The organism is Marivivens marinus, from assembly GCF_035969385.1.
Lineage (GTDB): Bacteria > Pseudomonadota > Alphaproteobacteria > Rhodobacterales > Rhodobacteraceae > SELP01.
This window is the reverse complement of sequence record NZ_JAYKKJ010000008.1, coordinates 56033-111614: the sequence shown is the minus strand read 5'-3', so window position 1 is coordinate 111614 and position 55582 is coordinate 56033. Positions and strand designations below refer to the sequence as shown.

The following is a 55582-nucleotide window of genomic DNA, read 5'->3' as shown; positions in this document are numbered from 1 at the left end:
GGCGCAACCCGCACCTTACCTTGGACTGTCTCGATATCTGGTAATGGCTGGCTGGGGTGGTAGGATTCGAACCTACGGTACGCGGTACCAAAAACCGTTGCCTTACCACTTGGCTACACCCCAGCAGCGAGGGGCTAGATACTCGGCCTTGTGGGACTGTTCAACCCCTTTCAATCCGAAAAATTCGGCTATTCTTTCGTGGCGTCCTCGGTCAGCAGGTCCTCGGTCTCGTCCTGTTCCCGCTCTGCGTCGATCATCTTGTCCAGCGCGGTTTCATTGGTGGTTTCAACTGTCGCAACCTCGGCCGATTCCGTGGGTTCGGGCGCGGCTGCGGCGGCCTGTTGTGCAGCGGTCTCGGGCCCCGGCGCTCCTTCAAGAAGCACCCGCTGGACCGCGTTCACCAGGTCGATTCCCGCCTCTTCAAAGCCGCGCTTCACAAGGCGCAGGGCCTCGCCTCGCGCCAGCAGGATCGAGGTTTCATGCTGGTCGATCCAGCCCGTGACCTTGATCTGCGCACCGCCCGGGTCGATCCCTTCGATCCAGGCCTGTGCCGCCGGTTCGGCAAGGACGAAAGGCAGCGCCTGCACGGTCTCGGCCGCGATGGTCCGCGCCTGCGACAGGTCCGCGCCCGGATCGACCAGCAGGTCGAACATGAACCGCCGGTCGGATTGCTGGGTGAAATTGATGATGCGGCTTTTGAACACGGTCGAATTCGGGATGCGGATGTGGTTGCCGTCAAAGCTCAGCAGGATCGTCGCCCGGCTGGTCAGGCGGATCACCTTGCCCTGATCGCCGTTGATCTCCACCGTGTCATTGGGCCGGAACGGCTGCCGGATCGAAAGCAGGACCGACGCGATATAGTTTTCCACCGTGTCGCGAACCGCGAAGCCGATGGCAAGGCCGACGATCCCCGCCGCGCCAAGGATGGTGGACAAAAGCGCGGTGGCGTTCAGGATGTCCAGCGCAATCACCAGCCCGGCGACCACGAAGACGATCAGCACGATCTGGCGGTAAAGCTCCGCGATGAACGCATTGGGGGCGAGCCTGTCCCAAGGCTGTTTCATCCGCGCCAGTATCCGCCCAAGGAAGGCCACGAACAGGAACGCCGCCAGCGCGATCAGGATCAGGGGGAGGAGGGTGATCAGCTGTTCGACCCGGGCCAGAAACCGGTCCATCGCCGGGTCCAGACGCCGGGCCAGATCGCCGGTCTCGGTCACCTCGTTCTTGACGGCGACAACGCCCTGCACACGGGTCGCCAGCCCGGTCAGGCTGTCGATCTCTGCGGCGGATGTGGCCGTGCCGCGCAGGGTCACGATCCCGTCGCTGACCTGCACCGTCACATCCTCATATCCGCCCAATTCGCCAATGATGTCGCGAATACGCGTGGCGATAGCCGCATCGTCGGTTGCAGAGCTTTCGGTGGTGATCGGGCCGCTCGGCGCTTCGGCGGTTTGGGCCGGGGCAAGGGTGGGGGACAGGAAAAGCGACAGGCAGATCAGAAGGATATGGAAAAGACGCATGAGAAACCGCTGGGTTGAACTGTTGTCCAAACCCTAGGCCGGAAACGCCGGGGGTGAAAGTCAGACGTGCAGCGGGTCCGCCTTGGCCAGCCGGTCAAACCCCATGAGGCTGTTCACAAGCGCGGGCATCCGCGACAGCGGGATCATGTTCGGCCCGTCTGACGGCGCATTGTCCGGGTCTTCGTGGGTTTCGATGAACACCGCCCCGATCCCAAGGCTGACCGCGGCACGGGCCATGACCGGGGCGAATTCGCGTTGGCCCCCGGACGATCCGCCCTGCCCGCCGGGCTGTTGCACCGAATGGGTTGCATCCATGACTACCGGATACCCGGTGCGGGCCATGATCGGCAGGGACCGCATATCGGCCACAAGGGTGTTATAGCCGAAAGAGGCCCCCCGCTCGGTCAGCAGGATACGGGTGTTGCCGGTGCTTTCGATCTTGGACACCACATTTGGCATGTCCCAGGGGGCCAGAAACTGCCCCTTCTTGACGTTGATCACCGCGCCGGTTTCCCCCGCGGCGAGCAGCAGGTCTGTCTGGCGGCACAGGAAGGCGGGGATTTGCAGGATATCGGCGACCTCTGCCACCGGGGCGCATTGGGCCTCGGAATGGATGTCGGTCAGAACCGGGCAGCCGATCTCATCCTTCACGGCCTGAAGGACGGCCAGCCCTTCGTCGATCCCCAGCCCGCGCTTGCCCGAAAGGGAGGTGCGGTTCGCCTTGTCGAAACTGCCCTTGAACACATATTGCGCCCCCGCCGCAGCGCAGGCCTCGGCCATGGTGCGGGCGATCATCAGGGCGTGGTCCCGGCTTTCAAGCTGGCAGGGGCCTGCAATGACGCAAAGGGGAAGGTCGTTGGCGACCGTCAGGCCGCCGATCTGGACGTGTTTCATCAGGAAGAAACCTGTTCGCGAAGGATGGAAGCGGTCAGCGAAAGCATCAGGTAGATGCCCGCAAGGATCAGAAAGGTGACGAGCGTGTTTTCCAGCGCCCGCGGATAGGTCGGGTCGTCCGGTGCGATGGGGCGCACTGACAATGACAGATAACGCACCTGCCGCTCTGCCTCGATCCGGGCGGTTTCGCGCAATCCCAGTGCCTGCTGCACCATGATCGTCTGAAACTGGTAATTCTCTTCGGCCAGCCGCAGCTCTGTCGTCTTGGAGGCCAGCGTGGACCCGCCACCACTCTGCTGGGTCATCTGGTTACGAAGTGTAACGATCAGGTCGTCGAGATTTGCAATTTCCTGCGTCAGGGCGTTGACCCGCGCCTCGTTCGGGCGGCGGACACTGCTCAACTGCGCCAGTTCGAGCTGCTTTTGCTGCTTCTGGGTTTCCAATGTGCTGATCTGAGACAAGATCGCGGAAACCTCGCCCTCGGGGCTAAGAACAGAAACTTCGTTCTGAATTCTCAGCAGCTCTTGCAGGGCCTGTTCCCGGCGGGCTTCCGCATCGCGATAGCTTTGCTCGGCCCCGGCCATCTGATCAGCGCGCAGGCGCTGGGTCATCTGGTCGACCTGTTCCTCGGCATAGCCGATCAGCGCTTCTGAAAACCGCTGGCTTGCCTCCGGGTTGGTCGCAATGACCTCAAGGTTGATGACCCCCTCGCTCGGGTCATACGCGATGCGGATGTGGTCCTGATAGGTGGCGAAGGCTTCTTCGTTCGACGCGTCGGGTGCAAGCCTTTGGATCGCGTCAATTTCGGGGTCCGAGAAATGCGCCTTGAACCCGTGTTCGGAATCGAGCCTTTGCATCGCATCCCGACTGCTCAGGTAGGACTTCACCGCGGTGCTGTCCTGCTGGGTTGCCATGCTGGTGCCCTGGAACATCCCAGCCAAACCGCCCGCCCCGGCAGCGGCGGCTTCTGCCTGCTGGATCACGAAGGCGGATTTCGTGGCATACATCGGGGTCGCGATAGCGAAGAAATAGTAACCCGCGATCAGGGTCGGCAGAAGAACGAACATCGACAGCCGCGACGCAAGCAGCATCAGCCGGCGACGGCGGCGTTTTGCGATGTCGCGCTGGATCTTCAGGATTTCTCGCGCCCGCTGGTCCGCCGGGTTCGGCTGAACCGGATGTCCAACCTCGCGGCTTTGTTGCGGGATGGTCTGGGGCAACTGGATTCGCCCAATTGGTTGTTGGTCGCCCCCCGGAGTGGCTGCGTCTGCCGGGCCGGATGTGGCTGCGGGCGGCTGCCCCCCACCCCCTGCCGCCGCAGTGGGCTTGACCAGTTCAAGGATCGAGGATTTCTCGAACGGGTCGATCCCGCGCGCGCGCAGCTGGCGCACCGCATCGAAATCGGATGTGGCGGCGATGCCATGCTTTTGGGCCACACGCCGGGCCATCCGCAATTGCCGCCCGGTCAGCCCTTCGGCCCGGATCGTGTCCAGATCCGTCTCGGCCTGAACCTGCGCGGGTGTGTCAACCTGCCCGCCCATCGGAAGCGCGGTAGGCGCCGACGGCGGGGCAGAGGGGGCCGTGCCAATCGCACCAAGCGGCGCACGTGTATCGGGCCGGGCGCTGCCCGGGCCGGTGCCACTGCGCCGGATGCGGAATTTTCTAGCCTTGGGTTTCGTAGTCATACAACTGCTTCGCTTCTTCCAAGGTGTCAAACATGTGGAACCTGCCGTTGGCAAGCACGGCGGCCGATCTGGCGAATTTCTCCAGCGTCTGGGGCTGGTGGGACACGATGATCACGGTTGTGGTTTCCAGCCGTTCGCGCATGATTTCGCCCGCCTTGCGGTTGAACGCGGCGTCGGTCGTCTGCGGCATCCCTTCGTCGATCAGATAGATATCGAAATCCAGCGCCAGCATCAGGGCAAACGACAGGCGCGACCGCATCCCCTGGCTATAGGTGCCGACCGGCATGTCGAAATATTCCTTGATGTCGCACAGCCAGCGGCAGAACGCCTCGACATAATCGGGATCAAGCCCATACAGACGCGCGATGTAGCGGGTGTTCTCGCGTGCGGTATGCTTGTGGACCAGCCCGCCCATGAACCCCAGCGGAAAGGAAATGCGGCTGGTCCGCAAGATCTGCCCTTCGTCTGGTTTTTCCAGCCCCGCCATCATGTTGATCAGGGTCGTCTTGCCGGTGCCATTGGGGGCAAGGATGCCCAGCGAATTGCCAAGCTCCACCCGGAACGACGCCCGGTCAAGGATGACCTTGCGCTGTTTGCCGGTCCAGAAGGACTTGCTGACATCAATGAATTCCAGCATCGCGATCCGCTTTTGCCTGCCTGCGAATGGCCCGCAGTAGGTCTGCAAGGTCACCGATCATGGTTAACGCCCGGTGTTCGGGCGCTGTTTTTCTTTGCATTATGTCGGATCGGGGCGGAAAAATACAATGCTTATTGCAAAATGGAAAAGGGCGACCCGGATGGGCCGCCCCGTGTCGGTCTTCCCTTGGGTCAGCTGTCCTGCTTCTGCACCCGGGTCAGTTTCCCGGCCACGATCGAGATGACGGCAGCGCCAAAACTGAACAGCGCCCCCATCTTGGCCGCGTCCTGAACCGGACCCGGATCAAAGGCAACAGAGGCCACGAAAAGCGCCACGGTAAAGCCGATCGCCGCGACACAGCCGATCACGAACAGGTCGATCGTTCGCATCCCTTTTGGCAGGCCCAGCCCCATTGGCCCCGCCGCAAGCCAGCCGAACAGCAAAACGCCCACCGGCTTCCCGATCAGGAGCCCCGCCAGAACCAGCCAGGTGGGCGACGAAATGGCCGAGAACTCGACCCCTGCATTCAGCAGGCCGAAGAAGAACAGGATGATCTCTACCGGGTGCTTCAGGATGTGTTCGATGTGGTTCAGAAGATCGGTCAGATACTGTTCCGCCTCCGAGAAGATACCAAAGGCCCGGTCGGCATGGGGGATGGTCGGCACGATGGGCAACAGGCCAAGCGCCGGGTGAATCCCGCTTTCCTGAAAACCGTACCAGCTGATGCAGCCCGCGATCAGGTAGGGCCAGAACGACAGGGTGTTGCGCGCCCATGTCGACCAGGGCCGCGCGTCATTGCCACGGTCCAGCCGCCGGGGCAGCCAGTTGGCCAAGACGAAGACGGCGACAGCGGCAGCCAGAGATAGAAGGAGCCATTCCGGCGCCAGCTCGCCCGAGGGATAAAAGATCGCCAGAATGATCAGCCCGCCGGCATCGTCCGCGATGGCCAGAAGCAGCAGGAACCGCACCGCCGGGTGGCCCGCGCCAAACACCATGCGGCCGACGAGGTAGGAAAACGCGATGTCGGTTGCCGTGGGGATCGCCCAGCCGTTGGCGACAGCGCTGTAGGTTTCGGACCCCAGAAGCGCGGCCAGACCAAGGTAGACGGTGATCGGCCCGATCATCCCGCCCGCGGTCGCGACCAGCGGGGTTGCGGCCTTCTTGCCGCGCAGCGACCCGTTCTTGAGGATGATCGCCTCCCAGACTTCCTTGGCCGCGATGGCAAAGAACAGCGCCATGAGCACATCGTTCACAAGGTAGTGCAGCGTCAGCGTCCGGTATTCGACCTGACCGGCCGCGTCATAGTGGGCATGGCCGATGAAGAAATGGTCGACCAGCGGATATTCGACGAAATGGTGATAGCTGTCGGGGTTCACGTTTGCCCAGATCAGGGCGATGATTGCCCCAGCGATCAAAAGCAGGGAATAATTGGTGACGAAATTCCAGACGCGATACATCGACTTCCCCCGTTGGATATTGTTCCTTCGCGCTTACCCCAATCGAACCAAAGGCACAACGGCGGCGGGCGGGAAATGGCCGTGCTGACCGAACGGATCGCGGATTGCAGGCTGTGCGCCGACAGGTTTCGGGCCACGGCGACCGCCCATGCGCCGCGTCCCGTGGTCTGGTTCCGGCCCTCGGCGCGGGTGCTGGTGGTGGGGCAAGCCCCGGGCGCGCGGGTCCATGAAAGTGGCCAACCCTTCACCGATCCCTCCGGCGACCGGCTGCGCGATTGGATGGGGGTGGACGGCGAAACCTTCTATGACCGTGACAGGATCGCGATCGTGCCGATGGCCTTCTGTTTCCCCGGCTATGATGCCAAAGGCGCCGACCTGCCCCCGCCACCCCTCTGCGCCCGGACATGGCGGGCCGAGGTGATGGACAACCTGCCGAACCTGCGCCTGATCCTTCTGGTGGGCGGCGCGGCGCAGCGTTGGCACCTTGGCACCCGCGCGGGTGTCACCGAAACCGTTGCCGGCTGGCGCGACCATTGGCCCCGCGTGCTGCCCTTGCCTCATCCGTCGTGGCGCAATACGGCGTGGATCAGACGGAACCCATGGTTCGAAACCGAACTTCTGCCCGCCCTGCGGGTCCGCGTCGCCGAGGTGCTGGATGATGACCGAACTTGATACCGCCCATGCCGCGATGGAGGCCGCGCCGGAGGACGATCTGGCCCGGCTGCGATTCTACGAACGGTTGGCCGACACCGAACTGTTCCTGCTGCTGGAAGGCGAACCCGAAGGCGACGACGTGACCCCCCAAACATTCGAGGTCGAGGGTCAGACCTTTGTCCTTGTCTTCGACCGGATCGAACGGCTGACCGGGTTTACCGGCAGCGAAAGCCCCTACGCCGGGTTGTCGGGCCGAATGCTGGTGCGGATGCTGGCCGGGCAGGTGATTGGAATGGGGTTGAACCTTGAAACCGGGCCGTCGGCCATGCTGATCCCGTCGGACGCCGTCGATTGGCTGGCCGAAACGCTGGCCCACGGCCCCGAGGTCGCCGAGGCCCGACCGGTCGAGTTCACCCCGCCGCAGGGGTTGCCCGACGCCGTGGTCGCCGGGATCGACCGCAAACTTGCCACCGCCGTCGGGCTGGCCCGCTGTGCCTATCTGGCCGGGGTCACCTATGATAGCGGCGCGCGGGGCCACATGCTGGCCTTCGTCGATGCGGTCGAAGGGGCCGAGGCCGCACTGGCCTCTGCCGCGGGCGAGGCGCTGACCTTTTCCGGGATCGATGCCGGGGCCATCGACGTGGCGTTCCTGCGGGCGCAGGACCCGGCGGCGGCCAGCCTTTCGCGGGTGGGGCTACGGTTCGACCTGCCCGAACACGAAGTTGCGCCAGCCCCTATCGCCCCCGGCAGCGACCCGGACAAGCCGCCGCGGTTGCGCTAGCGCAAAGCGTTAGAGCATCACATCCTCAACCGACTTCGGATGGTCTGTCAGCGGCTCGTAGCCATCTTCGGTCAGGATGAAACTGTCGCCCACTTGGGCGCGGAAGGTATCGACCGAAACGGACCCGTCAACCGCCAGCACCATACCCGGCTGCAAGACGGTCATATCCCCCGTAACCAGTTGCGGTTTCTCAAGAAAACTGAACCCGGTCGCGCGGCCGCAGCGGAACGGGTATTCGAATCCGGCACCCTGGATCACCTCGGCATAGGCGGCGTGAACGCTTTCGGCGGTCACGCCGGGCCGGAGCACCGAAAGCGCGGCCTGCTGGCTTTCCACGGCGACGCGATAGACGTCCAATTGCGACGGATCGCTGGGCGCGCCGATCCAGAAGGTCCGGTCGAACCCCAGTTTGAACCGATGGAAATTGGTCATGCCGCAAAAGCATAGGAACACCGGTTCGCCCCGCCGCATAATCCGGTTCGTCGCGCGGTGATGGGTCTTCGTGATCGTGTCACCAGATGCCATGATCTGCAGGAAATGGGTGTTGGGCGACATGTCTGCCGCATCGTAATGCGCTGCCAGCAGTGCCGCCGCCTTGCGGGTTCCGGCGGCGGATGTGGCCAGCGCCACCTCGAATTCAGGAACACCATCGGCAATCGCGGCGCGGCCCGCCGCCATCATCGCATTCGCCACCTGCCCGGCATGGCGAGCCAATTGCAGTTCTTCCGGCGATTTGATCATCCGAAGATCATTCAGGATCGGGGTGACCGGGCAGATTGCCTGTGGGTCCAGAAGGTCGGCGATATAGGCCCGGACGACCGGCGGCATGTGGTCGGGTTCGATCCCGACGCGGCCCGCGCCCCGCAGCGCCCCTGGCAGTTCCGCCCGCCATTCCGCGCCCATTCCGTCATTCCACGCCGCGATCCGCCCGACCTGCGCGGATGCCACCGCGGTATTCAGGTCAATTGACGGGGTGATCAACAGGCTGTCGCCGTCCTTCGGCACCACCAGAATCGTCGGACGACCGAATTCCATGTGCAGATAGTCGTGATACCCGGTCAGGTAATAGACATTGTCATCATCCGTGATCAGCGCGACATCCGTCCCCGCCTCTGCGAGCCGGGCGCGAAACCTGTCCATGCGGTCCGAAAACTGGGTCATGTTACTGCTCCGTCTTGGCTGGCAGGCGATCGCGCACCAGTTCCGTCCAGAACGACACCCCGATCGGCAAGAGCGCATCGTTGAAATCATAGTCGTCGGAATGAAGGGGCTTGCCGTTCGGTCCTTCGGTGCCGTTGCCCAGCAACAGGAAGCAGCCCGGCACGGCGGCGGCGAAATGGGCGAAATCTTCGGAAAAGCTCATCGGGTCGCGGTCTGGCACAACGTCCAGCCCTGCCGTTTGCGCGGCTCGAACGACCGCGTCAGTCGGGACTGGCGCATTGATCGTTTCAATGAATTCGGTCCGAAATTCGACACGGGCCGTGACCCCATGCGCCGCGGCAATCCCCTCGGCAATCTGGCGCATCGCGGTTTCAATCGTGGCGCGGTCTGCCGGTGTCCGCGCCCGTGCGTCCCCTTTCAGGACGGCATGCCCCGGCAGCACGTTGCGCTGACCGTCTGTCAGGAATTCGGTGACCGACACCACCGCGCCCGCGCCGGGCGCCAGTTTGCGCGAAACGATGGTTTGCAGGGCGGTCACGATCTCTGCGCCGATTGTAATCGCGTCCCGGCCCACTTGCGGCATGGACGCATGCCCACCCTGACCGGTGATTTCGATCTCGAAAAGGCTTTCGGATGAACAGATCAGGCCGGGCCGGGTCGATACCTGGCCGACTGGCGCTCCGGGCAGGTTGTGGATGGCATAGACCTCTTCAAACGGGATACGGTCCAGCACTCCTTCGTCGATCATCGCCCGCGCGCCAAGGCCGTGTTCTTCATTTGGCTGAAACAGGAATACGACCGTCCCGTCGAACCCCGGATCTGAGGCCAGCGCCCGTGCGGCCCCAAGCAGCATGGCGGTATGGCCGTCATGGCCGCAGGCATGCATCACGCCGGGCGTTTGCGACGGGTAGTCATGGGTGCTGGTCTCAAGAATCGGCAGGGCATCCATGTCCGCGCGCAGAGCGATGGCCCGGTTGCCGGTCCCCGCGCGCAGGATACCAACGACCCCGGCCCCTTCCTGAACCTCGATGCCCCAACCGCGAAGCATTTCCGCCACTCGGGCCTTGGTCCTGTCCTCTTTGAAACCCAATTCAGGATTGCGGTGAAATTCGCGGCGAAGCGCGACAAGCTCGGAAGGGTCAAACGTCATTGGGGCCTCCATCCCGCTAGCCTATCGCCCTGTCCGAAGAGGGTGCAATCCTTGGCCGCGACATGCCAACCCCGGTCCGCGACCATGCGAAGGTCTTGCATCAACGATATCTGATAATCGGGAAATTGGTCGGAGCGAGAGGATTCGAACCTCCGACCCCCTGCTCCCGAAGCAGGTGCGCTACCAGGCTGCGCTACGCTCCGACCGTGGGGCGTGGGTTAATCCGCCCGCGCGGAATATGCAAGCGCCTTATTGCCCCCTTTTGAAGCGGATCGAACTGGGCAGGAACGGGCTGATCCGCAGGGTGGTTCCGGTGTCCGGTCGGGACCGGGTGCGCAACACCGGACGGTTGGCAGAATTGCCCGATTTGCTTTCGCGCAGCACGATATAAAGGCCCGAGGCGATAATGATCGCCGATCCCAGCGCCGTTGCCCCGTCGATCTGTTCATCGAAGAAGAACGCGCCATAGGCACTGGCCCAAAGGATCTGGGAATATTGCATCGGCGCAACGATCACCGCCTCGCCCGATTTATAGGCCGCGATGATTCCCAGCCCCGCGACCCAGGCCAGAACCGACAGGATCGCCAGCAGGCCCAGATGCTCCACCGGCATCGGTTTGTAGATGAGGGCAAGGAACGCGCCCATCACAAGGAAGTTTGCGACCATCGGATAAAGCAGAAGAACCACGTTGCGTTCGTCCGCCCCGATCTTGCGCACCACGACCGAGTTCAGCGCCCCGCCAAAGGCCGCCATCAGCGCGGCAAGGTGCCCAAGGCCCAGTTCGGTCTGTCCCGGCCGCAGCACGACCATGACCCCGGCAAGCCCGACCAGCACGGCCAGTCCCCGGCGAAGGCGCACCTTTTCGCCCAGAATCGGGATCGCCAGAACGGTGATGATCAGGGGCGAGGCGAAGATCATCGCATAGACCTGCGCCAAGGGCAGAACCGAAAACGCATAAAAGGCCGACATGCCGGTCACCACTGCCGCGACGGTCCGCAGGGCCATCCACCACGGGTGCGCGGGCAACAGGGTGCCCGGCGTCGCATCCCGCATCAGCATCAACGTGGCCAGCGGAAAGCTGAGAAGGACGCTGAAAAACACCAGTTGGACCGGCGAATAAGCCCCGCCAAGGATTTTCACCAGAACGTCATGGGTGGCGAAAATGCCAAATGCGATCAGCGCGTAAAGCGCGCCTTTGATATTCTGGCTCATGAATCCGGCCTTCGGTGATAGCGCCAACAGTCTTGGGGAATATCGCCGCGGGGTCAATCTGGCGACCCTCAAAATACGAAACCCCGCCCTGCGTTGGGCGGGGTTCTGTTGTCAACGTCCGATCAGATCAGAGGCTGGCGTCAAGCGCCCCGATGATCGCGTCGCCCATTTCGCTGGTGGTCACGGGGGTCACGCCCTCTTCGCCCAGAAGGTCGGCGGTGCGGACACCGTCGGCCAGAACCTTTTCAACAGCCTTTTCCAGACGGTCGGCCTCTTCCCCCTGATCGAAGGAATAGCGCAGCGCCATTGCGAAGGACAGTACACAGGCGATGGGGTTGGCCTTGCCCTGACCGGCGATATCCGGGGCCGACCCGTGCACGGGTTCATACAGCGCCTTCGGGCGGCCATTGGCCATCGGCGCGCCAAGCGAGGCCGAGGGCAGCATCCCAAGCGATCCGGTCAGCATCGCGGCGGCATCCGACAGAAGGTCGCCAAACAGGTTGTCGGTGACGATCACGTCGAACTGCTTGGGCCAGCGGCACAGCTGCATCGCGCCGGCGTCGGCGTACATGTGCGACAGCTCGACATCCGGATAGTCCTCGTCGTGGACCTTCTGGACCACTTCGCGCCACAGGATGCCCGATTCCATCACGTTGGCCTTTTCCATCGAACAGACCTTGTTGCCCCGGCGACGTGCCAGTTCAAAGGCAGACCGGGCGACGCGGTCGATCTCGGATTCCGTGTAGCGCTGGGTGTTGATCCCCACGCGTTCGTTGCCTTCCTCGAAGATGCCGCGCGGCTCGCCGAAATAGATGCCGCTGGTCAGTTCGCGGACGATCATGATGTCGAGGCCCGCAACCACGTCCTTTTTCAGGGACGAGAAATCGGCCAGCGCGTCAAAGCACTGGGCCGGACGCAGGTTGGCATACAGATCCATTTCCTTGCGCAGGCGCAGCAACCCGCGTTCCGGCTTTACGCTGAAATCCAGCACGTCGTACTTCGGGCCACCCACGGCACCCAGAAGAACCGCGTCCACCTCTTGCGCCTTGGCCATCGTGTCGTCGTGCAGCGGCGTGCCATGGGCGTCATAGGCGGCCCCGCCGACCAGGTCTTCGCTGACGTCGAACTTCAGGCCGCGCTTGTCGCCGTACCAGCCGATGATCTTCTTGACCTCGGCCATGACTTCCGGGCCGATCCCGTCGCCGGGCAGGATGAGGAGAGAGGGGTTGGACATGGGTTTGGTTCCGTCGTGATAAGGGTTCGGCACGGCCTAGCCCTTTGCCCCGCGAGGGTCAAGAAACCAAAGGCGAAAGCCCCTCGACCAGCATGTCCCAGACGCGGCGGATGCGCGGGGTTTGCCGCATCGCCTCATGCGCAGTCAGCCAGACCGGCAGCGTCGGCAAGGGAAACCCAAAGTCCAGCCGTTCGACCAATGGGTCGTTGTCCCCGATCTCGGCCTGCGAAAACCCGATACCCGCCCCCGCCCGCACCAGCGCCCAATAGGCAAGCTGGTCATCGGTGCGCATCCGGAACCAATGGCGGTCCACATCCATGCCCGCCGCCCGGAACCCGTCCAGAATGTCGGACTGGGCGTCATAGCCAATCACCTCATGTTGCGGTAGGTCCTGCGGTCCCTTTGGACGGCCGCGCCGCGCCAAATAGGAGGTGGCGGCATAAGCCGCCAGTGGCAGGTCGCCGATATGGCGCGTCACAAGATCCAGTTGCGTCGGCCGATACATGCGGATCGCGATGTCCGCCTCGCGATACAGCAGGTTGCTGCTGGTGTCTGACGGGACCAGCTCCAGTTCGATCTCCGGCTCGGCCTCGCGGATGCGGGTCAGGATCGCGGGCAGATGAAAGGTCGACATAACAACGCTGGCCGTGATCCGCACGGTGCCCGCCAGCCGCTCCTCGCGCCCCGCAGCGGTCAGGGCGATCCGGTGCATGGCCTCGCGCATGTCGCGGGCCGGGGCGACCAGCGCCGCGCCGGTCTCGGTCAGTTCGAAGCCGCGCGCCCGGCGGTGAAACAGCGCCGCACCCAGCTGCGCCTCGATCGCCTTGATTTGGCGGCCAAGGGTCGGCTGGCTGCTGCCAAGGTCGCGGGCTGCGGCGGACAGGCTGCCGGTTTCGGCCACGGCAAGAAAAGCTTGCACCAAAGACCAGTCGAGGGATTGGAGCGGTTTTGTCATTCAATAATGAATACATGATATGCGATCATGGGCAATTTCAAAACGCAGGTGAATGGCTAAATGTCGACCCATCAGACGAAGGAGATCGACATGACTGGAAAGGTTCTCATCCTCGGCGGCTCGGGCAAGATCGGGCATCACGCGGGGCAGGCATTCAGGGACGCGGGCTGGCAGGTGGATTACTACCGCCGTGGCACCGACATGACCAAGGCGGCACAGGGGGCGGATGTAATCGTCAACGGGTTGAACCCGCCCGCCTATCACGACTGGGCCAACCTGATCCCGCAGATCACCGCGCAGGTCATCGCCGCCGCCCGCGCCAGCGGGGCCACCGTCATCATTCCCGGCAACGTCTACAACTACGGCGATCGGGGCGGCGAATGGTCCGAACAGACCCCACAAACCCCGGTCAGCCGCAAAGGTCAGATCCGCAAAGAGATGGAAGAAACCTACCGCGCGTCTGGCGTGCCCACGATCATCCTGCGGGCCGGCAATTTCATCGACCCGCTGGCCAACGGCGACGTGATGTCGATGGTCCACCTGCGCGGGATCAAATCGGGCAAGCTGACCATCGCGGGCGGGCCGGATGTGATGCAGGCCTACTGCTACTTGCCCGATTGGGCGCGGGCGGCGGTGATGCTGGCAAACCGGCGGGGCGATCTTGCGCCGTTCGAGGACATTCCATTTCCCGGCCACGCCTTCAGCGGCGCGCAGTTGCGAGACGAACTTGAACGGCAACTTGGGCGATCCGTGCGGTTCAGCCACTTCCCCTGGTGGATCATGTCCGCCCTGTCCCCGGTCTGGGAACTGGCGCGCGAGATGAAAGAAATGCGCTACCTTTGGGACACCTCTCACTGGCTGGGCCGGGACAAGTTCGACCGCCTTTTGCCCGGGTTTCAGGACACGCCGTTTGATGCGGTGATCCGCGCCTCACTCGCGGCGCAGATCAACCCAGACAAGGCGATGCGGCCCGGCGGCAAGCCCGTCGTCGCCCAGTAGCGCGGCCGCAGGATCGTCGGGCGCGGGCCAGAAAACGCCCGCGCCTTCCACGATCCAGCCGACAGAAGGCAGGACATAGGACACCCGCAGGTTCCCCGGCGCGCCCTCTGGCCAGTCGGCGGTGTCAAAGGCGGGGTCGCCACGATGATCGGGATCGGGGACCAAGGCTGCGCCCGCGCTCTGCGGGGCCGGGTCTTGCAGTCGGGGGTCGGACAGAAAATCGGCCATCGCCCCGGCGAACCCGTCACCATCCACCGGATCAAGGTTGCTGTTGCCCGCGATGACGAAACTGTCCGGCGCCTTGCCAAATGCCCCGTCCAAAACCGCCGTCCACAGGCGCAGTTCATCCCGGCCCCGCAATCCGTTCAGGTCTTCCGGCCCGTCGAACACCGGCGGGGTGGCGGCAAAAACCAGCAGGTCAAAGGGCGGTCCGTCTGGCGGGGCAATCCGCACGATCCAATGGCCAGAGGACGACAACCGTTGAACCGCCTGCGCCTCGGCCGACGGGAAATCGTCTTCGGGCAGGGTCGCACCGGGCAGGTCACGCCACAGCACGTCCGACAGATCGACAGAGGCCCCCGCATCAATCGGCAGGCGCGAGAGCACCGCCATGCCATTGTCCCCGGCAAAGAACCCGAACCCCTGCCGGTCTGCCGCGCCGCCCAGCCGACCGTCACCGTCAAGGTCCAGATCGGTCATCCACACGCTGTTGGGCGCGTGCGCGAAGCTGTGGGGATATGGCACCCCGGACTGTCCCAACAGATCGGCAAAGGCACCCAGCGCGGCCTGACCCGCGTCATAGTCGAAATCGGTCAGGATCAGGATATCGGGATCAGTTTGGGCAATAACGGCGGCAATCGCCGCGATGCCCGGATCGTCGCCCTTCAGGATATCGCGTAGCAGAAGCCCCGGACCATCCCGGCTTAGCGGGGCGGCAAAGGTGGCAACACGGATCGGATCGGCAAGTGCGGTCGTCGCCGAAAGGATCAGGCCGAGGCCGGCTCCCATTCCTCTTGCGAGGCGGCATAGTCGCGACGGCGCTTTTCGCAGATCATCCGCGCAACCCTCTGGATCGCGATTCCGCGCATCAGAAGGGAGGATGGCAAGAAGGCCCATGCGGTCATCGTCCAGATCAATGTATGCGGGTCCGCCAGGCTGATCGGGTCGAACAGGTTGGATGCCAGCTTGACGAAGGCCGGGATCACGAATGGCAGCAAGAATCCTAAGATAAGGTTAATCTGGCTGTCCCGGCTGAGCCGCTCCACCACGTCGCCGCCTGCGGTCGGGTCGAAGGTGGGCATGTTGGTCCAGACATTGAATCCGCCCACCTGGCGCGGCCAGCGCTGGAACCGCATCACCAGAACAAAGACGCCAAGCGACAGGATCGAGATCAGGTAAGACAGGCCCGCCGCAGTGCGAACCGATGCCACAAGGTCAACGCTTGCGTTCTCGGGCAGCATCAGCACCATCAGGCGGACAGGCGAATAGGGGAAATCTATCAGGTCGGCGATCCGCGTTCCGATCGCATCGAAAAACAACGTCAGAGTCGTTGGCGCAATCTTGCCCCGGCAAATCACCGCAAGCATGAAGATGGTCATGAACAGTGCCAAGAACCGGATTCGGTTGAACGGCGGCGCGTCCCGAAATTCGACAAGGCTGGGATAGGCGGCCCGGTATTCGACAAAGGTAAACACGCCCGCGACAAGACCAACAAGGGCCACGATTTGCGTCGTGTCGGCCGGTGTCCCCGGCAATAGGATCGACGGCGTCGCAACCAGCAACACCATCAGAAACGCGCGTGTCAGCGCACTTGCAAGTCTCGATACCACTCGACGTCCATCCTCAATCCGGCCGGTCGCGATACGATGCCGCGCCCTTGTCCCAGTTTGATTTTCCGCCATGACGGCGGTCTGCCTCATTCTTGACATGATTTTGCCCAGATTCCGATTGGTCAGCAAGTGATGGGTCAACTGACCGTGGAACTGGGGCGGTTTTGCGGCGAAACTGGTGCCGGAATGCAACCATTTCAAAGCCTTAGAATGGTGCCCTGTTTTCAGCCACAAGATGCGGTGTGGAGTTTGGGGGTTCGCCACCAGATAGGGCGGCCCGCGCCTAGGCTTCGAAATGCGCCTGATAAACGGGCAAAATGTTGGAAAATGCGGCACATGGTAAACAAGAACCGCCCCGGAAACCCGGGGCGGCCCTTAGAATTGACACCATTGCCTTGGGAAATCAGACCCAGGGACGGTCCTGCGCCATCTTCGCCTCATAGGCGTCGATCGAGGCGCCTTTTTCCAGCGTCAGACCGATATCGTCCAGCCCGTTCAGCAGGCAATGCTTGCGCCAGGGATCAACCTCGAACGCGATCTCGCCGCCGTCGGGGCCGGTGATGGTTTGGTTTTCCAGATCGACGGTCACGGTCGCATTCGCGCCCCGCTCTGCGTCGTCCATCAGCTTGTCCACATCTTCCTGCGGCAGGACGATCGGCAGAATGCCGTTCTTGAAGCAGTTGTTATAGAAGATGTCGGCAAAGCTGGTCGAGATCACGCAGCGGATGCCGAAATCCAAGAGCGCCCAAGGGGCGTGTTCCCGCGACGAGCCACAGCCAAAGTTGTCGCCCGCAACAAGGATCTGCGCATCGCGATAGGCGGGCTTGTTCAGCACGAAATCTTCGATCTCGTTGCCCTGCCGGTCATAGCGCATCTCGTCGAACAGGTTCACGCCAAGGCCCGACCGCTTGATCGTCTTGAGGAAGACCTTGGGGATGATCATGTCGGTGTCGATATTGACCAGCGGCATCGGCGCCGCGATCCCGGTGAGTTTGGTGAATTTATCCATGTGTTCAGACTCCACGTGACTTCATGAGCCACTCTTTCTTGTTCCATTGGGCGGCGCGTCCGCCAAGCCCTTCGATATGTGTGTTGGGATTATTCGTCCTGACGAAGGCCAGAAGCCGATTTCCGAAAAGAAGATGATTGCGTGACTGATATTCGATGATGTCGAGCATTGCCGTTGCCGTGTCGGCGCCTCGCTTGCGGAAGCCTGCGAAACGATCAAGCACCAACAGGAGCTTGGGCCGCTCATCACAGGGTTCACCACACAACGCATCGTTCAGGGCATCGAGGTTGAGGCTGTCCGGCTCGTAGCCGAACTGCTTTTCCCACCGAAGTGCGTGGGACAGGTCCCGCATCATCGTGTCCTCGCGACCGCAGTCAATTCGGTGAACCGAATAACCTTCATCGCGGACAGCCTCGATCGCCGCGTCCAGCACTTGCTGTTTCAGAAACAGCGTGACAGCACCATCCTGGATGAATGGCCAGTCGGCGCGGTTATGGATCGCGGTCGTGCCCATAAGTCTGCTACATCATCTCGCGAACATCAGTCAGCCTGCCGGTTAGCGCCGCGGCCGCGGCCATGGCCGGGCTGACGAGGTGCGTGCGCCCCTTATAGCCCTGACGCCCTTCGAAGTTGCGGTTCGAGGTGGAGGCGCAGCGCTCGCCCTCGGACAGCTGGTCGGGGTTCATGGCAAGGCACATGGAACAGCCGGCCATCCGCCATTCGAACCCGGCTTCCTTGAAGATATCGGCAAGCCCCTCTTCCTCGGCCTGGGCGCGGACAAGGCCGGACCCGGGGACGACCATGGCGCGTTTGACCTTGATCTTCTTGCCCTTGAGGATCTCGGCCGCGGCGCGCAGGTCTTCGATCCGGCCATTGGTGCAGGAGCCGATAAAGACGGTGTCGATCTCGATGTCCGACAGCTTCTGGCCCGGCGTCAGGCCCATGTATTCGATGGAACGGCGGGCGGCCTCGACCTTGCCGCCAGAGAAGCTCTCGGGCGCGGGGACCACATCGGTGATCGGCAGCACGTCCTCGGGCGAAGTGCCCCAGGTGACGACGGGCGCGATGTCTTCGCCTTTGATGGTGATGACCTTGTCCCAATGGGCGTCGTCATCGGAATAGAGGGTCTTCCACCACGCCAGCGCGGCCTCGTACTGGGCGCCTTTCGGGGCGTGGGGGCGGCCCTGCACATAGGCAAAGGTCTTTTCGTCGGGCGCGATCAGACCGGCGCGGGCGCCGCCTTCGATCGCCATGTTGCAGACGGTCATCCGGCCTTCCATCGACAAGTCGCGGATCGCTTCACCGCAGTATTCGATGACATAGCCGGTGCCGCCCGCGGTTCCGGTCGCGCCGATGACGGACAGGGTGATGTCCTTGGCTGTCACACCGGGGCGCAGCTTGCCGGTGATCTCGACCTTCATGTTCTTGGATTTCTTCTGGATCAGGGTCTGGGTGGCCAGAACATGTTCCACTTCCGAGGTGCCGATCCCGTGGGCCAGCGCGCCGAATGCGCCGTGGGTGGCGGTGTGGCTGTCGCCGCAGACCACTGTCATGCCGGGCAGGGTCCAGCCCTGTTCCGGACCGACGATGTGCACGATGCCCTGACGCACGTCGGTCACCGGGTAGTAATGGATGCCGAAATCCTTCGCGTTCTTGTCAAGCGCGGCCACCTGAATGCGGCTGTCTTCGGTCATCTGGTCGGGGTTTTCCCGGCCCAGCGTGGTGGGCACGTTGTGATCGGGCACCGCGATGGTCTGATCGGGGCGGCGCACCGGGCGGCCTGCCATGCGCAGCCCTTCAAAGGCCTGCGGGCTGGTCACCTCGTGCACAAGGTGGCGGTCGATATACAGAAGGCAGGTGCCGTCCTCGGCCTCATGGGCGACGTGGGCATCCCAGATTTTATCGTAGAGCGTCTTGCCGGACATGGTGTCCTCTTTCATGCAAAGAAAATGGGTCGTGCGAACAGGGTGCCCCAATGGGCACGCACCGTCATCATAGACGGGCGAGGACCGTGTGCGTCGCGCCGAAGAACCGCCAGGGCAGGCGGGCGCGGTCGTCCATATCGAAAACCTGTTTCATGACAGCGCAGATATACCCCTTGCCCGAGTCCCGCAAGGGCGCTGAACAGGCGGCTTGCGCTTGCCCGGCGTCCGGGGCCGGTGCATGGTGGACCGAACGGAGGGCGCATGGAACAAGAGGTCGAAACGCCCGGGTCTGCCGGGGATGTGGTCCAGATCGGGCAGGGGCTTTGGGAACGGGCGATGGACTTCGCCGAAAGCCTGCTGCGGCCGTGGAACGCCTATCAGGTTCTGATCGCGGTTGGGCTGCTGATTGCCGCCCATGTCATTGCCCGGATCATCGAACCCCGCGTGACCGAATGGCTGCGGACCCGCGAAGGCTGGCCCAAGTGGCGGCTGCGGGTCCTTCTGGTGGTGCGCAACCGGCTGCGGCTGATCCTGTTCGTTGTCTTGGCTTGGGTGACCGTCGCGATCATGCGCGAGGTCACTTGGCCTTCGCGGTCCTATCTTCTGGCGATCGTGGCGAACCTTGCGCTTGCGTGGCTTGTGGTGGCTTTTGCGACCCGGCTGATTTCCAATGCTTTCCTGCGGGCGGTCGTGCGCTATGGGGCCTGGGTCTGGATCACCCTGCGTATCCTGAACCTGACGACCGAGGCCGAACAGGTGTTGGACAGCCTCGCGGTCGAGATCGGGGGAATGCGCCTGTCCGTCTGGATCATCCTTCAGGCGGTGATCGTGATCGGCATCCTGTTCTTCGGGGCGCGGGTGCTGTCGCGGACCACCTCGGCCCGGTTGCAAAGCAACACCGACCTGTCCCCGTCGATGCGGGTGCTGACGATCAAGTTCGTGCAGCTTGTCCTTTATGGCGCGGCCTTCTTTATCGGGTTGAAAGCCGTGGGCGTGGACCTGACCGGGCTTGCGGTCCTGTCGGGGGCCATCGGTGTGGGCCTTGGCTTCGGCCTGCAAAAGGTGGTGTCGAACCTCGTGTCCGGCGTGATCCTGCTGCTGGACAAGTCGATCAAACCCGGTGACGTCATTTCGCTGGGCGACACCTTTGGCTGGATCAACACGTTGGGCGCGCGCTATGTGTCGATCACCACGCGCGATGGGCGCGAGTACCTGATCCCGAACGAAGACCTGATCACCGGGCAAGTGGTGAACTGGTCCCATTCCAACGATTTCGTCCGGCTGGATATCCACTTCGGCACCTCCTACGCCGACAGCCCGCATGACGTGCGGAGGATCGCGATTGCGGCGGCGGAAAGCGTGGACAGGGTGCTAACCAGCCAGAAGACCGTCTGCCATATCGTGGGCTTTGGCGACAGCAGCGTCGACTATGTGCTGCGGTTCTGGATAAGCGACCCGACCGGCGGGCTGACCAATATCCGGGGCAATGTCTACCTCGCGCTTTGGGATGCGTTTCAGGAGAACGGGATATCCATCCCCTTCCCGCAGCGCGAGGTGCGGATGCTGGGCGGCGAACAGGGGGCGGCGGCGCAAGAATAAGCGCCCCGGCACCGTCAAACGACCGTTACATGCCGACGTTAGGTCAGGCCGAAAGACAACCTTTGACTCTTCGGTAAACTCTCGTCAGCATCGGCTGATAACAACCAACAAGGGGGGCAAATTATGCTCAAGACTCTACTCACCAGCTCTGCCGCCGTCGTGCTGGGCGCGGGTGCGGCGATGGCCGATTATTCGCTGACCATTCTGCACACCAACGATTTTCACGCGCGCTTTGAACCGATTTCGCGGTTCGATTCGGGCTGTTCGGCAGAAGACAACGCCGCGGGCGAATGCTTTGGCGGCACCGCCCGTCTTGTGACCGCGATCGAAGAAGCCCGGGCACGGTCCAACAACTCGGTCCTGTTCGATGGCGGCGACCAGTTCCAGGGCACGCTGTTCTATACCTACTACAAGGGCGCGATGGCCGCCGAGTTTATGAACAAGCTGGGCTATGACGCGATGACCGTGGGCAACCACGAATTCGACGACGGCCCCGAGGTTCTGCGCGGCTTCATGGACAGCGTGAATTTCCCGGTGCTGATGTCCAACGCCGACTTCTCGGGCGAAGAGCTGCTGGCCGACACGCTGCAGAAATCGGTCATTATCGAACGGGGCGGCGAACGGCTTGGCCTGATCGGCCTGACGCCGCAGGACACCGATGAACTGGCCAGCCCCGGCCCCAACGTGATCTTCACCGATCCGGTCGATGCCGTGCAGGCCGAGGTGGACAGGCTGACCGCCGAGGGCGTGAACAAGATCATCGTCCTGTCCCATTCGGGCTATGCCACCGACATCCGCGTGGCCGAAAACACGACCGGCGTCGATGTGATCGTCGGCGGGCACACCAACACCTATCTGCATTCGGATGACGAGGACGCCGAAGGCCCCTATCCGACCATGGTCGGCAATACGGCCATCGTGCAGGCCTATGCCTATGGCAAATTCTTGGGCGAGTTGAACGTTACTTTCGATGACGAGGGCAACATCACCGAAGCCTCGGGCGCGCCGATCATCATGGATGGTGCCGTGCACGAGGACGAGGCGACCGTCGCCCGGATCAGCGAACTGGCCGCGCCCTTGGAAGAGGTCCGCAACCGTGTCGTGGCCGAAGCCTCTGCCGCGATTGAAGGCGACCGGTCCTTCTGCCGCGCGGTGGAATGCCAGATGGGCAACCTTGTCGCCGATGCCATGCTTGACCGTGTGGCCGATCAGGGCATCCAGATTGCCATCGCCAACGGCGGCGGGCTTCGCGCCTCGATCGACGCGGGTCCGGTGACCATGGGCGAGGTGCTGACCGTTCTGCCGTTCCAGAACACCCTGTCCACCTTCCAGGTGACCGGCGAAACCGTCGTTGCCGCGCTGGAAAACGGGGTCAGCCAGGTGGAAGAGGGCGCAGGCCGCTTCCCGCAGGTGGCCGGGATCACGTTCACCGTGGACCTGTCCAAGGAACCGGGCAGCCGGGTGTCCGACGTGATGGTCGGTGGTGCGCCGATTGATCTGGCCGCGACCTATGGTCTGGTGTCCAACAACTATGTCCGCAACGGCGGGGATGGATACGGCATGTTCCGCGACGCAATGAACGCCTATGACTTCGGCCCCGATCTGGCCGATGTGACGGCGGAATACCTTGCCGCGAACGCGCCCTATACCCCCTACCTTGACGGGCGGATCACCATCACCGGCAACTGATCCACTTATCAGAAGCGAAGCAGGCCCCCGGCGCGACAGCGGCGGGGGCTTTTCCTTGACGCGGACGGCCAGCCCGGGCCGCGCCCGTCCCGCCCCAAGGGCGGGCGCAGCCTTTGTGCGACTGGGCTAATCCTCGGTATGGGTCAGTTGCGGCACGTCCTTTGCCCCGGCGGACCCCCGCCCGGACAGTGAGGGGTTTTCCATGAAGAACCGGTGGCAGTTGAAGGCAAAACCGGATTCCGGAACCTCGGCGCGGGTGAATGACCCATCCGGCCCCATCACCCAGCTTTGCGCCACGTCATGCAGGTTCGCGGCCATGATCTGGCTGACGATCTGGGCCTTCACGGTCGCATTGGTGATCTCGACCAGCGTTTCGACCCGGCGGTTCAGGTTCCGGCCCATCCAGTCGGCCGACGAAATGAACACCCGCGCCTTTTTCGACGGCAGGTCCGAACCATTGGCGAAACAGACGATACGGCTGTGTTCAAGGAACCGGCCAACGATGGATTTCACCCGGATATTTTCCGACAGGCCCTTCACCCCCGGCCGCAATCCGCAGATGCCACGAACCACAAGGCTGATCTTCACCCCGTCCTGACTGGCCGCATAAAGCGCGTCGATCACGTCTTCTTCGATCAGGCTGTTCATCTTGGCCCAGATCGCGGCGGGTTTTCCGGCGCGGGCGTTGGCGGCCTCGGCCCGGATCATCTCGATCAACCGGGGTTTCATGCTGATCGGTGAAATCGCGAGGTTTTCCAGCGTATCCGGCTGCGCATAGCCCGACAGATAGTTGAACACCTTCGTCGCATCGCGCCCCAGCGCGGCGTCGCAGGTAAAGAACGACAGGTCGGTGTAAATCCGGGCGGTGATCGGGTGATAGTTGCCGGTGCCGTAATGGGTATAGGTCACCAACTGGTCACCCTCGCGCCGGACCACGGTGCTGATCTTGGCGTGGGTTTTATACTGAGTGAAGCCATAGACGACATGCGCCCCGGCCCGTTCCAGCCGCCGGGACTGGCGAATATTGGCGGCCTCGTCAAACCGGGCCTTCAACTCGACCAGCGCGGTGACGGATTTGCCGTCTTCGGCCGCCTCGCAGAGGGCATCGACGATGGGCGAATTTTTCGACGTCCGGTAGAGCGTCTGCTTGATCGCCACCACGTCCGGGTCGCGGGCCGCCTGATGCAGGAACCGGATCACCATGTCGAAGGTTTCATAGGGATGGTGCAGCAGCATGTCCTTCTGACGGATCGCCGCGAACATGTCGCCATCGTGGTCCTGCACCCGTTCCGGCACGCGCGGCGCATAGGGCGGCCACAGAAGGTCGGGCCGGTCGTCCAACACCAGTTCCTTCAGATCCGCCAGCCCGATCAGCCCGTCAACCTCGACAACCTCTTCCTCGGTCACCGGCAGTTCTTCCATGATCATGGATTTCAGCGCGGGCGGCGCATCGGCGGACAGTTTCATCCGCACCACCTCGCCCCGGCGGCGACGTTTCAGCGCCACCTCGAACTCGCGGACAAGGTCCTCGGCCTCGTCCTCGACCTCCAGATCGCTGTCGCGAAGAACGCGGAAAGCGCAGTGGCCCTTCACCTTGTAGCCCGGGAACAACTGGCCCAGATGCAGCAGCAGCAGTTCTTCCAACGGCAGGAACCGGTGGCCCCCGTCCGTCGGCAGGGCGATGAACCGGTCGATCTGCTGCGGCACGGGCAACAGTGCACGCAGGGGTCGCTTGTCGGCGCTGCGTTCCAGTTGCAGCGCAAGCGCAAAGCCCTCGTTCGGGATGAACGGGAAGGGGTGCGCCGGGTCCACGGCCAGCGGCGACAGGACCGGGAAGACGCGGTTCAGGAACACCTCGTCCAGATGGGCCAGATCATCCTTTGACAGGTCGTCGCGCGACAGGAGGGTTATCCGCTCTACGCGCATTTCATCCATCAGGGCCCGGAACACCTGCTGCTGACGCCCCAGCAGGCGGCGGGCATCATGGTCGATCAGGATCAGCTGCTCCGCCGGGGTCAACCCGTCCAGCGCGGGCGTGGTATTGCCCGCATGGGCCAGTTCCCGCAGACCCGCGACCCGGACGGTATAGAACTCGTCCAGATTGGTGGCCGAAATCGACAGGAACCGCAGCCGTTCCAGAAGCGGCACACGCGGGTTCTCGGCCTCTTCCAGCACTCGCCAGTTGAACCCAAGCCACGACATTTCACGGTTGTAGAACCGCGACGGACCGGTCTTGTCGATGTCCATCTCTACCGGGTCGGGAAAGGGTGCTTCTAGGAAGTCTGCATAGGTCATGCGCGGGGTCTGGCCCAAAAATGTGACAGGGGTATGACCCATTTCATCCGGCATCGGGGGTATTGTCCAGAACCTCGCGCGCCAGCGCCTCGTTCACCTTGCGGGACCGGGCCAGCGCGGCGCGGTCGATCTGGTCCACCACATCGGCGGCGGCAGCGAAGGACCGTTCGATCCGCGCGGCCAGATAGGCGGCCAACCCCGGTGAGGGGGCAATCTGCCGGTCCTGGAATTGTTTCATGATCACCGCCGACAACAGGCGGTCATCGGGGTCGTCGATGCTGACAAGGTTGGTGGCCTGCATCCGACTGGCCAGATCGGGCAAAGCGAGTTGCCAGCGCGCCGGGGCCCGGTCAGAGGTCAGCAACAACCGACCCCGGCCCTTCAACGCGTTGTGCAGGTGGAACAACCATTCCTCTGCCTCGGGGGACAGTCGTTCAACATCCTCGATCACGACGGCGCGGGCCTCGGGCAGCGGGCTCGCGGGCGTCAGATCGGCGGCGTTCAGGATCATCGCCGCATTGGCCTGTGCAAAGACGCGGGCCAGATGGGTCTTGCCCGATCCCTTTGGCCCGACCACGGCCAGCTTTCCCTCGGGCCAGCTGTCGGGCGCGGTGACGGTGGCAAAGGCGCGGGCATTGGCCTCGGACACGAAAAAGTCCTCGCGCCCCAGCGCCACCCGCGCCGGCCAATCGAAACTCAGCTGTTCGGACATCACTCGCCGGTCTTTCCCGACAGGCCCTTGTACAGGCGGCCGTTCTTGTATTCGGCGATGAAGAACCGGGCGACGACGCCCAGCATCGCCGCGACCGGCACCGCGACCAGCATCCCGACAAAGCCGAACAACGACCCGAAGACCGACAAGGCAAACAAGAGCCAGACCGGATGCAGACCCACCGACGAGCCCACAAGCTTGGGCGTCAGCACGTTGCCTTCAAGGAATTGGCCGAACCCGAAGATCCCCGCGACGATCCCGATCCGCAGCCAATCGGTGGCATAGCTGACCGTGTCGCCATCGGTGACAGGGACCACGCCCCAGTATTGGAACAGGGCCAGCCCGATCGCCAGCGCCCCGCCGACCAGCGCGCCGACATAGGGGATAAAGGTGATCAGCCCGGCGATGAACCCGACCACAAGGCCGAAATTCAACCCCACGATCATCAGCGCCACGGCATAGTAGGTGCCCAGAACCAGACAGACGGTGCCCTGACCCCGGATGAAACTGGCCAACGTGCGGTCGATGTCATGGGCGATCTGGCGGATCGTTGGGGCATGGTCGCGCGGCAGAAGATCGTCGATCTTCGCGATCATGTTGTCCCAGTCCAGAAGCAGATAAAAGGCCACCACCGGCACGACGACCAGCAGCACCAGCATGTTGATCAGCGACAGGGCCGACGACAGGATACCGTTGAACAGGTCGCCGCCCTTGGACTGGATCGCCTCGCCGATGGCAATCAATTGCTGACGCACCGTTGATTCTTCGTCCAGCACCTGTGGGAACCGCTCGGTCAGCCAGTTTTGCAGGTTCTGGAACAGTTCCGGCGCGGTGTTGATCAATTGTGCAGTCTGCTGGATCAAGGTCGGGATCACCGCAAGGAACATCACCACGAACACCAGCGCGGCGATCAGGGTGATCAGGGCGACCGACGCGGCCCGGCTCAGGCCCTTTGCCTCGAACCAGTCGGCGATGGGGTCAAGGCAATAGGCAATCGCGCCCCCCAGCACGAAGGGCAGGATCACATCGCCCAGAAACCACAAGGCGGCGATAAAAATCGCCGTGGCGATGCTCCAGTATTTGATCTGGCTTTGAACGGGCAGGGCCATGGATACTCCGATACGCTTTGGGTCATTTCACCCCCAATGGGTCGAATTTCAACCCCCGGGCGCGTCAACTGCCCGCAGGACCGAGGCGATTTCGCCCCGCATCCAGCGGTGGGCGGGCGAATGCGACGACCGTTTGTGCCAGACCAGCGACAGGTCCACGACGGGCACCTTCATGGGCGCGGCATAGGTGTCCAGCCCGGCCTTTTCGCAGACCCGTGCGGCGAGTTGATGCGGCAAAAGGGCCAGCAGATCGCTTTCGCTGACCGTGCGCCAGACCCCGGACATCACAGGCAGGGTCATGGCGATGTGGCGGCTTCGTCCCACCCGATCCAGCGCGGCATCGCCCAGCCCCTTGCGGTGGCCTTCGGGCGAAAACAGCACATGGGACAGGTCGCAGTATAGGTCGATGGGGATCGTCTCTCCCGGTTCGATCCCGGCCCGCGCCAGCCGCGGATGCCCCTTGCGCGCGATCACCACGAACCCGGACCGCATGACGATCTGATCCTCGGCCCAGGGCGGAAAGGGATAGCGTGGCACCAGCGCGAAATCGAGGCTGGGATCCAAGAGCGGGTCTATGGTCACGTCCGGGGTAACATCGACTTGCTGCACCCCCACACTCGGCGCGGCCCGTGACAGGCGGTCCGCCAGCGCGGGCATCAGCATCTCGGTAAAGAAATCGCTGCCCGAGATACGGAAACTGCGTACGGCCGTGACCGGGTCGAACGGCTGCACGGTCAGCGCCTCGGTCAGTTGGCCAAGGATCGACTGCAACTGCGGGGCAAGGGCGCGGGCGAACTCTGTCGGCTCCAGCCCGGCGCCGACCCGCACGAACAGCGGATCGTTCAACGCCCCGCGCAATCGACCCAGCGCGGCCGACACCGCTGGCTGCGACAGGCCCACGCGCGTCGCGGCCCGGACGGTGGAATGTTCCGTCAGCAGCGCATCAAGCACCTTCAGCAGGTTCAGGTCGAAGGAGGCCAAATTGATGATGTGGATATTATCTATACAATCAATTCGTTTCAAAGATTTTATCAGACATGCCAGAGTCCACTCATCGGGTCCGGATGGGGTGGCCCGATCCCGACAACCAAAGCCTGCCGCGCCCGCCGATCCCTTCGGCGACCGGCCCCGGCATGCCAAAGGAAAGGAACGACAATGCTGGACAATCCGCTTGGCCCCGGCACCATCGACTGGAACGGGACGCTTTACAAAACCGTGCTGACACTGGCCGACAGTCAGGGCGCGATGACCATCACCGACAGCGTTTCGCCGCCCAAATCCGGTCCGCCGATGCACATCCACCACGGCGAGGACGAGGCCTTCTTCATCCTCTCGGGTGAGGTCGAGTTCAGCGTCGGCAGCACCCGTCTGCGCAAAGGCCCGGGCGAGGCCGCCTTTGTACCGCGCGGTGTAGAACACACCTTCACCGTCGTTGGCGACAAACCCTGCCGCCATCTTGTCATCCTGACGCCCGGCGGCTTTGAAGGGTTCTTTGCCGAAATGGCCGAAGGTCAATTTCGCATTCCCGAAGACATGGAACAGGTGCAAGACTCGGCAAAAAGGCATAGTCTTGAATTTACCGGGCCGCCGATTTCGCCCGAGTTGTGATCCGCGCCGCGCCGCGTGATCTGTGCCAGTGGATCTGGTTTTCATTCAAAAGCAAACAATGGGGACAATGATGAAGGGTATCGCAATTCTGTTTTTTCTGACCGCTGTTCTGTGCGTGACCATCGGGATGGGCTGGGGCATCCAGATGTCCGCGTCGCAGGATCATTCGCTTTACGGGGCACATGCCCACCTGAACCTCGTCGGCTGGGCGACGATGGGGCTGTTCGGCCTTTACTATGCAGTGACACCGCAGGCCGCGCAGGGGGTCTTGCCGAAAATTCACTACGCGCTGGCGCTGTTGGGGGTGGTCCTGATGGTGATCGGGATCGTGATGGTTCTGACCGAACGCAGCGAAATGCCGGTGGTGATCGGGTCGTTCCTGACCATCGGGTCTATGCTGGTGTTCCTCTATACCGTGTTCCGGCACGGGATCGGCCGGGCCGCCTGACCCCGCCGTTTTGAACAGGGGGCCGCCTGCACATGCGGGCGGCCCTTGCCTTTTGCGCGGGCGCACGTCTAAACCCGAAAGCGACAGTAATTTCCGCCGCCCGGAGTCCCAAATGCGCCTTAGCCGCTACTTCCTTCCCGTTCTCAAGGAGAACCCCGCCGAAGCCCAGATCGTGTCGCACCGCTACATGCTGCGCGCGGGCATGATCAAACAGGCCAGCGCCGGGATTTATTCCTGGCTTCCGCTGGGCTTCAAGGTCCTGCGCAAGCTGGAAAACATCGTGCACGAGGAACAGGTCCGCGCGGGCCACATTCCCATGCTGATGCCGACCCTGCAATCGGCCGACCTATGGCGCGAAAGCGGCCGCTATGACGACTACGGCGAAGAGATGCTGCGCATCACCGACCGGCACAAGCGCGACATGCTGTATGGTCCGACCAACGAAGAGCTGATCACCGATATCTTCCGGTCGCATGTGGGAAGCTACAAGGATCTGCCGCTGACGCTTTACCACATTCAGTGGAAGTTCCGGGACGAGATCCGCCCGCGCTTCGGCGTGATGCGGGGCCGTGAGTTCCTGATGAAGGATGGCTACAACTTCGACCTGACCAAGGAAGACGCACTGCACGCCTATAACCGCCACCTTGTCAGCTACCTGCGGACCTACGAACGCATGGGCCTTCAGGCGATCCCGATGCGCGCCGATGGCGGCCCGATTGGTGGCGATTATACCCACGAATTCCTTGTGCTGGCCGAAACCGGCGAATCCGAGGTCTTCTATGACAGCGAGATCACCGATCTGAAATTTGGCGACCGCCAGATCGACTATGATGATGTCGCACAATGTCAGGCCGTGCTGGAGGAATTCACCAGCCGTTACGCCCGCACCGACGAAACCCACGACGAGGCGCTGTTCACCCAGATCCCCGAAGACCGCCGTCGCGTGGCCCGCGGGATCGAAGTTGGTCAGATCTTCTATTTCGGGACCAAGTATTCCGAACCGATGGGCGCCACCGTCGTCAATGACAAGGGCGAGCGGGTGCCGGTCCACATGGGATCGCACGGGATCGGTGTCAGCCGCCTGATCGGCGCGATCATCGAGGCGAGCCACGACGACAAGGGCATCATCTGGCCCGAAGGCGTGACGCCTTTTCATTGTGGTATCGTGAACCTCAAGCAGGGCGACGAAGAGGCCGACACGGCCTGCGAGGCGATCTACGACAGCCTGACCGCGCTGGGGCTTGAGCCGCTTTATGACGACCGCAACGAACGGGCCGGGGGCAAATTCGCCAGCATGGACCTGATCGGCCTGCCGTGGCGGATCACCGTCGGCCCGCGCGGGCTGAAGAACGGCGTCGTCGAACTGACCAGCCGCCGCACCGGCGAGAGCGAGGAACTGCCGCCCGAACAGGCAATCGCCAAGATCGCCGCCATCTACGGTCTGGCGCAGGGCTAAAGGACAAGGGGCGGGCCGAAAGGTCCGCCCCAGTTCGTTTCAGGCGAGGAAATTGGCGCGTTGAAAACGGTCACCGCTGGGGTTCTGGAGGTTGCCTATCTGGAAACCGGGCCAGCCGATGGGCCAACGGTGATCCTGCTGCACGGGTTTCCCTATGACGTGCATTGCTACGATGACGTGACCGCCCTGCTGTCGGCGCGTGGGGTTCGCTGCATCGTGCCTTGGCTACGGGGCTATGGCCCGACCCGCTTCCTGTCGCCCGATACCATGCGGTCCGGCCAGCAGGGGGCGGTGGGCGCTGATCTTCTCGCCTTCATGGATGCGCTGGACATCCCCACCGCCGCACTGGCGGGCTATGACTGGGGCGGGCGTGCTGCCTGTATCGTTGCCGCGCTTTGGCCTGACCGGGTGCGCGGGCTGGTCAGTTGCGGGCAGGGCTACAACATCCAGAACATTCCTGCCGCTGCCCATCCGGCCCCGGCAGCAGAGGAAGAACGCTACTGGTATCAATACTACTTCCACACGGACCGGGGGCGCGCCGCCCTGACCGACAACCGTGAAGACCTGTTTCGGCACATCTGGAAACTCTGGTCGCCCGATTGGCGGTTCGACGATGCCACATGGTCCGCGACCGCCCCATCTTTTGACAATCCCGATTTCGTCGATGTGGTGGTGCATTCCTACCGACACCGGTTCGGCGGGGCCGCGGGCGATCCGACCTATGACGGGATCGAGGCGCAACTGGCCGCCCAGCCGAAAATCACGGTGCCGACCATCATCCTGCAAGGGGCCAGCGACGGGGTCGATCCGCCGACACAGGCGGACGCGGCCCGCCCGCAATTCACAGGGCCTTATGACCGGCGCGTTCTGGACGGGGTGAGCCACAACCCACCGCAGGAAGCGCCAGAGGCCTTTGCCGAGGCGGTGCTGGCAGTGATGGAGATGTAGATGGGACCGAGGCGTGCAATGATGCGTCTGAACGTCTGGCGACACTACCCGCAGGATATCTGAAGAAAGCCCAAATCGTTCCTAGGTCTTGCCCGGCGGGCACCGCCGGGCTGCGCCTGCCTGCCCCCCGGCAGGCGCAATCGACGTTTTGGAAAATTGAAACGTAGCAGTCTATTCGGATGGACGGCAGATTTCACCCGACGGCCAATGCGCCTACCCAGGCAGGCGCAGCCCTCAGTTCATCGTTCGCAGGGCATCGTGCGGAAGTCTTTCCGCAATTGTCCCGTTCCCAATGCCCGCGCCCCATGCTACGCCCCTGCCCATGTGGGATATCCTTCTTCAGACCCTTCCCTTTTTCGCCCTGATCGCGTTGGGCTTTGGCGCGGGCCGCACCGGGTTCTTTACGCCCGAGGCGACGGCCTATCTGACGCGCTTTGTCTTCTATTTCGCCCTGTCGGCGATGCTGCTGAAATTCTCGGCCAACCTGTCACTGTCCGAAATTCTAGATTGGCCCTTCGTCGGGGCCTACCTGACCGGGACGCTGGCCATCTACCTTGTCGCAACCGCCGTGGCCCTGATCCGCAAGCGCGGGATCGAGGAAGCGGCGGTCGAGGCGCAATGCGCCGTGATCGGCAATGTCGGCTTTCTTGGCATCCCTATGCTGGTGCTGCTTTTGGGGCAGAATGCTATTGGCCCGATCATGCTGGTCCTTGCGGTTGACCTGATCGTATTCTCCTCGCTGATCGTGATCCTGATCACCGGATCGCGCGACGGGCGGGTCAGCCCGGCGGTTCTGAAGACAGTGGGACTGGGCCTGCTGAAGAACCCGATGATCGTCTCGATCGTCGTCGGGCTGTCGGTTTCGGCCTCGGGGGCGAAAATTCCCGCGCCGGTGAATGATTTCCTGACCATCCTTGGCGCGGCGGCGACGCCGGGCGCGTTGTTTGCCATCGGGGCCTCGCTGGCGTCCAAATCGGCTGAGCGGCTGGCCGTGGCGGGCTGGCTGTCGGTATCCAAGCTGGTGCTGCATCCGGCGGCGGTGGCCGTTGCCGCGCTGGTCCTGTTCGACGTGGATGCCTACGCCGCCGGCGTGATGATTTCGGCCGCGGCCCTGCCGGTCGCCGGCAATGTCTATATTCTTGCGCAGCATTATGGCGTGGCACCGCAGCGGGTGTCCGCCTCGATCCTCATTTCGACGGCGCTCAGCGTCCTTACAGTGTCGGCTGTGATCGCCTGGGTCCAGCCGTTCATGGGCTAGGCTGGCGCAAACCTCCAACCTTGGGAGACGACCATGAAAACGATTTCCGAAAACCGGTGCTTTGGCGGGGTGCAGGGGGTCTATTCCCATGCCTCCAGCGCGACCGGGACCGACATGACCTTTGGCCTGTTCCTGCCGGAAGAGGCCGAACACGGGCCGGTGCCCGTGTTGTGGTATCTGTCCGGGCTGACCTGCACCCATGAAAACGCCATGGTCAAGGCAGGCGCGCAGGGATGGGCGGCGGAACATGGCATTGCGCTGGTCTTTCCCGATACCAGCCCGCGCGGCGAAGGCGTGGCCGATGACGAAGCCTATGATCTGGGGCAGGGGGCCGGGTTCTATATCGACGCGACCGAAGAACCCTGGGCCCCGCATTTCAAGATGTGGACCTACGTGGCCGACGAACTGCCGAAAATCGTGACCGCGAATTTCGCCGTGGACGAAGACCGGCAGGCGATCACCGGCCATTCAATGGGCGGTCACGGGGCGCTGACCCTTGCTATGGCCCTGCCGGGGCGGTTCCGGTCCGTGTCGGCCTTTGCGCCGATCTGCAACCCGACCAACAGCGACTGGGGCCGCAAGCAATTCGCGGCCTATTGGGGCGACGAAAGCAAATGGGGGCCGCATGACGCGACCCTTCTGATGCAGGGGCCGGGGTTTGACGGGCCGATCCTGATCGACACCGGCACCGACGACCAGTTCGGCGACAAGCTGGGCACCGAGGCTTTCGCCGCCGCCTGCGCCGCCAAACGGCAAGAGGCGACGATCCGGCTCCAGAAGGGCTATGACCACAGCTATTTCTTTGTCTCGACCTTCATGGAAGATCACATCGCCTTTCATGCGGATGCACTTTACGGGGGATAACCCATGTCCAACCACTATGACCTGATCATCATCGGCTCCGGTCCCGCGGGCCGGGCCGCCGCCATTCAGGCTGGCAAGCTGAAGCGGCGGGTGCTGGTGGTGGACCGCAAGGACCGGCTCGGCGGGGTATCGGTGCACACCGGCACGATCCCGTCCAAGACCCTGCGCGAAACCGTGCTGAACCTGTCGGGCTGGCGGGAACGGTCTTTCTATGGGCGCAGCTACCGGGTGAAGGACAAGATCGACGCGGGCGACCTCAAGGCGCGGCTGCATATGACGCTGGATCACGAGGTTGACGTGATCGAACACCAGTTCAACCGCAACCACGTCGAAGACCTGAACGGCGTGGCCAGCTTTACCGGCCCGAACGAGATTGAGGTTGCGGTGGACGGGGGCGAGGTGCAGCGACTGACCGCCGACAAGTTCCTGATCTGCACCGGGACCAAGACCTTCCGCCCCGATTGGGTGCCCTTCAACGGCAAGACCGTGCTGGACAGCGACGAATTCCTGGAGATGGGGGAAATCCCCCGGTCGCTGATCGTTGTTGGCGCAGGTGTGATCGGGGTGGAATACGCCTCGATGTTCGCCACGCTGGACGTGCGGGTGACCCTGATCGAACCGCGCGAAAGCTTCCTTGATTTCATCGACCGGTTCACCATCGACGAATTCACCCACGAGATCCGGGAAAACGGGCTGGACCTGCGGCTGGGATCGCCCATCGCCAAGGTCGAGGACATGGGCGAACATATCGAGGTGAGCCTTGAAAACGGCCGCCATGTCCGGGCCGAAATGCTGCTGTTTGCGGCCGGGCGGATGGGCGCGACCCAAAAGCTGAACCTGGACGCGGTGGGGATCGAAACCGACCACCGGGGGCGGATCAGCGTGGACCGGAAAACCTATCAGACCTCGGTGCCGCATATCTATGCCGCGGGCGATGTGATCGGGCATCCGTCGCTGGCCTCGACCTCGCTCCAGCAGGGGCGGGTTGCAGCCTGTCACGCACTGGACACGCCGACCCTGCCCGAAAGCCCGTGGTTCCCCTATGGCATCTATTCGGTGCCCGAAATCTCCACCTGCGGCATGTCCGAGGAAGAGGTGCAGGAACGCGGCATCCCCTATGAAATCGGGGTCGGGCGGTTCCGCGAAACCTCGCGCGGGCATATCATGGGGCTGGAACATGGGTTCGTGAAGATGCTGGTCAGCCTCAAGACCCGCCGCCTTCTGGGCGTGCAGATCGTGGGCGAGGGCGCGACAGAGCTGATCCATATCGCGCAGGCGGTGCTGAACCTGAAGGGGACGGTGGATTACTTCGTCGAAAACACCTTCAACTACCCGACGCTGGCCGAGGCCTACCGGATTGCCGGGCTGGACGCCTTCAACCGGATGCCGATACCCGAGGAATACAAGGTGAAGGGCAAGGTCAAGGGAAAGTCCAAGGGATGATCTACGTCGATGCCGATGCCTGCCCGGTCAAGGCCGAGGTTGAACGGGTCGGCACCCGGCACGGGGTGAAGATGTTCATCGTCTCGAACGGCGGGCTGCGCCCGTCGCCCAACCCGCTGGTGGAAACGGTGATCGTCCCCGAAGGGCCGGACGTGGCCGATATGTGGATCGCCGACCGGGCGGGACCGGGGGACGTGGTGGTGACCGGGGACATCCCGCTGGCCGCGAAATGCGTCGAGGCCGGGGCCAAGGTGCTGAAACACAACGGCGAGGCGCTGACTCAGGCCAACGTGCGCGAGGCGCTGGCCATGCGCGACCTGATGGCCGACCTGCGCGCCGCCGACCCCTTCCGGCAGGGCGGTGGCAAAGGGTTCACCAAGGCCGACCGGTCCCGGTTCCTCGACGCGCTGGAACGGCTGCTGCGGATGGTGGGTTGAAACCCACCTTACGTTCAGGGGCTCTGCCCCTCTGGCCTTTTGGGCCATTCACCCCGGGATATTTATTGACCCAAAGAAGGGGGCTGGACTGAGCGTCCTTTCTTCTTTGGGTTCCAAATATCCTCTGGGGGCCATGAATTATCTGGTGGGGGGCGAAGCGCCCCCGGGTAAGGTGGGTTTTAACCCACCCTGCGCCCTTGCCCCGGGGTCGCCCAAGGGGGCGCCGGGGTGCAGGGCCAGCGGCCGTTTTCCGCGAGAATGGGAAAAAGGATTGCCGTGGAGGTATCCGCCCCCAGGTCCGTTTCCGCGCTCTTGTCCCGCCCCTTGCGGGGCCGGCAACCAGTTCGGATATCCTTGGCGCACCCCTTGGGTAAGGGGCGCGGGTCAACCGGGGACAGGTTTAGCGGCAAAGGGTTAGCGGGCGGTTTTGCCGCCGTGACGGTGGGGCAGGCCGGGAATTGTCGCCCCTGTGGTTGCGCTTTCCCCGCGGCCCTTGTTTGTTGGGCCTATGTTCAGGTCCATTTCCGACAACCCGACCCTTCTGGGCGCGCTTTCCGCATTGGTCGCCGTCTTTTGTTTTTCGATCAACGACATGGCGATCAAGTTCCTGTCGGGCGGCTATGCGTTGCATCAGGTGGTGCTGTTCCGGTCGCTGATCGGGATGGTCGTGCTGCTGGCGGTGCTTCTGCCCCTGTCGGGCGGGCTGGCGGCGCTGCGCACCCGGCGGCTGGGGATGCATCTGTTGCGCGGGGCCTGCGTGGTTTTCGCCAACATGACCTTCTTTCTGGGGCTGGCCGCGTTGCCGTTGGCCGAAGGGGTGGCGATCTTCTTTGTCTCTCCGTTGATCATCACCGTCTTTTCGGTGATTTTCCTGAAAGAAACGGTTGGCCCGCTGCGCTGGGCCGCGATTGCCTTGGGCCTGATCGGGGTGCTGATCGTGCTGCGGCCCGGGACCGAGGTGTTCCAGCCCGCGGCCCTGTTGCCCATCGCGGCAGCCTTTGGCTATGCGGCGCTACACATGTTGACCCGCTATATCGGGCGGAACGAAAGCGCACTGGCCATGTCGTTCTACATTCAACTGACCTTCATCCTGATTTCGTCGGGGATGGGGCTGGCCTTTGGTCAGGGGCAGTTCGCGGGGTGGGAAAATGCCTCTCTCGATTTCATGTTCCGCGAATGGGTCATGCCCCATGGCCGCGACTGGCTGATCCTTGCGACGGTTGGCGCGGCCTCGGCCTTTGGCGGGTTTTTCATCAGCCAGGCCTACCGCGTGGCCGAGGCGGCAGTGGTCGCCCCCTTCGAATATGTCGCCATGCCGCTGGCGGTGTTCTGGGGCGTCGTGGTCTTTGCCGAATGGCCCGACGGGGTGGCGATTGCCGGGATTGCCCTGATCATCGGGTCGGGGCTGTTCATGGTCTGGCGCGAGGCGAAGTCCCGGCGCGCCAAGGTGCCCGATACCCCGCGCTACCGCCGCTGATAGCCCTTCCAACCCCGCCCGCCCTGTGGTCAGATGGCTGCGGTTGAACGAAGGCGAACGGGGATGCGATGCCGGTTGAAGCGGTAATATTCGACATCGGAAACGTGCTGATCGAATGGCAGCCCGAGCGATTCTACGATGCCGCCGTTGGTGCCGCGCGCCGCCGCGCCATGTTCGCCGCTGTCGATCTGCACGGGATGAATGACCGGATCGACCGGGGTGAAAACTGGCGCATGGTGGTCGAGGAGACCGCCGCGACCTACCCGGAGTTCGCCACCGAGATCATGCTCTGGCATGACCGCTGGATCGACATGGCCAGCCCTGCCATCGACCACTCGATCCGCCTGATGCGGGCACTGCGCCGCGCCGGGGTGCCAGTCTTTGCCCTGACCAATTTCGGCAAGGAAACCTTTGCCCGCGCCAGTCTCGACTATCCGTTTCTGGAGGAGTTCGACCGCGCCTTCGTGTCCGGCCACATGGGCGTGATCAAACCAGAGCCCCGGATCTATGAACTGGTCGAGGAGGGATGCGGCATCGCGCCCGACCGTCTGCTGTTCACCGACGACCGGGCCGAGAATATCGACGCCGCCGCCGCGCGCGGCTGGCAAACCCACCTGTTCACCGGCCCCGATATCTGGGCCGACCGGCTGGTGGCCGAAAACCTGCTGACCCGAGAGGACGCCCAATGACCGACGTGACGATGATCCCCTTTGCCGAGGGCGAAAAGGGGCTGGACTGGCTGGCCCTGACCGATGCGCTGGCGGCAGGCCATGACCTGCCCAAGGCAGAGGTCGAGGATGTGTTTCTCTATCGGGACAAGGACACGCTGTTGAACCGGTCGGCGTGGATCGACGGGCTGGGTGTCGCGGTAAAGGCGGCGACGGTCTTTCCGGGAAACCCGGCCAAGGGCAAGGCGATGATTGGCGGCGCGGTGAACCTGTTTTCGGACGAGGACGGGAGCCTAGAGGCGGTGCTGGATTTCCACCTTGTGACCAAGTGGAAGACCGCCGGCGACAGCCTTCTGGCCGCCCGCCGCCTCGCCCGCCCGGACAGCCGGAAAATCCTGATCGTGGGGGCCGGCACCGTGGGCCGCAGCCTATGGGCGGCCTATGGAGCGGCTTTCCCGGGGGCCGAATTCACCGTCTGGAACCGCAGCCCCGAAGGCGCGGAACGGTTCGCGCAGGACTGCCCCGGCGTCGCGGTCGCCACCGATCTGGCAAGCGCGGTGAACGCTGCGGATATCGTCACCTCGGCCACCATGTCGACCGAACCCCTGATCAAGGGCGATTGGTTCCGCCCGGGCCAGCATATCGACCTGATCGGTGCCTACCGCCCCGATATGCGCGAGGTCGACGATACGGCGCTTTTGCGGTCCCGTGTTTTTGTCGACAACCGGCACACCACCGTGGGGCATATCGGGGAACTGAAAATCCCGATCGCCGAGGGGGTGATCGGACCGGACCATGTGATTGCGGACTATTACGATCTGGCGGCCTTCCGACGCGATCCCGCGGATATCACCCTGTTCAAGAACGGGGGCGGCGCGCATCTGGACCTGATGACGGCGCGCCATATCCTCGACAACTGGCGCGAACGGGGCTGACCGGAATGGGGATCGGCACGGTCATTGCGGGTCTTGGCGTGGCGGGCGCGGGGCTGTGGCCCTTTGCCGCCGAATGGCGCCGCCCGAAACCCAACTGGGACGATGCCCCTGGCGAACTTGTCCAGCTTAGTCAGGGCGTGACCCATTACCGTTGGATAGGCCCCGTGCGTGGCCCTGTCGTCGTCTGCGTGCACGGGCTGACAACGCCCTCTGACGTGTGGTTGTCACTGGCCGAAGGGCTGGGCGCTGCGGGCTACCGGGTCTTGATCTACGACCTTTACGGGCGCGGGTATTCCAGTGCGCCGGGCGGACGTCAGGACCGGGCGTTCTTTCTGCGGCAGCTGTCGGACCTCTTGGAAGATCAGGGGCTGACCGAGGACCTGACGATCCTTGGCTATTCCATGGGCGGGGCCATCGCCACGGGTTTCGCCGCTGAAAATCCGCACCGGATGAAGCGGCTGGTTCTGGTGGCAAGCGCGGGGGTCGAGGTCGTGCGGGACCAGCTGACCCAATTCGCGATCAAGACCCCGGTCATTGGGGACTGGCTGCACCACGGGATCGGCATGGCCCGGTTCCGGCGGCATCTGGCCACCACCCGCGATGCCCGGACCGAGGTTCCGGGGATCGCCGATATCCAGATTGCCCAGCTGGATCGGCGCGGGTTTCGGCCCGCTGTCCTGTCATCCCTGCGCGGGATGGTCGCGGAACGGCAAGAGGCCGACCACCGCACCCTTGGGCGCGAAGGTGTGCCCGTGGTCGCGATCTGGGGCAAGGATGACGACGTGATCCCGATCCGGGCGCTGGGCACGCTGGCCCAGTGGAACCGCGCCACAAGGCAAGAGGTGATCGAGGGCGCGGGCCACGGTCTGCCCTATACCCACGGGGCAGAGGTTGCGACGCTGTTGCGGGGCATCCTGCGCGAAACAGACTAGGGTCCTGACCCTAGGACCATACTAAGGGAAAAGGCCCCGGAAATCCGGGGCCTTCTTGCGGATTGGGGTCGCGTCAGGCGTCCAGCTTGGGGATCACCAGACGCTGGCCGGACCGGATCAGGTCGGGCGAGGACAGGATGCTGCGGTTCGCTTCGAAAATGGTCTGGTAGTGATCGACCGAGCCATAGAATTTCACCGCGATGGCGCCAAGGCTGTCCCCGGCATTCACCGTGTAGAAGGTGTATTACTGGGTTTCGTTCGCGCGCTGCACGACCCGGACCTCGACCCCGTCTGACCCGCCGGCCGGCACTTCCGGAACCGCCGGGGCCGCGCCGCCGTTGGCGATTTGCGCCTGGCTGACGATCGAGGCGAGAAGGACATGGGTATCGACCCGCCCGTCCGAGGTCACAAGGATCTCTGGCACCGAAACGCGGCCTTCCGAGGCGGCGGCGTTCACGATTTCGTCGATGTAGCTGTCCGTCTGCCCTTCGCGCAATGCGTCGATCACAAGCGATTGCAGGGCCGACTGCGGGGCGGTGGTGGTTTGCGGCGCGCCGGTGACGCCACGAATGCCGGCCAGAACACCGGCAGTCTGGGTCATCAGGCTGTCATCCGTGGGCGCGGCGGCGCCGGTGTTCAGGCCCAGCCCGGCCAGAACCGCGGCAGTGGTTTCAGAGATCGAGCTGTCATCCGTGATGACCGTCGGGCCGGTCCGCGTCTGAACCCCGCCCGAGGCCGCAAATATCCGCTGGCCTGCGTCGCCACCCAGGGTGGTCGCGGCAGCGATCTGTGCGGCGCTGCTGGCCGGTTGTTCGGTTCCGGCAAGCGCGACGGCGGATTGAAGCGACCCGATGTCGGTCTGGGCGCGGGTCACCTCTGGCTGATCGGCCACCAGTTCCGGTGCGGTGGCGGTGTCCGTCTGACCCAGCTTCGACATCGGGTCGAGCACGATGAAGCCGCAAAGGACCACGGCAAAGGCAAACAACGCAAGAACGGTGCGGATCATCGGAAACTTCCTTCTAGGGGTGGTCAGTGTGGGCTGTTCGGGACGAGGGCGCGCCATGATCAACCGCCTCCGACAGGGGGTGTGACGGTCAGGCCCAGCATCAGCCAATCCTGCATTCCGCCCCGGTAATACTTGATCCGCTCTGCCGGGTATCCGGCATCCAGCAGGCTGCGGATGGCGCGCGGGCTTTGATCGCACCACGGCCCGTTGCAATAAAGCATGAGGGTAAAGGCCCCAGAGAAATCAAGGCCCGCGCCGGTGTCGCGTGCGCCGAGCGCCTTGAGAATCTCGATCCGGTAGGGGTTACCTTCGTCGAGGGTCGAGAAGGGGACGTTCACCGCGCCGGGGATCGCGCCCTTGGCGAACCATTCCGGCACCCGGCTGTCGATCAGAAGGCCCCGCCCGGCGGCGACCTGCCCGGTCAGGAAGTTGATCACCTCCAGTTCGGCCACGGTTTCAACCCCGGGCGCGACCGACATCGGATGGACGCAGAAAGGTGGGCAGGCCCGCGATGTGCGCGCGAATTCCCCGGTCAGAAGATTGTCCTGATCCTGTTCCCGGCTGATGGTGAAGGTTTCGCCATTAATTGTGAATGTGGCCGCGGCCATGTTGGGCGTAATCCGCACATCCTGCGCCGATACGGCAGACGACAGGATAAGCAGAAGCCCTGCAAGAAAACGTTGCATCACTTTCCCCCAATTCCACACGCACCAAATGTTGTGTTCGCGCTGGCAGGCGCGGCGAGTGTGGCTGCTCTTACACAACATTTAGGGGAAATGATTCGCTCAAGTCAAACAAAGAACGAATCAGTGCGAATCATCTGAGTCAAAAATGACACCCGAAAAAACAGAAGGACGGACCCATGTCCGCCCTCCCGCCCTGCCAAACTTTTGCATCCCCTTTGTTTTCAGGGGTTCCACGCGAACAGGGGCCGCGCATCGCTTGGGCCGACACTAGGCGAATCACTGATTCACGGTCAACAGATTTGTCGTGGTCTTCGGTGCGGGGTCAGCTGCTGAGGTCGCGCAGTCGGCAATCGGGCGTATAGGCCACGGTCGAGGCGCGCAGCGGCGTCTGCGGCGCGATCGAAGAATGTTCGACCCAGACGCCATAGAGGCAGAGGTCCTGCGCGTAGTTGCCAGAGTTGAACCCGAACCCATTGTCGCCGCAGTTGTTGACTTCACCATTGGCATTCCAGCCCTGCGAGGCGGGGCCGGGATAGCTGCCACCGGTTGGGAAGCTCATCGTCGCGGTATCAAATCGCAGGTGGAAGGTGCTGCCCGCCGCAAGGTCATCCATCGACCAGCTGCCAACCGGGATGCCCACCTCGTACCCGGTGATGCGGAAATAGCTGATTTGGTCCTCGGTGATCATGCCGCCGCTCAGGGCACTGTCCGGCACGCCGAATTCGCCGGTCATGGTGAACCCGTTCGCGCCGCGCCAGCAGAAATGCAGGTCCGCAGCCTGAACAGGGGCCGCGACGGCGGCGGCGATGACGGCGGACAAGGTCAGCGAACGAAACATGGAATCCCCCCGGAAAGCACAGGCCGAGCAGACGGGAATTGGGCCGAGTCGTCAACTTTTTGTGGCGAAATCGGGGCATGGGTTACCGTCTTGGCGACGGTGGAGGCCCTGCACCCGATTTGTTTCCGATCTTGCGCGTCAGCCGTTCGTGCGCAGCACGTGCCCGGCAAGGTAGAGCGACCCGCAAATCAGGATTCGCGCATTCGGATCGCGCGCGGTGATCGCCCGGATCGCGTCCTCGACACTGTCGGCGGTGGTCGCGGTCATGCCCGCCGCCAACGCCTGCCGTTCTGTTTCTTCGGCGGGCAGGGTGTTGGCCTCTCCGGGGATCGACACGGCGGTCAGGCTGTCGGCCACAGCTGCCAGCGGACGCAGGTAGCCGCCGATGTCCTTGGTGTTCAGCATGCCGCAGATCAGGTGCGTGGGCCGGGGCGGCTGTTGCCGCAGGGTGTCGGCCAGCGCGATCCCGGCCGCCGGGTTGTGCCCGCCGTCCAGCCAGAGCTCGGCCGGTTTGGCCAGATCCACCAGCGCGCCTTCGGTCAGCTTCTGCATCCGCGCGGGCCAATAGGCGCGGGTCACGGCGGCCTCGCAGGCGGCATCGTCCGCGCCAAGGTGGCGCAGGGCGGCAAGGACGGCGCCCGCGTTCATGATCTGGTGCGGTCCGGGAAGGTTCGGCAGGGGCAGGTCCAGCAGCCCCTTTTCATCCTGATAGACCAGCCGCCCGTGTTCGGTGCCCACATGCCACTGCTGCCCATAGGCCAGAAGGGGTGCCCCCAGACGCGCAGCCTGACGTTCGATGACTTCCAGCCCCTCGTCATGCTGCGGGCCGACCACGCAAGGAACGCCGCGCTTGATGATCCCGGCCTTTTCGCCCGCGATCTGGGCCAGCGTGTCACCAAGAAATTGCTGATGGTCCAGATCGACCGGGGTGATGATGGTCACCGCCGGGTTGCCAATGACATTGGTGGCGTCCAGCCGACCGCCCAGCCCGACCTCAAGCAGGGTGTAGTCGGCGGGCGTTTCCGCAAAGGCCAGCAGGGCCGCAACGGTGGTGATCTCGAAATAGGTGATGCTTTCGCCGTTGTTGGCGGCATAGCAGCGGTCCAGCACTTCCGTCAGCTGCGGTTCGGAAATCAGGGTGCCCGCCAGCCGGATCCGTTCGTGGAACCGCGCAAGATGCGGCGAGGTATAGGCGTGGACGGTCTTGCCCATCGCCTCCAGCCCGGCGCGGATCATCGCCTGCGTCGATCCCTTGCCGTTGGTTCCGGCGATGTGGATCACCGGCGGCAGACGGTCCTGCGGGTTGTCGAGCGCGGCCAGAAGCCGCCAGACACGGTCCAGCGTCAGGTCGATGACCTTCGGGTGGAGCGCCATCATCCGTTCAAGGATGACGTCAGAGCCGGTTGTCACTTGTCGGATGCCTTTTCAGCAGGGGTGGCGGCCTTTGCCTCGGGCTGGGCCGGGGCAGGGGCGGGCAGGTCGGCGACAACGGCCGGGTCCATGCCCATCAGAAGGCGGATGATCGTGGTCAGCTCGTCCTTCAACTGGGTGCGCGGCGTCACCCGGTCCAGCATCCCGTGATCCAGCAGGTATTCGGCCCTCTGGAACCCTTCGGGCAGTTTTTCCCGGATCGTTTGTTCGATCACGCGCGCCCCGGCAAAGCCGATCAGCGCATTGGGTTCGGCAATCTGCACGTCCCCCAGCATCGCGTAGGATGCGGTGACCCCGCCTGTGGTCGGGTGGGTCAGGACGACGATGTAGGGCAGCCCCGCCTCTTTCAGCATTTCGACGGCCACGGTGGTGCGCGGCATCTGCATCAGGCCAAGGATGCCTTCCTGCATCCGCGCGCCCCCGGCGGCGGAGAACAGGACGAAGGGCCGCTTGAGCTTGATCGCCCGTTCGGCCCCCGCGATGATCGCATTGCCGACATACATCGACATCGACCCGCCCATGAACCCAAAGTCCTGTGCGGCGGCAACAATGGGGGTGCGGTTGATCTCGCCCTCGGCGACCAGCATCGCCTCTTTCTCGCCCGTCTTCTTCTGCGCGGCCTTGAGCCGGTCGGGATAGCGTTTCTGGTCGCGGAATTTCAGCGGGTCCTGCACCGGTTCGGGCACCTCGACCTCGGTAAAGACACCACCGTCGAACAGGGCGGTGAACCGGTCGCGCGGGCTGATCCCCATGTGGTGCCCGCAGGAGGTGCAGACATTCTGGTTTTCGGCCAGTTCGCGGTGGAACAGCATCGTCCCGCAGTCATCACATTTGGTCCACAGGTTCTCGGGCACTTCGCGCCGCGAGAACAGCGAATTGATGGTCGGACGGACGTAGTTGGTGATCCAGTTCATGCCTTGGCCTTCAGAGGTTGCGGAATCCGAGATAAGCCGGGTAGCCGCGAAATGCAATCAGCGCCGCAGGCCCAGACGCGCGGCAAGCCACAGGCAGCCGATGAAAAGCGTTACGGCGACGATCTCGGCCATGGCCCAGGGTTGCAGAAGCTGATCAAGCCCCATCTGGTCGGGTGACGGCCTTTCATCAGGCAGAAGAAACAGGGCCAGCCCGGACATCGGCCCGCCCTGCACCCCCCAGATCACAAGCGCGAAGACGTTGTTGATGAAGTGCAGCGCGATGGCGGGCCCAAGGCTGCCGTGCCGCGCGGTCAGGTCGGCGCAAGCCATGCCAATCAGCGTTGCGAACAGGACCCAGATCGCCCCTTCCACCGCGCTTTCTGCGTTCAGATAGTGTAACAGCCCGAAGCCGACACTCGGCAGCACCATCCAGATCAATGGCGAGGGCGAAAGGATCGCCAGACGTTGTTGCAGAAACCCCCGGAAAACAGCCTCTTCCGCTGTGACCTGAACGGCGATGGCGACGAGCGCGACCGGAAGGACCAGAAGCCAGCTGGGCAGGAATCGCGTTTCGGCGATCATGTTTGAGGGTATCCAGGGCGGTAAGAGCTCTAGCGCGATCAGGACCAGTGCCACCGGCACCGCGACCGCGCGAAATCCGCTGACCACCCCGTCGATCGGTCCGAAAACACTGCCGAGCGTCCGTTTCTCGACCCGCCGCAGATAAACGCGCAGCGCCCAGATGGGCAGGACCATGACCAGAAGCTGGACCAGCAAGGACACTGGCGTCGCCCCGTCAAGAAACCTGTCGCGGTCGGGCGCGAACAGGCTGGCGAAATACAGTGCCTCGGGCACCAGCACGTAAAAGGTCAGCGCGATCAGTCCCAGCCCGGTCAACAACTGACCGGCAAGCACCTGCGACCCCGCGCGGGCGACAAACCCGTCATGGGCGGCATATCGGGGATGGCTCGGATCAAACATGGGCGGACTATGCTGCGGGCGCGGGGGGATGAAAAGAGGCGTTGCCGATTGTCCACCCCACTGCGGCGAATCGGGCGCCACAGCCAAAGGGGCCTTGTGCGGCGGGTCGGCTGTTCCTATCCCGTCAGGACACGACGGAGGAGGTGTGCGGGGTGCCGCGAGTTCGGGGATTGGGTTTCAGGCGGACAGCGATGGCAATCGCCGGGGCCTTGGTGATGGCGGGGTGTATGCCCGCCGATTTCGGCGCGGGCCTTCAAATCGGGTCGGACCGGGCACAGGCGCGGGGTATTCGCACGCTGTCGGTTCTGGATGGCGGGTTCCGCGTGCGCGCGCCCGAAGGGTACTGCATCGACCGGCAGGCAAGTGCCGCAGCCAACGGTTTCGTGGTCATGGCGGGCTGTGCGCTGGTCTCGGATGCGGCGATCATGCCAAACATCGCCGCATTGATCACCGTTCAGGTCGGCGAGGAAGGCTCGGCCGTGGTCGACGGGGCGGAAACCGACCTTGCAAGCTTTGTAGAGTCCGAGAGCGGCAAGGCGATCCTGAGCCAGACAGGCACCGCGTCCGAGATCGACGTGGCCTTCGTGCAATCTGCAGCAAATCTGGTGGAGGTTTGGTTTACAGATGCCGGGCCGGACCGGTTCGACGGGCTGGAATCCATGCAGGGCCGCGCCTTTCTGGATGTGAATGGCTATCTGGTCACTGTGAATGTGCGTGGGTATTCGCGCGACCCGATCAGCCGCAGGCAGTCCGCCCGGCTGTTGTTGCTGACCGTCGATGCATTGCGCGCGGCAAACACGGGCGACAATCCGGCCTGAGCCGGATTGCTTTCTTTTCACAACCGAAAATTCAGGTATTGTGCGGCAAGTTGGGCGAAAGAACCAAAGCGCGACAGCGCAGGACTATCGGGGCAAGATCACGCATGGGCAGACGCAATTCCAGACTGATCGACAGGCTGCTGCATCGGGTCATGGCGCGCCGATGGCGACGCGCCGCCCGCAACGCAGCCACGACCGACCTTGGGGGGCTGCGCAAGGAACGGGCCCGCGCCCGTGAACTGGGCGCTGCCCTGTCCCAATTCCTGCACGTGGCCGACAGCCGGCTTGCACTGCCCCGGATCGGGTCGTCCGCCTTTCCCAAACCCCCCGGAACCGATTGGTCTTGGCGTCCGCAACTGTGGCGCGGCCCGCTGGCGAGCAAGGGCATGTCCGGCGTGGAAAGCAAGACCATCATCGGGGAGGAGGTCACGCTTTTCCACGACTGCAAGATCAGCGAACTGACCCTGCGCCAGTTGCGCAATACGCGCGAACGGGATCTTGCCCCATTTGGCCTGCGGTTGGATGTGTTTCGCTTTGACGGGTCTTTTCTGAGCCTTGTTGTCGATCTGCCCAAGGATGCCTGCACCGGGTTGACCCGCAACCATCTGATCCGGCTGGACCCGATCATTGAATGGGAAAAGCCGCTGGAAATCTTTGCTCGCCTGAACATCCAGCATGGCCCGAATACCGAACAGATCGTCCGCGAAATGCCGCTTGGAGAGTCCGAACAGATGATCGAGTTTGACCTCGCCTATACCAAGCTGAACGAAAAGCGGGTCGAACGCATCTGGCTTGATCTGATCTTTGAAGGGCCGGAAATGAATCAGGTCACGATCCGCGACCTGACCCTGTCCCGCTACCCCCGCGCCGCCCTGTGACCATCCGAAGGACCGTTGCCATGGAAATCACCCTGACAAAGACCCGTCTTTACGAAGGCCATTGGGAAGGCGTGCTGACCTGCACCGGCGCTTCCGAAGGGTGGTTGCCCTCTCTGGTCGTTACCCATCTGGGCACAGCGATCGACGGGGTCAGCGTGACCGAAGAGTCCGACAAGGGCCAGTGGCGCGTGCGGGTGCCGATCCCGGCGGACCGAATTACCGATGGCGTCCAGACCTTTCTGATCACGGACAGGTCCAGCGGCGAAACCCTTGCCAGTTTCGCGATCTACGCCGGGGATGCGCTGGCCGAGGATATCCGCGCCGAGATTGGCCTGTTGCGGGCCGAGCTGGACATGCTCAAACGCGCCTTCCGTCGTCATTGCGTGGAAACTGCCTGAGCGTCAGAGCAGGCTTTCGAGCGTTTCAATTTCGGCCCTGAGAACCCGGCGGGACAACGCGGATGTCGCGCTATCGGCGTGATCGCTATCAGCCTCCAGCTTTGCCAGATCCGACTTGCGCATGTCGACGAGCGCTTGCAGCGTTGCGCGGGGAATGGCTTGACCGGCGTCATGCGCCAAAAGAAGCGCCACAAGCGGCACAACCGGCAGCGCGGCGACGGTTGCTGTGTCGGATTGCATTTTGGCCAGCGCCGCCGCGCCGGTTTTGGTCAGTAGCATGACCGTCTTGTCCGGCCTGTTGCCGGACGATTGGGTCTGACCCGTTACCCAGCCGCGCCGGGCAAACCGATCGAGGACTGCGTAGACTGCGGGGCGGCTTAGCCCCAGCATGGACAGCGGGCCTTCGGCCACGGCGCGGGAAATGTCGTAGCCGTGGGCCGGATGCGCCTTCAGAAGGCTCAAAACGGCCATTTCCCGCGCCTTGGCAAGGCTCATGCGGGCAGCTTTCCGACAGTTGGGGTCAGGTCATACATCTCGAAGGTCTCGATGATCCGTTCCATTTCCTCGGGGTCGCCATGATTGCCCTTCGCCGCGTCCGACGCAAGATAGTCGTAGAGCGCGGCTTTGTCGCGAAAGGTGCTCCAGACGACGACGGCATTCCGGTCCGCGTCGACGGCGACCTGATAGCCGATCAACCCCTCGACAACGCCTTCCATCGCTTGCGGGGGCGCAGAGGCAATGCGGACAAGATCATCGAGCATGCCGGGCTTGGCTGTGGATTTGGACATGAAGGTATATCCGGGTGTCATGGGGTTCTCCTTAATCAGACATGATTAGTAAATAATGACTATATAATAGGTTTCAAGCCCCTGACGCCGCGTCCTGCGTGACCTGCGCGTCAACTTGCGCGATTGTGCGGGCAACCGACCAAAGGATTGCCCGCCATGACCGCCTATCCGCACCTGCTTGCCCCGCTTGATCTTGGGTTCACCACGCTGAAGAACCGCGTGTTGATGGGGTCGATGCACACGGGCCTTGAAGAAACCCGCGACTGGAACCGGGTGGCTGAATTCTATGCCGCGCGGGCGCGGGGTGGGGTGGGCCTGATGGTCACCGGCGGCATGGCTCCGAACAAGGAAGGCGGGGTGTTCCCCGGCGCGGCGGGTCTGTTCACCGATCAGGCCATCGAAAACCACCGGATCGTGACGGGCCGGGTGCATGACGCGGGCGGCAAGATCGCCATGCAGATCCTGCACGCGGGCCGCTATGCCTATTCCCCCGATTGCGTGGCCCCGTCCGCCATCAAATCCCCGATCTCGCCCTTTTCCCCGAAGGAACTGGACGAAGAGGGGATCGAAAAGCAGATCAGCGACATCGTCACCGCCGCGACCCGCGCCCGAGAGGCCGGCTATGACGGGGTCGAGGTGATGGGGTCCGAGGGGTATTTCCTGAACCAGTTCCTTGTCACCCATACGAACAAGCGGACGGATCGCTGGGGTGGCAGCCTTGAAAACCGGATGCGCCTGCCGATCGAAGTGGTGCGCCGGGTCCGGGCCGCGGTTGGTCCTGATTTCATCCTGATCTACCGCCTGTCGATGATCGACCTTGTCCCCAATGGTCAGACCTGGGACGAGGTGGTGACACTGGCCAAGGCGATCGAGGCGGCGGGTGCCACGATCATCAACACCGGCATCGGCTGGCACGAGGCGCGCATTCCGACCATCGCCACCAGCGTCCCGCGCCGGGCCTTCACCTGGGTTACGAAGAAACTGATGGGCGAGGTGCAGATCCCGGTCATCACGTCAAACCGGATCAACAATCCGCAGACCGCCGAAGCGGTGTTGGCCGATGGCTGCGCCGATATGGTGTCGATGGCCCGCCCCTTCCTGGCCGACCCGGATTTCGTGGCCAAGGCGCAGGCGGGTCGCGCCGATCTGATCGCGCCCTGCATCGCCTGTAATCAGGCCTGTCTGGATCACACGTTCAGCGGCAAACTGACGTCCTGCCTTGTGAACCCGCGCGCCTGCCATGAAACCGAACTGGTGATCGAGCCAGCGGGCGCGGCCAAGAAGGTCGCGGTTGTGGGGGCCGGACCTGCGGGTCTGTCGGCGGCGCTGACCGCGGCGGACCGGGGCCATGTGGTGACCCTGTTCGATAAGGCCGACAGTCTGGGCGGTCAGTTGAACATGGCCAAGACCATCCCCGGCAAGGAAGAGTTTCACGGGCTGGTGAATTGGTTCGCGGCCTCGGTCGCCGAGGCGGGCATTGATGTGCGGCTTGGCACCGAAGTAGGCGCCGAGGATCTGGCCGGGTTCGACGCGGTGATTGTTGCCACAGGTGTCATTCCGCGCGACCCGCAGATCCCCGGGCAGGACGGGCCGAATGTCCTGTCCTACATCGACGTGCTGCGCCACGGCGCGCCGGTCGGTGATCGCGTGGCGGTGATCGGGGCGGGGGGCATTGGGTTCGACGTGGCCGAATTCCTGACCACGACGGACAGCCCGACAGAGAACCTGCGGGAGTGGCTGGAGGAATGGGGTGTGACCGACCCGGCCACGGCCCGTGGCGGTCTGGCGCCGGAAGGACCGCAGCCAGAGGCACCGGCCCGGCAGGTCACGCTGTTGCAGCGCAAGGCGCAGAAACTGGGCAAGGGTCTGGGCAAGACCACTGGCTGGATACACCGGGCGACCCTTCAGATGAAGGGCGTCAAGATGATCGGCGGCGTGAACTATGAAAAGATCGATGCAGAGGGGCTGCATGTCAGCTTTGGCGAGGCACGGGAAAATCCGACCCTGATCGCGGTGGATACGGTGGTCTTGTGTGCCGGTCAGTTACCGGAACGGTCGCTTGCCGATGCGCTCTTGGCGCAGGGTGTGGAGGTTCATGTGATCGGTGGGGCCGATGTGGCCGCCGAGTTGGACGCCAAGCGGGCGATTGACCAAGGCACGCGGGTCGCGGCGGCGCTGTAGATGCAGCTTTTGTCGATCAACGTGGGCAGGGCGGAACCGATTGCCGCGAAATCCGGGCAGTCCGGGATATTCAAATCGCCGGTGGCGCAGGCCGACGTCTCGGCCGCGGGGATTGCCGGGGATGTCATTGTCGACGTCAAGAACCACGGCGGACCGGATCAGGCGATCTATGCCTATTCTCGCGCCGACTATGACTGGTGGGAGGCGACCCTTGGTAGGGACATTCCCAACGGCACGTTTGGAGAGAACCTGACGCTCGACCGCTGGCCGACAGAGGTGATTTGTGTCGGGGACAGGTTGCGGATCGGGCAAGTGCTGCTCGAGGTGACCTCGCCGCGCATTCCATGCGCCACGCTTGAGGCGAGGATGGGCGTGAAGGGATTCGTGACGACCTTTTTGAAGGCGGGTCGCCCGGGGCCATACCTGCGGGTCTTGGAGGCCGGCACCATTGAACCGGGGCAAGAGATTGCGGTCCTGCCGTTTCAAGGTAGTCGGAAGCGGCTGGCGGACTGGCCGGGTCTGTTCGGCCCGCCCCTTCGAACCGAGGCAGAAATTGACAGCTGGCTACAGGCGCCGGTGCATCACAAAATGCGAAGCCAGTTGCGCGGGAAATAAGGTGCCGCGCGGTCGGGGCGGGGTGCTCGCCACGTTTCCCGCCCCTCTACAGTCCCGGGAAATCCCCGCAATTGTCAGGCATCCGCCGCAGTCCTGCCCGATTTGGCCGTCAGAACACTCTGCAAGAAATATGTCATGCAGAGGAACGAGTATGGATCGCCTCACCGAAATGGAAGCGTTCGCCACGGTTGTGGATCAGGGCGGGTTTACAGATGCTGCGAAGAAGATGGGGATTTCGAAGTCCGCCGTTTCCAAGCACGTTTCCGCCCTTGAAGCCCGCCTTGGTGCCCGGCTTTTGAACCGGACAACGCGCCGTGTGAGCCCCACCGAAATCGGTCTTGCCTATTACGACCGGGCCCGCAGGGTCCTGAATGATGCCGGAGAGGCAGATGCGCTTGTCACCTCGATGCAATCGGCCCCGTCTGGCCTGTTGCGGATCAGCGTGGCGACAGATTTCGGGGTAAACCACCTATCGCCGGTTCTGGGCGAATTCCTTGCCGAATTCCCTGATATCACCGTCAATATGGTTCTCAACAACCGCTACGTCGAACTGATTTCCGAAGGGTTCGATATGGCGATCCGCATTGGAGAGCTGGAAGACAGCACCCTGCGCGCCCGCAAGCTCACGGAAACCACGCGCCGGATGATCGCCTCGCCCTCCTATTTCCAGAAACATGGTCGGCCCCAGCGGATCGACGATCTGAACGAACACAAACTTCTGCATTATTCGAACCAGGCCAATTCGGCCGTCTGGAAGCTGACCGCCCCATCGGGCGAAAAACGGCAGGTTCGCACCGCGGGCTGGCTAACGGTGAACGATGGCCAGTCGCTGATGAACGCCTGTATCTCGGGCCTTGGCATCGCCTACCTGCCGTCCTTCCTTTACGCCGACGCGATGGAAAAGGGCCTTGTCGAAGAGGCGATCCCCGATCTTCCGGTCGATACGCAGGGCATTTATGCGGTTTACCCGCCGGGCCGCTTTACCCAGCCCAAGGTGCGCGCCTTCATCGACTTTCTGGTCAATGCATTCGCCGAGAAGGGCCCCGACAAGTGGTAGCCCGCCGGTCTCGGCAACGAAATCCCTAAGGGTGCAACGCCCGACTTACGCGGTCTTCGGACCGCGTTTTCTTTTTCGGGGGTCAGTCGAGTGTCCGGCGGAACCGCAAGAGCGCAATGAGTGCCAGCCCGAAGACGAAGGCCCAAAGGGCGGCGAATGTCGGCGCAACCGTCGCGGCATCCGCGCCTTTCAGCATCACCGACCGGATCAGCCGCAGGAAATGCGTGAGCGGAAGGATCTCGCCCAGCATTTGCGCCCAGCCGGGCATCCCCCGGTAGGGGAACATGAACCCGGACAGCAAGAGCGAGGGCAGGAAGAAGAAAAAGGTCAGTTGCATGGCCTGCATCTGGGTCCGGCTGACCGTTGAAATGAGATAGCCGAGGATCACCAGCGCCAGCACGAAGACAAAGACCCCGGCAAGGATCAGGGCAAGACTGCCGACGAAGGGCACCCCGAAGATCAGCCGCGCGGCAAGTAGAACGACGGTCACTTGTGCCGCGCTGACGGCCAGATAGGGGATGATCTTGCCCAGCATGATCTCCAGCGGCGTGACCGGCATCGCCAGCAGGTTTTCCATCGTCCCACGCTCGATCTCGCGGGTCAGCGCCATCGCGGTCATCATCACCATCGTCAGTTGCAGGATCACCCCAAGAAGACCGGGGACGATGTTGTATTGGGTCACGCCTTCGGGGTTGTAGCGCCGGTGCACGATCACCGACAGGCCGTGATTCGTTGCTTCATTCGCCGCGATTTCCGTTCCCGCCTCCCGCAGCAGCGCCCCCTGCGCCACGGTGCTGAGCGTCGATATCGCCCCCGAGGCGACCGAGGGGTCGGTCGCGTCCGCCTCGATCAGGATCTGGGCGCGGTCGCCCCGTTCGATCCGGCGGCCAAAGTCGGAGGGCACAGTGACGACAAAGGCCACCTCGCCGCTGGCAATCATCTCTTCGGCCTCTGTCGCGGTCGCGTCGGGGACGATGAACCGGTAGTAGCCGGTCAGTTCCAGCGCCGTGACCATGGCGCGGGTGAACCTGTCCTGCGTTGGTGCGACAAGGGCCGCGGGCAGGGATTTCGGGTCGGTGTTGATGGCAAAGCCGAACAGCATCAACTGCACCAGCGGAATCCCCAGCATCATCGCGAAGGTCAGCCGGTCGCGGCGCATCTGGATGGTTTCCTTGGTCAGAAGCGCCCAAAGGCGACGCAGCGAGAAGAAGCGGCTCATCGCATGTCCTCCGCCCCGCTCATCAACTGGATGAACACGTCCTCCAACGATGTTTCCGCCGGTTCGATCCGCGCGCCGGTGTCCTTGGCGATCTTGCGGGCGGTCTTTTCCAGCCGGGCCGGGTCGCGTCCGACGACGTGCAGGGTGCGGCCAAAGGGGGCGACCTGATCCACACCATCCGCGCCGTGAAGGGCGCGCGCCGCGGCGGCAAGATCGCCGCCGTGCATCAACATGGTGGTCAGCCCGGCGTCGCGCACCACGTCGGGCACGGTGCCAAGGGCGATCAGATGCCCGTGCGAGATATAGGCGATTCGGTGGCAGCGTTCGGCCTCGTCCATGTAGTGGGTCGAGACAAGGACGGTCAGCCCGTCGCGGGCAAGTTGGTGAATCTCGTCCCAGAATTCACGCCGGGCCTTCGGGTCCACCCCCGCCGTCGGTTCGTCCAACATCAGAAGGTCGGGCCGGTGCATGATGCAGGCGGCAAGGGCCAGCCGCTGTTTCCACCCCCCGGACAGGGACCCCGCCAGCTGTGCCTTGCGCCCGGTCAATCCCAGGGTTTCAAGGGTGTCCCGCACCGTTTGGCGCGGACGTCTCATGGCGTAGAGACCAGCGACGAAGCGCAAATTCTCCTCGATCGTCAGGTCTTCGTAGAACGAAAACTTCTGCGTCATGTAGCCGACCTTGCGCTTGATCGCGCGCCGTTCGCGGCGGATGTCATGGCCCAGCACCGCGCCGGCCCCTTCGTCGGGTTCCAGCAGGCCGCACATCAGCCGGATCGTTGTCGTCTTGCCAGAGCCGTTAGGGCCGAGGAAGCCCATGATCTCGCCCCGCTGGACGTCCATGCTGACCTTGCTGACGGCGGTCTTCTGTCCGAACCGCTTGGTCAGGTCCCGAACCGATATGGCCGGGGCGTCCGTCATTGGCGGAATCCTTCGGGGGCTGCGACCTCGACGATCTGGCCGGGCTTGAGGGGATGATCCCCCTCGGGCCGCGCCTCGACGAGGTAGACAAGCGTTTGCCGGTTTTCGAGCGAGTAGATCACCGGCGGGGTGAATTCGGGTTCGTTGGCGATGTAGGTAATCCGAGCCGTCAAGCCGGGAGGACAGGCGTCGCAGGACACCGACAGGCTGTCGCCGACTGCGACGGTGGCAAAGGCGGTCTCGGGGACGTAAAGCCGAAGTTTGACCGCGCCGTCCCCCAGAACCGACAGGACCGGGGCGGACGGGCCCGCGATTTCCCCGGCAGTGCGGATCACATCCGACACGGTGACGGGTTCCGGCAGGGTGAGCGTGCGCCGTTCCAGGTTCCATTCGGCGCGGTCGCGTGCGGCGCGGGCGCCTTCAACGGCGGCTTCGGCCTGGGCAATGGCCTGCGGCCGGGCAGGCAGGCGGGCAACGGCAAGCTGCGCCTCGACCTCGGCCACCTTGGCGGCGGCGATATCGGCGGCGGTTTCGGCGGTATCGCGCTGTGCGTCATTCAGCACGCCGCGCGTGGCAAGGCTGGTGACCCTGTCCCGTTCCCGCTCTGCCTCGGCTGCCTGCGCACGGGCCGATTGCAGGGCGGCTTCGATCACGCCAATCTCTTCGGGACGCAACCCTTCGCGCAGGTCGGCCAAGCGGCTTTCGGCCTGCGCCAAGGCTGCATTGGCTTCGGACAGGGCGATTTCGGCATCGCGCCGCTCTGTCTCGACCAGAACCTCCCCTGCCTCGATCCGGTCGCCGCGCGCGACGGGGACATTCGTGATCTGGACGACCGCGACCGGGGCGACCAGCGTATATTCCCCTTCGACATAGCCGGTGGCAAAGGGCGTTGGCGGGGCGCATTCAGCAAAGAGCGACAGGGCGAAGGGCAGGGCGCAAAGCAGGCTCATCGGCGTTGGCTTTCGATTGTGGCGCGGATCTGCGCGGCGACGGTATCGGCGATTTGCGCGGCCTCGGCCGGGCCGATGTCCTGCCATCCCATGCGGCGGGAAATGATCGGTTGGCCGATCCGGAAATAAAGGGCCTGACCGATCATCGCGAAAACAGAGAGCTTCACGCTCTCGCTTTCTGCCGGGAGGCCGGTGGCGATGGACCAAAGGGCACAGACCATCCGGTGCCGGGGCTCCAGAAACTCGGAATAGACAAGGTCCGCCACCTCGCCCGGGGTCATGATTTCACGAACCAGGAAGGAAACGATATCGCGGGCATCGGGGGAGGTGACGATGAAGGCAACAAAGCTGCGGCCGACCTGTTCAAGAAGCGCCTGCGCGGCGTCCGGGGTGCTGGGCGGGGCGGGCATGTCCGTGGCGATTGCCCCGGTCACGCGGGCTGCGACATCGCGGGCGCAGGCCTGCCGCAACCCAGCCTTTGATCCGAAGTGGTAAGAGATCGAGGCGACATTCGTGCCTGCTTCGGCCGCGAGGGCACGGGTCGAGGTGCCGTCATAACCGGTCTGGCCGAACAGCCGCAGCCCGGCGGCGATCAGCCGGGCACGGGTTTCGGAATCGGGGGCGTTCTGGGTCATGTAGTCATTCAATCAAACGTTTGATTGAATGTAAAGCCAGCGGGTTCCGCCTCCAAATGCGAAACGGGGCCCGAAGGCCCCGCCGTAGTCGTGTTGTATCAGGCGCCCTATTGCGCGGCGACGTAGCGTTCGACCAGCAGCCGGACGAAGCCTTGCGACCCGTCGTTCAGCTCTCGCAGCGCGATCAGGTAGGTGCCCCGGTTGACCCGCGCGACGACCTGCGAATCCAGCCCGTTGTAGTCATCGTTCTGATCGACCAGCCGGCCAAGATCATCGTAGAGATACAG

56 protein-coding genes and 2 tRNA genes (1 of these 58 only partly in view) are annotated in these 55582 nt (G+C 63.5%); 23 read left to right on the top strand and 35 right to left on the bottom strand.

The genetic code is table 11. From position 1 onward, the window contains the following. Nucleotides 1–48 precede the first annotated feature (48 nt). From U3648_RS13150 to U3648_RS13125, 6 genes are all read right to left on the bottom strand, one after another. A tRNA-Gln gene (locus U3648_RS13150) sits at nucleotides 49–123 on the bottom strand. 65 nt (nucleotides 124–188) lie between these two features. Beyond that, nucleotides 189–1520 (bottom strand): mechanosensitive ion channel domain-containing protein, encoded by a 1332-nt coding sequence (locus U3648_RS13145; RefSeq protein ID WP_420859690.1) that lies wholly within the window; start codon nucleotides 1518–1520, stop codon nucleotides 189–191. A gap of 60 nt (nucleotides 1521–1580) precedes the next feature. Continuing rightward, complete coding sequence (gene kdsA / locus U3648_RS13140; protein WP_420859689.1) at nucleotides 1581–2414, bottom strand: 3-deoxy-8-phosphooctulonate synthase; 834 nt, start codon at nucleotides 2412–2414, stop codon at nucleotides 1581–1583. Continuing rightward, entirely contained in the window at nucleotides 2414–4099 is a 1686-nt protein-coding gene (locus U3648_RS13135; RefSeq protein ID WP_420859688.1) for a KpsE/RkpR family capsule polysaccharide export protein, read from the bottom strand. The genes kdsA and U3648_RS13135 overlap by 1 nt, the downstream gene beginning before the upstream one ends. Continuing rightward, on the bottom strand, nucleotides 4077–4736 hold the full coding sequence (locus U3648_RS13130; protein WP_420859687.1) for an ABC transporter ATP-binding protein: 660 nt from the start codon (nucleotides 4734–4736) through the stop codon (nucleotides 4077–4079). Before U3648_RS13130 ends, U3648_RS13135 begins: the two co-directional genes overlap by 23 nt. 191 nt (nucleotides 4737–4927) lie before the next feature. Then, on the bottom strand, nucleotides 4928–6193 hold the full coding sequence (locus tag U3648_RS13125; RefSeq protein WP_420859686.1) for a Na+/H+ antiporter NhaA: 1266 nt from the start codon (nucleotides 6191–6193) through the stop codon (nucleotides 4928–4930). A 75-nt stretch (nucleotides 6194–6268) separates the two neighbouring features. Here U3648_RS13125 and U3648_RS13120 point away from each other — a divergent pair, with 75 nt between their 5' ends. Continuing rightward, nucleotides 6269–6865 (top strand): uracil-DNA glycosylase family protein, encoded by a 597-nt coding sequence (locus U3648_RS13120; RefSeq protein WP_420859685.1) that lies wholly within the window; start codon nucleotides 6269–6271, stop codon nucleotides 6863–6865. Further along, a complete protein-coding gene (locus U3648_RS13115) occupies nucleotides 6852–7628 on the top strand; it encodes an SseB family protein (RefSeq protein ID WP_420859684.1) in 777 nt (258 codons plus the stop codon). The genes U3648_RS13120 and U3648_RS13115 overlap by 14 nt, the downstream gene beginning before the upstream one ends. Nucleotides 7629–7637: 9 nt before the next feature. Here U3648_RS13115 and U3648_RS13110 read toward each other — a convergent pair whose 3' ends face one another. The 6 genes from U3648_RS13110 to U3648_RS13085 form a co-directional block, all read right to left on the bottom strand. After that, nucleotides 7638–8789 carry a M24 family metallopeptidase gene (locus tag U3648_RS13110; RefSeq protein ID WP_420859683.1) on the bottom strand — a complete coding sequence of 384 codons (1152 nt, stop codon included), beginning with the start codon at nucleotides 8787–8789 and terminating at the stop codon, nucleotides 7638–7640. A gap of 1 nt (nucleotide 8790) precedes the next feature. Further along, the gene (locus U3648_RS13105) at nucleotides 8791–9939 is read right to left on the bottom strand and encodes an amidohydrolase (protein WP_420859682.1); all 1149 of its coding nucleotides are present in this window, start codon (nucleotides 9937–9939) and stop codon (nucleotides 8791–8793) included. A 126-nt stretch (nucleotides 9940–10065) separates the two neighbouring features. Then, nucleotides 10066–10142, bottom strand: a tRNA-Pro gene (locus U3648_RS13100). A 46-nt stretch (nucleotides 10143–10188) separates the two neighbouring features. Beyond that, entirely contained in the window at nucleotides 10189–11151 is a 963-nt protein-coding gene (locus U3648_RS13095; RefSeq protein ID WP_420859681.1) for a DMT family transporter, read from the bottom strand. A 127-nt stretch (nucleotides 11152–11278) separates the two neighbouring features. Continuing rightward, nucleotides 11279–12385, bottom strand: coding sequence for a 3-isopropylmalate dehydrogenase (leuB, locus tag U3648_RS13090; protein ID WP_420859680.1), 1107 nt, complete (start codon nucleotides 12383–12385; stop codon nucleotides 11279–11281). A gap of 58 nt (nucleotides 12386–12443) precedes the next feature. Beyond that, nucleotides 12444–13340, bottom strand: coding sequence for a LysR family transcriptional regulator (locus U3648_RS13085; RefSeq protein WP_420859679.1), 897 nt, complete (start codon nucleotides 13338–13340; stop codon nucleotides 12444–12446). A 90-nt stretch (nucleotides 13341–13430) separates the two neighbouring features. Here U3648_RS13085 and U3648_RS13080 point away from each other — a divergent pair, with 90 nt between their 5' ends. Next, on the top strand, nucleotides 13431–14339 hold the full coding sequence (locus tag U3648_RS13080) for a Rossmann-fold NAD(P)-binding domain-containing protein (protein WP_420859678.1): 909 nt from the start codon (nucleotides 13431–13433) through the stop codon (nucleotides 14337–14339). Here the strand turns inward: U3648_RS13080 and U3648_RS13075 are convergent. The 5 genes from U3648_RS13075 to leuC all read right to left on the bottom strand — a co-directional run bounded on the left by U3648_RS13075 (nucleotide 14271) and on the right by leuC (nucleotide 19102). After that, nucleotides 14271–15347, bottom strand: a complete 1077-nt coding sequence (locus tag U3648_RS13075; RefSeq protein ID WP_420859677.1) for an endonuclease/exonuclease/phosphatase family protein — start codon at nucleotides 15345–15347, stop codon at nucleotides 14271–14273. The genes U3648_RS13080 and U3648_RS13075 overlap by 69 nt on opposite strands. Beyond that, nucleotides 15326–16126, bottom strand: coding sequence for a hypothetical protein (locus U3648_RS13070; protein WP_420859676.1), 801 nt, complete (start codon nucleotides 16124–16126; stop codon nucleotides 15326–15328). The genes U3648_RS13075 and U3648_RS13070 overlap by 22 nt, the downstream gene beginning before the upstream one ends. Nucleotides 16127–16571: 445 nt before the next feature. Next, nucleotides 16572–17177 carry a 3-isopropylmalate dehydratase small subunit gene (gene leuD / locus U3648_RS13065; protein WP_420859675.1) on the bottom strand — a complete coding sequence of 202 codons (606 nt, stop codon included), beginning with the start codon at nucleotides 17175–17177 and terminating at the stop codon, nucleotides 16572–16574. Between the two features lie 4 nt (nucleotides 17178–17181). After that, nucleotides 17182–17691, bottom strand: coding sequence for a barstar family protein (locus U3648_RS13060; RefSeq protein WP_420859674.1), 510 nt, complete (start codon nucleotides 17689–17691; stop codon nucleotides 17182–17184). Between the two features lie 7 nt (nucleotides 17692–17698). Then, nucleotides 17699–19102 carry a 3-isopropylmalate dehydratase large subunit gene (gene leuC / locus U3648_RS13055; protein ID WP_420859770.1) on the bottom strand — a complete coding sequence of 468 codons (1404 nt, stop codon included), beginning with the start codon at nucleotides 19100–19102 and terminating at the stop codon, nucleotides 17699–17701. A gap of 261 nt (nucleotides 19103–19363) precedes the next feature. Between leuC and U3648_RS13050 the strand changes: the two genes are divergently transcribed. Together U3648_RS13050 and U3648_RS13045 are read left to right on the top strand one after the other, a co-directional pair. Next, nucleotides 19364–20701: a mechanosensitive ion channel family protein gene (locus tag U3648_RS13050; protein ID WP_420859673.1), complete on the top strand. Its 1338-nt coding sequence runs from the start codon at nucleotides 19364–19366 to the stop codon at nucleotides 20699–20701. Nucleotides 20702–20824: 123 nt separating this feature from the next. Continuing rightward, complete coding sequence (locus tag U3648_RS13045) at nucleotides 20825–22390, top strand: bifunctional metallophosphatase/5'-nucleotidase (protein WP_420859672.1); 1566 nt, start codon at nucleotides 20825–20827, stop codon at nucleotides 22388–22390. A gap of 126 nt (nucleotides 22391–22516) precedes the next feature. On the opposite strand, the gene U3648_RS13040 is transcribed toward U3648_RS13045, so the two are convergent. The 4 genes from U3648_RS13040 to U3648_RS13025 are packed head-to-tail and all read right to left on the bottom strand — an operon-like array spanning nucleotide 22517 to nucleotide 27487. Further along, nucleotides 22517–24685, bottom strand: coding sequence for an RNA degradosome polyphosphate kinase (locus U3648_RS13040; RefSeq protein WP_420859671.1), 2169 nt, complete (start codon nucleotides 24683–24685; stop codon nucleotides 22517–22519). A 43-nt stretch (nucleotides 24686–24728) separates the two neighbouring features. Further along, complete coding sequence (locus U3648_RS13035) at nucleotides 24729–25397, bottom strand: P-loop NTPase family protein (RefSeq protein WP_420859670.1); 669 nt, start codon at nucleotides 25395–25397, stop codon at nucleotides 24729–24731. Next, nucleotides 25397–26506, bottom strand: coding sequence for an AI-2E family transporter (locus U3648_RS13030; RefSeq protein ID WP_420859669.1), 1110 nt, complete (start codon nucleotides 26504–26506; stop codon nucleotides 25397–25399). Before U3648_RS13030 ends, U3648_RS13035 begins: the two co-directional genes overlap by 1 nt. Before the next feature lie 48 nt (nucleotides 26507–26554). Next, nucleotides 26555–27487: a LysR family transcriptional regulator gene (locus U3648_RS13025; protein WP_420859668.1), complete on the bottom strand. Its 933-nt coding sequence runs from the start codon at nucleotides 27485–27487 to the stop codon at nucleotides 26555–26557. Between the two features lie 174 nt (nucleotides 27488–27661). On the opposite strand from U3648_RS13025, the gene U3648_RS13020 reads away from it, so the two are divergent. The 12 genes from U3648_RS13020 (at nucleotide 27662) to U3648_RS12965 (ending at nucleotide 38980) form a co-directional block, all read left to right on the top strand. Continuing rightward, nucleotides 27662–28114, top strand: coding sequence for a cupin domain-containing protein (locus U3648_RS13020; protein WP_420859667.1), 453 nt, complete (start codon nucleotides 27662–27664; stop codon nucleotides 28112–28114). Between the two features lie 70 nt (nucleotides 28115–28184). After that, the gene (locus U3648_RS13015; RefSeq protein ID WP_420859666.1) at nucleotides 28185–28562 is read left to right on the top strand and encodes a hypothetical protein; all 378 of its coding nucleotides are present in this window, start codon (nucleotides 28185–28187) and stop codon (nucleotides 28560–28562) included. Between the two features lie 112 nt (nucleotides 28563–28674). After that, a complete protein-coding gene (gene proS / locus U3648_RS13010; protein ID WP_420859665.1) occupies nucleotides 28675–30018 on the top strand; it encodes a proline--tRNA ligase in 1344 nt (447 codons plus the stop codon). Between the two features lie 60 nt (nucleotides 30019–30078). Beyond that, nucleotides 30079–30966: an alpha/beta fold hydrolase gene (locus U3648_RS13005; RefSeq protein WP_420859664.1), complete on the top strand. Its 888-nt coding sequence runs from the start codon at nucleotides 30079–30081 to the stop codon at nucleotides 30964–30966. Nucleotides 30967–31288: 322 nt separating this feature from the next. Then, nucleotides 31289–32224, top strand: a complete 936-nt coding sequence (locus tag U3648_RS13000; RefSeq protein ID WP_420859663.1) for an AEC family transporter — start codon at nucleotides 31289–31291, stop codon at nucleotides 32222–32224. A gap of 33 nt (nucleotides 32225–32257) precedes the next feature. Beyond that, nucleotides 32258–33088, top strand: a complete 831-nt coding sequence (gene fghA, locus U3648_RS12995) for an S-formylglutathione hydrolase (protein WP_420859662.1) — start codon at nucleotides 32258–32260, stop codon at nucleotides 33086–33088. A gap of 3 nt (nucleotides 33089–33091) precedes the next feature. Beyond that, on the top strand, nucleotides 33092–34531 hold the full coding sequence (gene sthA, locus U3648_RS12990; protein ID WP_420859661.1) for a Si-specific NAD(P)(+) transhydrogenase: 1440 nt from the start codon (nucleotides 33092–33094) through the stop codon (nucleotides 34529–34531). Continuing rightward, entirely contained in the window at nucleotides 34528–34968 is a 441-nt protein-coding gene (locus U3648_RS12985) for a YaiI/YqxD family protein (protein WP_420859660.1), read from the top strand. Before sthA ends, U3648_RS12985 begins: the two co-directional genes overlap by 4 nt. Before the next feature lie 508 nt (nucleotides 34969–35476). After that, nucleotides 35477–36445: a DMT family transporter gene (locus tag U3648_RS12980; protein ID WP_420859659.1), complete on the top strand. Its 969-nt coding sequence runs from the start codon at nucleotides 35477–35479 to the stop codon at nucleotides 36443–36445. 68 nt (nucleotides 36446–36513) lie between these two features. Beyond that, nucleotides 36514–37134 carry an HAD family hydrolase gene (locus U3648_RS12975; protein ID WP_420859658.1) on the top strand — a complete coding sequence of 207 codons (621 nt, stop codon included), beginning with the start codon at nucleotides 36514–36516 and terminating at the stop codon, nucleotides 37132–37134. Further along, nucleotides 37131–38048: an ornithine cyclodeaminase family protein gene (locus U3648_RS12970; protein ID WP_420859657.1), complete on the top strand. Its 918-nt coding sequence runs from the start codon at nucleotides 37131–37133 to the stop codon at nucleotides 38046–38048. The genes U3648_RS12975 and U3648_RS12970 overlap by 4 nt, the downstream gene beginning before the upstream one ends. 5 nt (nucleotides 38049–38053) lie before the next feature. Beyond that, entirely contained in the window at nucleotides 38054–38980 is a 927-nt protein-coding gene (locus tag U3648_RS12965) for an alpha/beta fold hydrolase (RefSeq protein WP_420859656.1), read from the top strand. A 73-nt stretch (nucleotides 38981–39053) separates the two neighbouring features. On the opposite strand, the gene U3648_RS12960 is transcribed toward U3648_RS12965, so the two are convergent. The 7 genes from U3648_RS12960 to U3648_RS12930 all read right to left on the bottom strand — a co-directional run bounded on the left by U3648_RS12960 (nucleotide 39054) and on the right by U3648_RS12930 (nucleotide 44836). Continuing rightward, the gene (locus tag U3648_RS12960) at nucleotides 39054–39209 is read right to left on the bottom strand and encodes a LysM peptidoglycan-binding domain-containing protein (protein ID WP_420859655.1); all 156 of its coding nucleotides are present in this window, start codon (nucleotides 39207–39209) and stop codon (nucleotides 39054–39056) included. 15 nt (nucleotides 39210–39224) lie between these two features. Beyond that, nucleotides 39225–39986, bottom strand: coding sequence for a hypothetical protein (locus U3648_RS12955; protein WP_420859654.1), 762 nt, complete (start codon nucleotides 39984–39986; stop codon nucleotides 39225–39227). A gap of 59 nt (nucleotides 39987–40045) precedes the next feature. Continuing rightward, nucleotides 40046–40672, bottom strand: a complete 627-nt coding sequence (locus U3648_RS12950) for a rhodanese-like domain-containing protein (protein ID WP_420859653.1) — start codon at nucleotides 40670–40672, stop codon at nucleotides 40046–40048. A gap of 322 nt (nucleotides 40673–40994) precedes the next feature. Then, nucleotides 40995–41510 carry a hypothetical protein gene (locus U3648_RS12945; protein WP_420859652.1) on the bottom strand — a complete coding sequence of 172 codons (516 nt, stop codon included), beginning with the start codon at nucleotides 41508–41510 and terminating at the stop codon, nucleotides 40995–40997. 138 nt (nucleotides 41511–41648) lie between these two features. After that, the gene (locus U3648_RS12940; RefSeq protein ID WP_420859651.1) at nucleotides 41649–42920 is read right to left on the bottom strand and encodes a bifunctional folylpolyglutamate synthase/dihydrofolate synthase; all 1272 of its coding nucleotides are present in this window, start codon (nucleotides 42918–42920) and stop codon (nucleotides 41649–41651) included. Then, complete coding sequence (gene accD, locus U3648_RS12935; RefSeq protein WP_420859650.1) at nucleotides 42917–43855, bottom strand: acetyl-CoA carboxylase, carboxyltransferase subunit beta; 939 nt, start codon at nucleotides 43853–43855, stop codon at nucleotides 42917–42919. The genes U3648_RS12940 and accD overlap by 4 nt, the downstream gene beginning before the upstream one ends. Nucleotides 43856–43912: 57 nt before the next feature. Continuing rightward, entirely contained in the window at nucleotides 43913–44836 is a 924-nt protein-coding gene (locus U3648_RS12930) for a CPBP family intramembrane glutamic endopeptidase (RefSeq protein WP_420859649.1), read from the bottom strand. A gap of 227 nt (nucleotides 44837–45063) precedes the next feature. Here U3648_RS12930 and U3648_RS12925 point away from each other — a divergent pair, with 227 nt between their 5' ends. The 3 genes from U3648_RS12925 to U3648_RS12915 all read left to right on the top strand — a co-directional run bounded on the left by U3648_RS12925 (nucleotide 45064) and on the right by U3648_RS12915 (nucleotide 46930). Then, a complete protein-coding gene (locus tag U3648_RS12925; protein ID WP_420859648.1) occupies nucleotides 45064–45654 on the top strand; it encodes a hypothetical protein in 591 nt (196 codons plus the stop codon). Between the two features lie 104 nt (nucleotides 45655–45758). Continuing rightward, nucleotides 45759–46532 carry a DUF6478 family protein gene (locus U3648_RS12920; protein ID WP_420859647.1) on the top strand — a complete coding sequence of 258 codons (774 nt, stop codon included), beginning with the start codon at nucleotides 45759–45761 and terminating at the stop codon, nucleotides 46530–46532. A gap of 20 nt (nucleotides 46533–46552) precedes the next feature. Continuing rightward, complete coding sequence (locus U3648_RS12915; RefSeq protein WP_420859646.1) at nucleotides 46553–46930, top strand: hypothetical protein; 378 nt, start codon at nucleotides 46553–46555, stop codon at nucleotides 46928–46930. Nucleotides 46931–46933: 3 nt separating this feature from the next. Here U3648_RS12915 and U3648_RS12910 read toward each other — a convergent pair whose 3' ends face one another. Both U3648_RS12910 and U3648_RS12905 read right to left on the bottom strand, forming a co-directional pair. Further along, entirely contained in the window at nucleotides 46934–47401 is a 468-nt protein-coding gene (locus tag U3648_RS12910; protein WP_420859645.1) for a PadR family transcriptional regulator, read from the bottom strand. A gap of 20 nt (nucleotides 47402–47421) precedes the next feature. After that, complete coding sequence (locus U3648_RS12905; RefSeq protein WP_420859644.1) at nucleotides 47422–47739, bottom strand: putative quinol monooxygenase; 318 nt, start codon at nucleotides 47737–47739, stop codon at nucleotides 47422–47424. 135 nt (nucleotides 47740–47874) lie between these two features. Between U3648_RS12905 and U3648_RS12900 the strand changes: the two genes are divergently transcribed. The 3 genes from U3648_RS12900 to U3648_RS12890 all read left to right on the top strand — a co-directional run bounded on the left by U3648_RS12900 (nucleotide 47875) and on the right by U3648_RS12890 (nucleotide 51571). Continuing rightward, a complete protein-coding gene (locus U3648_RS12900; protein ID WP_420859643.1) occupies nucleotides 47875–49899 on the top strand; it encodes an oxidoreductase in 2025 nt (674 codons plus the stop codon). Beyond that, nucleotides 49900–50514, top strand: a complete 615-nt coding sequence (locus tag U3648_RS12895) for an MOSC domain-containing protein (RefSeq protein WP_420859642.1) — start codon at nucleotides 49900–49902, stop codon at nucleotides 50512–50514. A 151-nt stretch (nucleotides 50515–50665) separates the two neighbouring features. Then, nucleotides 50666–51571, top strand: coding sequence for a LysR family transcriptional regulator (locus U3648_RS12890; RefSeq protein ID WP_420859641.1), 906 nt, complete (start codon nucleotides 50666–50668; stop codon nucleotides 51569–51571). A gap of 82 nt (nucleotides 51572–51653) precedes the next feature. Here the strand turns inward: U3648_RS12890 and U3648_RS12885 are convergent, their stop codons facing one another. The 5 genes from U3648_RS12885 to U3648_RS12865 form a co-directional block, all read right to left on the bottom strand. Next, nucleotides 51654–52790 (bottom strand): ABC transporter permease, encoded by a 1137-nt coding sequence (locus U3648_RS12885; protein WP_420859640.1) that lies wholly within the window; start codon nucleotides 52788–52790, stop codon nucleotides 51654–51656. Beyond that, nucleotides 52787–53710, bottom strand: coding sequence for an ABC transporter ATP-binding protein (locus U3648_RS12880; protein WP_420859639.1), 924 nt, complete (start codon nucleotides 53708–53710; stop codon nucleotides 52787–52789). The genes U3648_RS12885 and U3648_RS12880 overlap by 4 nt, the downstream gene beginning before the upstream one ends. Then, a complete protein-coding gene (locus U3648_RS12875; RefSeq protein WP_420859638.1) occupies nucleotides 53707–54660 on the bottom strand; it encodes an HlyD family secretion protein in 954 nt (317 codons plus the stop codon). Before U3648_RS12875 ends, U3648_RS12880 begins: the two co-directional genes overlap by 4 nt. Continuing rightward, nucleotides 54657–55295, bottom strand: a complete 639-nt coding sequence (locus tag U3648_RS12870) for a CerR family C-terminal domain-containing protein (protein ID WP_420859637.1) — start codon at nucleotides 55293–55295, stop codon at nucleotides 54657–54659. Before U3648_RS12870 ends, U3648_RS12875 begins: the two co-directional genes overlap by 4 nt. Nucleotides 55296–55402: 107 nt before the next feature. Beyond that, on the bottom strand, nucleotides 55403–55582 hold the 3' end of the coding sequence (locus U3648_RS12865; RefSeq protein ID WP_420859636.1) for a DVUA0089 family protein. It continues 1047 nt past the right edge of the window; the window shows 180 of its 1227 coding nt (coding positions 1048–1227); its start codon lies off the right edge, out of view; its stop codon occupies nucleotides 55403–55405.

What these genes read in the sequence shown, in the direction of transcription:
- U3648_RS12905 (WP_420859644.1), bottom strand. Translation starts at nt 47,739, where the DNA reads ATGACACCCGGATATACCTTCATGTCCAAATCCACAGCCAAGCCCGGC.
- U3648_RS12885 (WP_420859640.1), bottom strand. Translation starts at nt 52,790, where the DNA reads ATGAGCCGCTTCTTCTCGCTGCGTCGCCTTTGGGCGCTTCTGACCAAG.
- U3648_RS13085 (WP_420859679.1), bottom strand. Translation starts at nt 13,340, where the DNA reads ATGACAAAACCGCTCCAATCCCTCGACTGGTCTTTGGTGCAAGCTTTT.
- U3648_RS13060 (WP_420859674.1), bottom strand. Translation starts at nt 17,691, where the DNA reads ATGGGCACGACCGCGATCCATAACCGCGCCGACTGGCCATTCATCCAG.
- U3648_RS12880 (WP_420859639.1), bottom strand. Translation starts at nt 53,710, where the DNA reads ATGACGGACGCCCCGGCCATATCGGTTCGGGACCTGACCAAGCGGTTC.
- U3648_RS12875 (WP_420859638.1), bottom strand. Translation starts at nt 54,660, where the DNA reads ATGAGCCTGCTTTGCGCCCTGCCCTTCGCCCTGTCGCTCTTTGCTGAA.
- U3648_RS13120 (WP_420859685.1), top strand. Translation starts at nt 6,269, where the DNA reads ATGGCCGTGCTGACCGAACGGATCGCGGATTGCAGGCTGTGCGCCGAC.
- leuC (WP_420859770.1), bottom strand. Translation starts at nt 19,102, where the DNA reads ATGTCCGGCAAGACGCTCTACGATAAAATCTGGGATGCCCACGTCGCC.
- leuD (WP_420859675.1), bottom strand. Translation starts at nt 17,177, where the DNA reads ATGGATAAATTCACCAAACTCACCGGGATCGCGGCGCCGATGCCGCTG.
- U3648_RS13030 (WP_420859669.1), bottom strand. Translation starts at nt 26,506, where the DNA reads ATGGCCCTGCCCGTTCAAAGCCAGATCAAATACTGGAGCATCGCCACG.
- U3648_RS12895 (WP_420859642.1), top strand. Translation starts at nt 49,900, where the DNA reads ATGCAGCTTTTGTCGATCAACGTGGGCAGGGCGGAACCGATTGCCGCG.
- sthA (WP_420859661.1), top strand. Translation starts at nt 33,092, where the DNA reads ATGTCCAACCACTATGACCTGATCATCATCGGCTCCGGTCCCGCGGGC.
- U3648_RS12870 (WP_420859637.1), bottom strand. Translation starts at nt 55,295, where the DNA reads ATGACCCAGAACGCCCCCGATTCCGAAACCCGTGCCCGGCTGATCGCC.
- U3648_RS12985 (WP_420859660.1), top strand. Translation starts at nt 34,528, where the DNA reads ATGATCTACGTCGATGCCGATGCCTGCCCGGTCAAGGCCGAGGTTGAA.
- U3648_RS13105 (WP_420859682.1), bottom strand. Translation starts at nt 9,939, where the DNA reads ATGACGTTTGACCCTTCCGAGCTTGTCGCGCTTCGCCGCGAATTTCAC.
- U3648_RS12970 (WP_420859657.1), top strand. Translation starts at nt 37,131, where the DNA reads ATGACCGACGTGACGATGATCCCCTTTGCCGAGGGCGAAAAGGGGCTG.
- proS (WP_420859665.1), top strand. Translation starts at nt 28,675, where the DNA reads ATGCGCCTTAGCCGCTACTTCCTTCCCGTTCTCAAGGAGAACCCCGCC.
- U3648_RS13080 (WP_420859678.1), top strand. Translation starts at nt 13,431, where the DNA reads ATGACTGGAAAGGTTCTCATCCTCGGCGGCTCGGGCAAGATCGGGCAT.
- U3648_RS12950 (WP_420859653.1), bottom strand. Translation starts at nt 40,672, where the DNA reads ATGCAACGTTTTCTTGCAGGGCTTCTGCTTATCCTGTCGTCTGCCGTA.
- U3648_RS13070 (WP_420859676.1), bottom strand. Translation starts at nt 16,126, where the DNA reads ATGGTGTTGCTGGTTGCGACGCCGTCGATCCTATTGCCGGGGACACCG.
- U3648_RS13135 (WP_420859688.1), bottom strand. Translation starts at nt 4,099, where the DNA reads ATGACTACGAAACCCAAGGCTAGAAAATTCCGCATCCGGCGCAGTGGC.
- U3648_RS12955 (WP_420859654.1), bottom strand. Translation starts at nt 39,986, where the DNA reads ATGATCCGCACCGTTCTTGCGTTGTTTGCCTTTGCCGTGGTCCTTTGC.
- U3648_RS12975 (WP_420859658.1), top strand. Translation starts at nt 36,514, where the DNA reads ATGCCGGTTGAAGCGGTAATATTCGACATCGGAAACGTGCTGATCGAA.
- U3648_RS12915 (WP_420859646.1), top strand. Translation starts at nt 46,553, where the DNA reads ATGGAAATCACCCTGACAAAGACCCGTCTTTACGAAGGCCATTGGGAA.
- kdsA (WP_420859689.1), bottom strand. Translation starts at nt 2,414, where the DNA reads ATGAAACACGTCCAGATCGGCGGCCTGACGGTCGCCAACGACCTTCCC.
- U3648_RS13015 (WP_420859666.1), top strand. Translation starts at nt 28,185, where the DNA reads ATGAAGGGTATCGCAATTCTGTTTTTTCTGACCGCTGTTCTGTGCGTG.
- leuB (WP_420859680.1), bottom strand. Translation starts at nt 12,385, where the DNA reads ATGTCCAACCCCTCTCTCCTCATCCTGCCCGGCGACGGGATCGGCCCG.
- U3648_RS13115 (WP_420859684.1), top strand. Translation starts at nt 6,852, where the DNA reads ATGACCGAACTTGATACCGCCCATGCCGCGATGGAGGCCGCGCCGGAG.
- U3648_RS13130 (WP_420859687.1), bottom strand. Translation starts at nt 4,736, where the DNA reads ATGCTGGAATTCATTGATGTCAGCAAGTCCTTCTGGACCGGCAAACAG.
- U3648_RS12925 (WP_420859648.1), top strand. Translation starts at nt 45,064, where the DNA reads ATGCCCGCCGATTTCGGCGCGGGCCTTCAAATCGGGTCGGACCGGGCA.
- U3648_RS12920 (WP_420859647.1), top strand. Translation starts at nt 45,759, where the DNA reads ATGGGCAGACGCAATTCCAGACTGATCGACAGGCTGCTGCATCGGGTC.
- U3648_RS13125 (WP_420859686.1), bottom strand. Translation starts at nt 6,193, where the DNA reads ATGTATCGCGTCTGGAATTTCGTCACCAATTATTCCCTGCTTTTGATC.
- U3648_RS12930 (WP_420859649.1), bottom strand. Translation starts at nt 44,836, where the DNA reads ATGTTTGATCCGAGCCATCCCCGATATGCCGCCCATGACGGGTTTGTC.
- U3648_RS12890 (WP_420859641.1), top strand. Translation starts at nt 50,666, where the DNA reads ATGGATCGCCTCACCGAAATGGAAGCGTTCGCCACGGTTGTGGATCAG.
- U3648_RS13075 (WP_420859677.1), bottom strand. Translation starts at nt 15,347, where the DNA reads ATGGGAGCCGGCCTCGGCCTGATCCTTTCGGCGACGACCGCACTTGCC.
- U3648_RS13095 (WP_420859681.1), bottom strand. Translation starts at nt 11,151, where the DNA reads ATGAGCCAGAATATCAAAGGCGCGCTTTACGCGCTGATCGCATTTGGC.
- U3648_RS12900 (WP_420859643.1), top strand. Translation starts at nt 47,875, where the DNA reads ATGACCGCCTATCCGCACCTGCTTGCCCCGCTTGATCTTGGGTTCACC.
- U3648_RS12945 (WP_420859652.1), bottom strand. Translation starts at nt 41,510, where the DNA reads ATGTTTCGTTCGCTGACCTTGTCCGCCGTCATCGCCGCCGCCGTCGCG.
- U3648_RS13045 (WP_420859672.1), top strand. Translation starts at nt 20,825, where the DNA reads ATGCTCAAGACTCTACTCACCAGCTCTGCCGCCGTCGTGCTGGGCGCG.
- U3648_RS12910 (WP_420859645.1), bottom strand. Translation starts at nt 47,401, where the DNA reads ATGGCCGTTTTGAGCCTTCTGAAGGCGCATCCGGCCCACGGCTACGAC.
- U3648_RS12980 (WP_420859659.1), top strand. Translation starts at nt 35,477, where the DNA reads ATGTTCAGGTCCATTTCCGACAACCCGACCCTTCTGGGCGCGCTTTCC.
- U3648_RS13145 (WP_420859690.1), bottom strand. Translation starts at nt 1,520, where the DNA reads ATGCGTCTTTTCCATATCCTTCTGATCTGCCTGTCGCTTTTCCTGTCC.
- U3648_RS13000 (WP_420859663.1), top strand. Translation starts at nt 31,289, where the DNA reads ATGTGGGATATCCTTCTTCAGACCCTTCCCTTTTTCGCCCTGATCGCG.
- fghA (WP_420859662.1), top strand. Translation starts at nt 32,258, where the DNA reads ATGAAAACGATTTCCGAAAACCGGTGCTTTGGCGGGGTGCAGGGGGTC.
- U3648_RS13110 (WP_420859683.1), bottom strand. Translation starts at nt 8,789, where the DNA reads ATGACCCAGTTTTCGGACCGCATGGACAGGTTTCGCGCCCGGCTCGCA.
- accD (WP_420859650.1), bottom strand. Translation starts at nt 43,855, where the DNA reads ATGAACTGGATCACCAACTACGTCCGTCCGACCATCAATTCGCTGTTC.
- U3648_RS13050 (WP_420859673.1), top strand. Translation starts at nt 19,364, where the DNA reads ATGGAACAAGAGGTCGAAACGCCCGGGTCTGCCGGGGATGTGGTCCAG.
- U3648_RS13035 (WP_420859670.1), bottom strand. Translation starts at nt 25,397, where the DNA reads ATGTCCGAACAGCTGAGTTTCGATTGGCCGGCGCGGGTGGCGCTGGGG.
- U3648_RS13040 (WP_420859671.1), bottom strand. Translation starts at nt 24,685, where the DNA reads ATGACCTATGCAGACTTCCTAGAAGCACCCTTTCCCGACCCGGTAGAG.
- U3648_RS13020 (WP_420859667.1), top strand. Translation starts at nt 27,662, where the DNA reads ATGCTGGACAATCCGCTTGGCCCCGGCACCATCGACTGGAACGGGACG.
- U3648_RS12965 (WP_420859656.1), top strand. Translation starts at nt 38,054, where the DNA reads ATGGGGATCGGCACGGTCATTGCGGGTCTTGGCGTGGCGGGCGCGGGG.